The organism is Paenibacillus sp. FSL H8-0548, assembly GCF_038630985.1.
GTDB lineage: Bacteria > Bacillota > Bacilli > Paenibacillales > Paenibacillaceae > Pristimantibacillus.
This window is the reverse complement of sequence record NZ_CP152049.1, coordinates 5,792,226-5,849,896: the sequence shown is the minus strand read 5'-3', so window position 1 is coordinate 5,849,896 and position 57,671 is coordinate 5,792,226. Positions and strand designations below refer to the sequence as shown.

The window sequence follows — 57,671 nt, the reverse complement described above, 5'->3', positions numbered from 1 at the left end:
CATCGGCTGTTGAAGGTCGAATCGTTGATTTGAAGGGCAGTCCGATTCCAGATGGTGGAACAACACCAACACCGACGCCAGCGCCAACGTCGCCTCCGACTTCAACACCAACACCGACGCCAACGCCGGTTCCGACACCGACACCAGGCGGTAACGAAGGTTCGTCGCCGAAGTTTAGCGATGTTGGCAATCACTGGGCAGCACAAGCGATTGAAGCAGCTGTAAAGCTGGGCATTGTTAGCGGTTATGGAGATGGCACTTTCCATCCTAAGGATAACGCGACAAGAGCAGAGTTTATAACGATGATGGGCAGAGCATTTAAGCTTGAATCGACAGCGGGTACGCTTAATTTTGCTGATGCCGATCAGGTTCCAGCTTGGGCGCGCTCCTTCTTTGCGCAGCTTATCGAGGATAAGGTGATAGCAGGCTACGAGGATAACACGCTGAGGCCATCCAATAAGCTAACACGCACTGAAATGACCGTTATGCTGGTTCGTGCACTCGGCATCAAGGTTGATCCGAATGCGAAGCCATCATTCGCGGATACAAGTGACATTCCGGCATGGGCAAAACCATCTATTGCTGCTGCACAGTCTGCCGGACTTGTTGGAGGAGTAGGAAACAATCGTTTTGCGCCACAAGTAAATGCAACAAGAGCAGAGGTGGTTGCACTTATTTTGGCAGCTTTGGATCATATGAATAATGCGCGCATATAAATAACCTGAGGCGTCCCTTTCCACCCGTAAAGAGTGGTTAGGGACGTTTTTTATATTGAAGAGCGTGAATTTGCGGTGGAAGAGTGAATTGAAGCGCTAGATTACTCTAGTGCAGTGCTAGTTTTTCTGCGGCGGCGACTGTATGTTTGAGCAGCATCGCGATCGTGACTGGGCCGACACCTGCCGGCACGGGGGTTATAGCGCTGGCTTTAAGCAAGCAAGCCTCATAATCTACATCGCCAACGTTCCCAGCATTGTAGCCGGCGTCTAGGACAACTGCTCCTGAGCGTAGCCAGTTCCCTTGTATGAACTTTGGCTTGCCAACAGCGGCGACGATGATATCTGCGAGCCCGACCATATCTGCTAAATTCAAAGTTTTCGAATGGCAGATTGTGACCGTAGCGTTGCGGTTAAGCAGCATTAGAGATACAGGCTTGCCGAGAATGGGGCTTCGTCCAATGATGACAGCGTGCTTGCCTTCAATCGGGATGCGATAATAATCAAGGATAGCCATTATAGCGGCTGGCGTACAGGATGGATAGTCAGCATAGCCAAAAGCATTTTGAGCAAAGCCTAGTGCCGTAACGCCGTCGACGTCCTTGTGAATGCTTATCGCTTCAAAAGCAGCTCGCTCATCAATTTGATGCGGTACGGGATGCTGCAATAGGATGCCATGAACGAGCGGATCTTCGTTGAGCTGTGAAATGACAGCAATTAGCTCCTCAGTCGAGGTAGCTTTATCCAAATGAATGCGCCTTGATGTGATGCCAAGCCGTTTGCAGGCGTTGCCTTTCATTCGTACATAGGTTTCAGAGGCTGGATCTTCTCCTATGAGAATCGTTGCTAAGCAGGGGATGATACCCTGAGCACTTAATGCTTCAATTTTAGCTTTGAGTTCATCCTTGATCGACTCTGCTACACGTGCACCGTCCAAAATCAATTTGTCTGTCATCTTTTACCCCAGCTCCTTCGAATGGTCGTCGAAAAACATAAAAAGGCAAGGGGGATATATCCCCCTTACCTTTGCCCAGGCGTACGGCTAATATTCTGCGCGCTTCCTCATGGTTCCCCATGCTCCGCCAGTTACGCACAGCTTTGAGATGCTTCTCTTATTTTAACAATAAAAGAGAGAGAAAACGAGTACTCTCAAAAATTGGGTTCCATTTTTTACAAAATGCTTAGCTTCTCTACCTAATAAAGATGAAATGAATGTGGTATAATGGTACGAGCAATTGAACTAGGAGATGACTAACGATGAGTGAACAATTGAACGAGCAAGAGCAATTGCAATACATTGCAAACAAGACGAGTGCGGATGAGCAGCTGATCAAGCTTGTATTGAAGCATGAGCATGCCTTCATCAATGATGCGAAGGAAGATAAGAACGGTGAGGTCGACATTGATGGAGACGAATTGGTTGATTATGTACTCAGTCGTCCAGATGTTAAATCGAACGAGCTAGTCGTTGAAGCTATTTTGGATGCAGAGATGGACTACCTTATGGATAAGGGACTAGCAGGCTACGTGGACTAAAATAGAGAAATTCAAAGACTCATGCCGCATTTATTCCGGTATGAGTCTTTTATGTCTTGTGAGGTCTCATATATGACATATCTATGTTATCAATCTAGTTTTTGAGTGGTTTAAATTCCTTTTAGTACCATTTTAAGCGGAAACCGCTCTTTTATATGTGAGGTTTAGTGTTGTTTTAGGAGGGGAGAACAGTTTTCTCTGCCAAAACATATAGCTGAAATGCACACTTTTTTTGAAAAAGTGCCATTTTTGTGCTAAAGTCAAAAGAGAGATTCAGAAAAAACGGAGGTAAGGCTGTTGGCGAAGGCACATAGAGGGTTATCGACTTTAGAAATTTTTAAACGGTTTATATTCATTTCGATTGGTTCAATTCTTATGGGTCTTGCCTTGGAATTGTTTCTTGTGCCGAACAATGTTATCGACGGGGGCATCGCCGGTATTTCTATTATGTTGGCTCATTTAACTCCTCTCCCTCTGAGTGTATATTTATTTATCGTGAACGTGCCTTTTCTTATTCTTGGCTATAAGCAAATTGGGAAAACATTTGCAATATCCACGCTGTATGGCATCATCGTAATGTCTGTGACGACATCATTCCTCCATCATGTACATGCATTCACAGAGGAGAAGCTGCTCGCTGTATTGTTCGGCGGTCTTATTTTGGGAGCAGGTGTGGGTCTGGTTATTCGTTTCGGAGGCTCGCTGGATGGTGTGGAAATCGTATCGATTCTAGTCTCGAAGAAGCTTCGTATGCCTGTCGGACAAATTATTATGATTTTTAATGTAGTTATTTTTGTTATCGCGGGTTTTGTGTTTGAATGGGATTCAGCAATGTATTCGATGTTCACATACTATATTGCGATTAAACTGATCGATATCGTTGTAGAGGGACTTGATGAATCGAAATCAGTCACTATTATTTCAAGTGAGTTCGAGGAAATTTCACAGGCAATTATCGATCGATTAGGCAGGTCGACAACCTTTATTCACGCGCGCGGGGGCTACTCGAAAGAGGAAACGCAGATGATTTATTGCGTCGTTTCTCGTCTGGAGCTGGCAAAGCTTAAATCCATCGTGCAATCCATCGACGAGAAGGCATTTATTGCCATTGAGCATGTGTCGGATGTCATGGGCGGCGGCTTCAGTAAAGGCAGTATTCACTAGAGTTATAACGATAATAATCCGGCACCGGTGTCATAAGACGCCGAGCCGGATTTTTTTTGAAAATAGCCTAGTTCTATGTATGCTGCGATTCCGCGAGAAAATCCGTTCTGTATTTGTGCAAGGGCCTGTCATCCCAAATTTGAACTTCGATGTATCGTTCCGGCCCTTGATCACCATTGGAATTCCACTCTTGAGGCCAGCCGAACTTGTGTATTACATCCCAAATCTCACCCGCCGTATATATCTGACCCCGATATGTCTTGCCGTCATTATAGCGCATAGTAGGAAACAAATCGCCGTAAGTAAAGCTGATGGTATTCGGATCAAACTCCGCTAACGCGATTTGAAGCTCTCTGCCGTTAGGGTACCAATCGAGCAGCCACGGACAGCTTCCTAAGGTCATGTAATGAGGGAGGCCTCGTACCGGCTTGCCGCCTTTATGAATAAATAGCTCATGTGCTTGTAATTCAAGGCTTCGCCGAATTTCAAGGTAATCTAATGATCTTTTACTCGCAAAGCCCTTGCTCTGCAGCCTTATTTGTTCCAGAATTCGCTCTGCGTCCACTGGCGCGAGATCTGACAAATTGCAAAAAGGCCCGGTTGATTGATCGAAGTAATGATAGAGAAATGACATGGTTCAAAGCTCCCGCCTCTTCATAATTCACTTCTGGATATGTCTAAACGCTTGTTGTTGCATCCGTCTTCATTGCTGTCCGTGCCAACCCCTTATCCTTCACACATAGCAGGAATAGCAGAGCAATGACCATGCCGCCCGACGAAACGTAAAATAATACCGAGTAATCAAGCAAATCAATCAAGGCGCCCATCAAAGGCGGAGAAGTGATGGCAGCAAGCGAGGCGAACAAATAATAGATGCCTGTGCGCGTGCCGATGCTCTTCTCCTCTCCAAGCGAGACAATAAAGGGATATGAGTTAATGTTAATCATTGCCCAGCATATGCCGCCACACAGAAGCAGCACGCGCAGTGGGAGCAAGGCATCTACGAGGGAGATAGCGGCAAAAATAATAATAAGCCCAATGACGCCTATCGTAATAATCAGCTTCTTGCCATAGCGATTCCCTAATAAGCCGCTTGGAATAGCCGCAACCACAAAGGCAAGCGAGAAGAACGCAAGAGAGAAAGAGGCCTCACTCTCGGATAGCTGCAAATGATTTTTTCCGTAAAGGGTGAAGAAGGCTTCAACGCCTTGATAGGAGAGAAACCAGAAAAAGATTGCACATAGCAAAAAAATAGTAGGTCGGTTCCATTGTCCCTTGAAGGAAATTTTAGTTTTCTCCTCGGCAGGGGCATACACGAGGGTATCTCTTTTTTCTTTGATCGCATATAAGAGAATAGCTAAACAAATAAGTGTCAATATGGAAGCGGATAGAAATGGAAGCGAGGAGTGCTTATCATACAAATAAGAGCCTCCTGCGAAGGCAATGATAGAGCCAATCCCACCCATAAAGTTAATGACGCCATTAGCTTGTGTCCGTTTGCCTTCCTTCGTTATATCAGGCATAAGCGCGACGGTGGGAGAACGGTATAGGCTCATCGATAAATTCATAAGAACCATAAATAAAACGAGCGTTAATAAGCTGGTATGCCAAGGAATAAGCGCGCCAAATAATGCAGCGAGCGGCATGCCGATAAGGAGATAAGGCATTCTTTTGCCCAGTTTACTCTTCGTACGGTCGCTGCGGCTGCCGATCCATGGCTGTAGGAACAAAGCAAAATAATTGTCGATAGTCATCATGAACCCAATGAGTGCAGTGCTTGTCAAAAACTTTTCGAGGAAAAAAGGGACGAAAGCGTTGTAGAGCGCCCAGGTAATGCTGATGCTGAAAAAGCCAAATCCGAGCAGCCAAGCTTTTTTCATCCTTTGATTGCTCCTCTCCTTGTCAGGACTTCAACTAGACGGTCGGGATAATCCGTAATAATACCGGCTACGCCTGCGTCGATAAGCCGTTCCATTTCACTCGTTTCGTTAACGGTAAATGGATGGTAAGCAATGCCGTGAGCAGATGCCTCTGCCGTCCATTCTGGTGTAATGGCATGCTTGCTCGCATGCAGGGCGTCGGCTTGAAGCGAAGCAGCATAATCCCAAGGACGATAGAGGCCCTCCATATACAAAATACCGGTTCGAATCTCAGGTGCCAATTGTTTGCATAGCACGAGCGAATAATGATTGAAGCTTGAGATGATGACACGCTCCGTCATTTGATAAGCTCTAACCGTATCGATGACCTTTTGTTCTAAGCCAGGATAAGGGAATATGCCATTTTTGAGCTCGATATTAAGGAGGATAGAAGTTGGCTGCAACAGCTCGAGCAGCTGCTCAAGCGTTGGAATCCGCTCTTCGTGGAAGGCAGGGCCGTACCAGCTCCCCGCATCCAGCATCGCAAGCTCTTCATAATTGGTATCCTTAACAAGCTTGTTAAGTCCGGTCGTTCTTGCGAATGACTCATCATGAATAATGATAATCCGGCCATCCTTGGTAAGCTGAACATCGATTTCAATGCCTGTTGCACCTAGCTCCAGCGCTGTTTTGAAGGCTGCTAGCGTATTTTCGGGACAGTAGCCGCTGGCGCCGCGATGAGCAAAAATAATCGGTTTTTTCAAAAGAAAACATCCTCTCTGATCTCATGATTTCTAGGCAATCATACAGTAGAAATATTCATTCTGTATTAAATTGAAATAAAAAAACCGCTTTGTTGCTGCGCAATCTGTTAGTTTTGCGATAGCTGCAAGCGGTTGTTGATGTTTCTCCTGAGGGTCAATTGTGTACTTAAGCGAAGCGATAATAAATGAGTATAAAAGTAGCTAACACAAAAATAAAGTTGAGCGATACGAATACCATTTGATCAACAACGGTACGGTGCATGGAGACCGGCGGCTTATAGAAGCTGGCACCCTCGATAATGAACAGGATCAGCACGATATGGATCATAAAATGGCCAACGAGCTCCATCATGCCAAACAGCATCGTTGTGGAGATGAAGATTAGCGTCAGCACGACCGATAGCATTCGGTTTAAAATGCCGACTACAAGCAGGTATCCAACGACAAACTCGATAAAGCCCGCCATGACAATGAACACCGCAGGCTCGAAGCCAAACGTTGGTACGCCGTGATTGACGATGATATCCTCGGCCATCGTAGGGAAAATCCATTTCTCGACAGCTACCCAGCAGAGGGAGAGACCGGTTCCCAAATAAAGCAGAGGGAAGCCCCATCTTGATTCCTTCGTTTGTTCAAGCAATAGCACGCCAATAATAGCAAGGTAAAAGCCGTAGTCAAGCATATGGAACAGTCCAGCCTCTATGCCGGTATCAATAAAGAGTACGAGCATGGCAAGCGCGCCGAGCTTTGTTGCATAATGATGCGGAATAAGAAGCAATACGACGGCAGCCCACATTAATAGCGTTTGCCAGCCCTCTGTAAGCTCAAATTCCAGAGCGAAGCGTGTGCCGGATGCCGCTTGTATGATGAGTGCGGCAGCCGTTCCATACTTAAGAATAGGCATGGAATATTTCCTCAGCTTATCGAGCTCAGTATCGAAGCGGTTCGAAAGCTTCGATTTGGAGAGCGTGGGAAGAAGCTGGGTGAGCACCGCGAGCAGCACGGCAACAAATAAAGCCAGCGTCATGAAAAAAGGAGAGAGAACGGCAGCAATCGATTCCTTCTCTGCTATGACGTCTGTAAACCATTTGACATGTGCATAATAATCCATAAGCAATAACTCCCCCGAATACAAATCTTTAGTAGTTGTTTATGAGGATCGTAGCACATTGCTCCTTATATTAAAAGTAGCTGAAACGGGATAGCCACATATTTTCAAAAAGAATATTTACATACCCTATGGGGGTATGATATGATTGATTCAGAAGCATATACCCCCTGGAGGTATGTAGGATGAATGAAGAAACAATAAACCATGGGCAGCAAGAACATGTACATGCTTCAAGTAAGCACTGTGATTTGGCTGCTCCGCGCAAGAGTCATCACTCTGATCAAACGAAGCACAATCTGACGAAGCGTCTCAATCGTATTGAGGGACAAATTAGAGGCGTGAAGGCGATGATCGAGAAGGATACGTATTGTGATGATGTTCTCAATCAGATAGCAGCAGCACAATCGGCGCTGAACAGTGTAGGGAAGCTGCTTCTTGAAGGTCATTTGAAAAGCTGTGTCGTTGAGCGTATTCAAGCGGGAGAGAGCGAAGTTATCGATGAATTGCTCGTTACCGTTAACAAATTAATGAAATAGTGGAGAGGGGATTGTTAATAATGGCGAATACAGTATTGAAGGTAGAGGGTATGACCTGTGGACACTGCGTCAGCGCGGTCGAGAAAGCGGTAGGTACAGCAGGCGCGGTAGGCAAGGTGGATCTGGCGTCCAAGAAGGTATCCGTTGAGTATGATGAGGCGAAGGTAACGATTGAAGCGGTCAAGGCTGCAATTGAGAACCAAGGCTACGATGTCGTTTAATACGAGATGAGGAAGAGGCTTGTTATAGCCTCTCTTTTTTTACAAAAAAATATACCCCATGAGGGTATGTGAACGGTAGGTGAGCAGCTATGGATAAAACGCAAACGACGATTCAGATTACAGGAATGACCTGTGCGGCTTGTGCCACTCGGATTGAGAAGGGACTCAATCGGATGGAGGGCGTGGAAGCTAATGTGAACTTAGCTTTAGAGCGGGCTTCCGTCAGCTATGACCCCCTTATGGTGGACGATGCCAAGCTGGAACAGAAAATTATTGATTTGGGTTATGGTGCGATAAAGCTGACTGGCGACTCAGATGAGGATGCCGGTGAGTATAAGAAGCAGGAAATTAGACGCTTGAAGCAGCGCTTCACCGTCTCCTTGCTCCTCTCTCTGCCTCTTCTATGGGCGATGGCAGGACATTTCTCGTTTACGAGCTTTTTGCCCGTACCTGAGCTATTTATGAATGGATGGTTTCAACTGGCGTTAGCAGCACCTGTGCAGTTCATTATTGGCTGGCATTTCTATATTGGTGCCTACAAGGCACTTCGGAACGGCAGCGCCAATATGGATGTTCTTGTCGTGCTCGGCACGTCAGCAGCATTCTTTTATAGTCTTTATGGGACGCTGGAAGCATTAGGCGCATCTGGACATGGTGCTCATGAGGTAGAGCTTTATTATGAGACGAGCGCTGTGCTCATAACGTTGATTGTACTAGGAAAGCTGCTTGAGGCTTTAGCAAAGGGGAGATCCTCCGAAGCGATTAAGACATTAATGGGCCTGCAGGCTCAAACGGCCATCGTCATTCGAGATGGCGCAGAGCTGCGTGTGGACATTATGGAGGTTGTGGCAGGCGATGTTCTAATTGTGAAGCCAGGCGAGAAAATTCCAGTTGACGGCATCATGCTGGAAGGGGCTACAACGGTTGATGAATCGATGCTGACCGGAGAGAGCATGCCTGTTGAGAAGCGTCAGGGCGACAGCTTAATCGGTGCAACAATAAACAAAAATGGCGTGCTTCGCATGCAGGCTGAGAAGGTAGGCAAGCAAACGGCACTCGCGCAGATTATAAGAGTGGTGGAGGAAGCGCAGGGCTCAAAGGCACCTATCCAACGGGTTGCGGACCGGATATCAGGTATTTTTGTTCCAATCGTAACTGTATTAGCTGCAATTGCATTTCTCGTTTGGTACTTTATTGTAGAGCCCGGCGATGTCGCTAATGCGCTGGAGAAGGCTATCGCTGTACTCGTTATTGCTTGTCCCTGTGCGCTGGGTCTTGCTACTCCTACTTCGATTATGGCGGGCTCGGGCCGCGCCGCGGAGCTAGGTGTATTATTTAAGGGTGGAGAGCATCTGGAGAGTACGCATCATGTCGATACGATTGTGCTGGATAAGACAGGTACCATAACGAAAGGAAAACCGGAGCTAACCGACGTTCGTGTAGGGACAGGATTTGATGAAGCAAGGCTGCTTGGCTTAGTGGGTGCAGCTGAGAGGAATTCTGAGCATCCGGTTGCAGAGGCTTTAGTTGCAGGCATAGCTGCACGCTCGATTGACATGCCAGCGGCTCAAAGTTTTGAGGCGGTACCCGGCTATGGGATTGAAGCACAGGTAGATGGTCAACAATTGCTAGTAGGTACTCGGAGGCTGATGGAGAAGCACGGCATTAGCATTCAATCTGTCATTCAGGAGCAGCAGGAGCTCGAAGCTGAGGGCAAGACGGTTATGCTGATTGCCGTTGACGGACGATATGCAGGGCTTGTTGCGGTCGCTGATACGGTAAAGGAATCGTCAGCAGCAGCGGTTGAGAGCTTGAAGAAGATGGGCTTAGACGTCATTATGATCACTGGGGATAATGAACGCACAGCAAATGCAATTGCAAGTCTCGTTGGCATTGATCGGGTGCTTGCTGAGGTGCTGCCTGAACAGAAGGCAAAGGCGGTACAGGAGCTGCAGGCTGAAGGCAGAAAAGTCGCCATGGTGGGTGACGGCATGAATGATGCTCCTGCCCTAGTTGCGGCTGATATTGGCATGGCAATTGGCGGAGGGACTGACGTAGCGATTGAGGCCGCGGATATTACGCTGATGCGCGGTGATTTAAGCAGCATAGCCGATGCTATTCGGATGAGCCGGTTGACGATGGCTAATATTAAACAAAACTTATTCTGGGCACTTGCCTATAATGTCATCGGCATACCGATTGCGGCAGCAGGCTTCCTTGCGCCATGGCTGGCAGGAGCAGCTATGGCATTAAGCTCGGTATCAGTTGTGCTAAATGCACTAAGGCTGCAAAGGATGAAATAAATTCACATGCGAAGGAAGGTGTAGGAGCGTATGAAATATAGCAAGCGATCAGCAGCGGCAGCAGTAATCGCGCTGTGCCTGCTTGCCGCAGGCTGCGGCAGTGCTGCAAAGGACGAGCATTCGCAGCATGCAGGCGGTAATGCAGCAGAGACAGCGGGGAACGAGCATAGTGGACACAGCAGCCACGAGCAAACGACAAAGTCTGATCTGTCTGATATAAAGGTAGAATGGCGTTACTCTCCTGAGCGTCCGAAGGCAGGCGAAGAGACGAGAATCGAGCTGTTCCTTTATCAGCCGTCCGGAAAACCGATAGAGAAATATGACATAAATCATGAGAAGCTGATGCATTTGATTGTTGTGAACGAGGATATGACAGAATTTAGCCATATTCATCCAGAGTACAAGGGCAAAGGGAAATTTGAGATCGTGACGTCCTTTGCTAAAAGTGGATCGTATAAGCTGTTTGCTGACATCATTCCGTCGGGTTACTCACAAATGACAATCACCTCTCAGTTGAAGGTGTCTGGCGCGAAGCAAGCAGAGCAGCCGCTGGAGAAGGATGCAGCATTGCTGCGAACTGTAGATGACGTCGTCGCTTCATTATCCTTGACCTCGTTTCAGTCGGGACAAACGGTCGATTTAACCTTTACATTAAAGGATGAAAAGACGCAGCAGCCCATTACCGATTTGCAGCCGTACTTGGGGGCAATTGGACATGTCGTTATTTTGAGCGAGGACCTAAATAGCTATTTGCATGTTCATCCGAAAAATATTAACGAAAGCGGTCCAACTGCCGAATTCTCAACTGAATTTCCAGCGCCGGGTCTGTATAAAATATGGGGCCAATTTCAGCGTGAAGGGAAAACGTTCATCGTTCCATTCACGATTGAAGTGAAGTAAATGAGTGTGAATAGATAAACAGCAGCAGCGATAGGCGAAGGTGCCTGTTGCTGCTGCTGTTTTTGAGATATTATCGATGTTATCCTGCTTGCAAGCCGGCTTGGTTGAGCAGGTTCCATGGTTTATTGTAATGAGGCTGGAAGAAAAAATCGACGTAGCTGAGTTCGTCCATCGTCATCCCATTTTGAATGCAGACCGAAAGTGTATTAATCGATTGAGTGAGGTCAACCTTCGATATCAGCTGAGCACCTACAATTCTACGAGTCTCCGCATCATATACAACCTTCAAGGTGACTTGCTCGTAGGTAGGCATAAACTCAGGACGATAGTTGTCAATGATTGTGACATTTTTCACATTCATTCCCGCAGCGAGCGCTGCCGTTTCTGTAATGCCTGTCGATGCAATATTGTAGTCGAACAGCTTAAGGCCCGATGTGCCTTGCGTTCCCAAATATCTGACAGTCGGCTGCATTAGATTTTTGGCCACAAGCGAGCCCATCCGAACCGCATTCGTTGCAAGCGGAATATAAGCATTTTGACCAGTAGGGTTATAGTGAACAGCGCAGCTATCGCCAGCGGCAAATATATCGGGCTTGCTCGTTCTCATATAATCGTCAACAATGATCGCCCCGTTAGGAAGCATATCAACTTGCCCTTGTAGAAGCTCAGTATTGGGGCGGAAGCCAATGCAGAGTACTACGAGATCGGCTTCGTACTCCCCGGCAGTCGTAACGACTGTCGTAACGCGTCCCTCGCTGCCCTTAAACGCTGTAACGGTCTGATCGGTAGCGATCGCAACGCCTTTTTCAACTAATGCCCGTTCGGTTATATCGGTAAATTCTTTATCCAAATATTTATATAAAATGCGCTCCATATTGTCGATCAGCGTGACTTCCTTGCCAAGCTGTTCGAATGCTTCAACGAGCTCAATACCGATATATCCAGCACCGATGACGGCAATGCGATTGGCTGTTTTCGCCTTTTCAATAATCGTTTGCGAATGATTGAAGTTTTTGCAAAGCAAAATGTTTTCAAGGTCGATGCCGTCCATTTGCGGAATGATCGGCCACGAGCCAGTTGTGACAACAAGCTTGTCGAATGTATCCGTAAACTCGTCTCCAGTTAATAGGTTTCGGACTTTAATCGTTTTTGCATCGGTATCTATGTTAAGCACATCATGACGCATATGCGTGTGGACTCCCAGCTTAGCGAGCTGGTCAGGTGTAGCATAAAAAAGCTCATCGGCATTTTTTACAACACCGCCAACATGAAGCGCAATGCCACACGAGAGAAACGATATATTGTCATTTCGTTCGTATACTGTGATACGAGCCTCAGGATAAAGCTTAGCCATTTGGGTAATTGCAGCTGTTCCTGCGTGGGTGCAACCGATAACAGCAATGTTGATCGTCATCATAAATTCCTCCTAGTGTAGGTGTGAATTGCGCCCAATGATTAGAAGCGGCGCTCCTTATAACGTGAATTAATTCACAAACTATATTATTATGTGAAATAAATCACAACCTTTTCTTGCTTTATCATATGCCTTTTTGAAAAGGATGGCAAGGGCAATTACGGCATTTTCAATGTAATAAATATAATATTCAGATTATTTGACATGATATTGCCACAACTTGAAAGTAAGCGGGGGAGTGGATTATTTCTTCGTGAACAAGAAAAAAAGCCTTAGCAAGGCTCTTTTCCCTTGTTCAGCTTAAGTTTCTGTTATGGAGCCGCCATTCACATGCAGCACCTGTCCCGAAACATACTTCGAGTCATCCGATGCAAGATAAATATAGGTAGGAGCCAATTCAAAAGGCTGCCCTGCACGCTTCATTGGCGTATTCAGGCCAAAGGTTGCAACCTCCTGCTCAGAGTAGCTGGATACGATCAAAGGAGTCCATATCGGGCCTGGAGCAACCGCATTTACACGAATACATTTGTCTGCCAGCTGAAGTGAAAGTGAACGGGTAAATGAAACGACGGCTCCCTTGGTAGACGAGTAGTCGACCAGTTCCTTGTTGCCTTGATAGGCAGTGATGGATGCGGTACTGATAATGGCGCTGCCTGGAGCCAAAAACGGGAGAGCTGCTTTAGTCATGAAAAAATGGGGAAATATATTCGTTTGATACGTATTTAAGAGCTGTTCTGTAGAAATATTCGTAATACAATTTTGTGGAAACTGGACAGCTTGATTGAGGACGAGAATATCGATTTTTCCAAAGGCAGCAAGGGTGTGCTGAACGGTTTGAATGGAAACAGCCTCATGTCGCAAATCACCGCGGATAAGCAGGCAACGTCCGCCATAGCTCTCTACCGCCTGCTTGGTTTCCTCTGCATCTGAATCCTCGTAGAGATATACAATAACGACATTTGCTCCTTCTTTGGCAAAGCCTACCGCGACCGCTCTTCCAATGCCGCTATCTCCTCCTGTAATAATGGCAACCTTATCCTGTAGTTTCCCGCTGCCCACATAATTAGGATTATCAAAGATCGGACGCGGCACCATGATCGATTCAATGCCTGGCTGCCTGTTTTGTTTTTGTGGTGGAAATGAGAGCGGGCTTTGCTCACAAGTGAATTGAGAGCTGTAATATGGATAGCTAGGGTACAAACATGATCCCTCCTGGGAGTTCTATTTGTAGCATGATATTCGCCTATGGAGTGGAGGGTTCTTAGCGGGCCTATCTTTTTAACGCGCGATTACAAAATGAATGCCTTCAAACGCGCGATTGATTTTCTTTTTTATGGTGATTAGATTAAACTTTGGAGTAAGTATGAACTATATAATTTGAACTTAAAAAATGAAGCTTAAGCGAAGCGAGAAGATCGTTCTGGAGAAACGAAGTGTTCGCCTTTGCAGCCATATTCTCACCTTTAAATGTCTTAGAAAATCAAAGAATCTGGTTGCAACAGCGATCGTAAGAATGATCTTCTCGCGCAGCTCCCACTGCGCGTAAATGTTTAGTTCAGCTTATATAGCCCTGAGGAGGTACTTTTATGGAAGCAGCTTACAACGATAAAATGGTTTTGATTACAGGTGCCGGAGCTGGAATTGGCCAAGCGCTAGCGCTTGCGTATGCTGAGCAAGGGGCAGTTACTATTTTAGTCGATAAAAATGAAGCAGGCTTGGAGCAAACGGGAGCTCTGCTGCAGGAGGCAGGCTACGATTCCTTATCCTTTGTCGTGGATATGAGCCAGTCAGAAGAAGTTGTTCGGATGATTCGGGATGTAGAAACACTTGCGGGAAGATTGGACATTGTTATTAACAACGCTGGGTTTGGGATCTGGAAGTCGCCCTATGATTTATCCATTGAAGAGTGGGATAGCGTCGTGAATACTAATTTGAGAGGAACATTTATTTGTTCGAGAGAGGCAGCGAGGCTCATGCGTACGACTGGCGGTGGGGCGATCGTTAATATTTCCTCAACCAGAGCGATGATGTCTGAGCCGAATTCGGAGGCGTATGCAGCTTCTAAAGGAGGTATTCTGTCGCTTACACATGCCATGGCCGTATCACTTGGACCAGATCGAATTAAGGTTAATGCGATTTGTCCAGGCTGGATTGAAACAGGTGATTATAGCAGTCTGCGGGCAGAGGACCATACACAGCATCCATCTCAAAGAGTCGGAAGACCAGAGGATGTGGTTCGTGCTTGTTTTTATTTGACCGATCCGCGTAATGATTTTGTGACGGGCACTCATATTACGTTGGATGGCGGGATGACGAGAAAGATGATATATGAGGAATAAGGGCCAAGCAGCATCACAATGTATGTAGTGAAAATTGGATAGGGCTGTCCATTAACACATAAATGCGTTAGCAGACAGCCCTGAAGTGTAGCTTATATTTAACCGGACCTCGTATAGTGAAAGGCCGTTAGGAATCCCCTTGTTAACAGCAAACAGCATGTGTACCAAGTTGGAGAAACTCGCATTCTAAAACAACGAAAGCCCTACCTCTCTTTCGTCCTCGCGGCTCCGATGACCGCGCCAGTGTGAATCAGAAATACATCACGAAACAGGTTTGGAATTAACAGCAAAGAAATCAAAATTCGTGGGTAATGTTGAATCTTACTGGGGATTTGCTGGGGTTAAATATAAAACAATATTCTTATAATAACATATTCAGCGAAGGAATGCAACAATAAAAGAACATTACGCATGAGTTTTTTTATTCTGGACATTATAGGGATGGAGAGGGGGCAGGCAAATGCCAAACTGGCTCGAAATTGTTGTTAGAACAACCGCTGCAATCGTGATCTTGTTTGTGATGACTAAAATTTTAGGCAAACGTCAAATTTCTCAATTGTCGCTCTTCGAGTACATAACTGGTATCTCGATCGGTAATATTGTTGGCTATATTTCGCTTGATCTGGATAATTTATGGTATTTAGGGTTTATTTCTTTAGCTGTATGGGCTGCTGTGTCGGTTGGTTTGGAGTTTTTGACAATGAAAAGCAAAAAAGTTCGTGATGTAATAGATGGAAAAGGTACAGTACTCATTCAGGATGGACAGCTGATCAAAAAGAATATGCACAAAGAACGGTTGACTATGGATGAGATGCTCGAACAATTGCGCAAAAAGGACGTCTATCGCGTGGCTGATGTGGAGTTTGCAGTCATGGAATCAAGCGGTGAAGTCAATGTTTTGCTAAAGAAGGAATATCAGCCGATAACAGCGGACCTACTTGGCTGGCAGGTAGCTCAGGAACGGCAGGCAATGACCGTGTTAATGGATGGCGACATTCAAGATGAGGTGCTGGAGCAGATAGGACATAATCGACAATGGCTGCTGCATGAGCTGGAAAAGAGAAAGTTAAAGCAGGATGAAGTATTATTCGCTCAAATTGACAGTAATGGAGAGCTGCTGCTTGAAACAGGTGTTGAACACAAGCAGCCGCAAAATAGTCAAACCAAACCAAAAGATCGAATCATCATGCTGATTGAGCAGTTTGAGGCGGAGCTGCTCCGCCTTGAACAGCTATCCCGCAATGAGAGTGATCGACGAATTTATCAGACAGCGCGTGATCGTTTTCAAGAAAGCACTAGATCTCTGCCTGATCATGCTATAAAGCCGTAGGCTAGGTCCATTTTGCTGACCAAAGCTTCATTTCCTTTAGGATATGATGTAAATCCTCGCCCTTCGGTGTCAATGTGTACTCGACCGTGACGGGGACTGTTGGGAATACTTTGCGTTCAAGCACGCCCTTCTCTTCCAAATGACGGAGCGTGCTTGTTAATGCGCGCGGACTTACCGCTGGAATTAACCGCTGTATTTGTCCAAAACGCTTGGTACCGCAAAACAGCTCTCTGAGCACGAGAAACGCCCATTTACCACCTATGACATCTAATGTTTTTTCAATATTGCACTCAATATGTATTGGTTCTTTCGGAATGTAATTATGAGCACTCATTTGTTAGTTTCCTCCTTTGTTTACTACTTCCATTTAGTATAGTATATATATTTAAGATAATAAAATGAAAAAACATTCACTACTTTTAAAATAACTTGAACTGCTATACACTACTCACTAAGAGCAGCGTGCTGCTAAGAAGGGAAGAGTGCAAATGAAATATAGAAAGCTTGGCAAGAGTGGCCTAAAGGTTAGTGAAATTGGTCTTGGAAGCTGGTTAACCTACGGTACAGCGACAGAAGCAGAAACAGCTCAGGAGTGTATACATAAAGCATATGAGCTAGGTATTAATTTTTTTGATACGGCGAATGCCTATAATAATGGCGCTGCTGAGAAGGTTATGGGCGATGCCTTGAAAGCGTATACGAGAAGCAGCTATGTGCTTGCGACAAAGGTTTTCTTCCCAATGGGATCAGGACCTAATGATCGTGGGTTATCAAGAAAGCATATTGTTGAGCAATGCGAGGCGAGCTTAAAGCGTCTCGGTACGGACTATATTGATCTCTATCAATGTCATCGCTTCGATACGGAGACATCTGTTGAAGAAACTTTGCGCGCGCTTGATGATCTAACTGCGCAAGGGAAGGTGCTTTATACAGGAATTAGTGAATGGACGGCTGAACAAATTACAGATGCAGCTGCAACAGGCAAGCGCCTTAATCTCCGTCCGCTTATTTCAAACCAGCCAATTTACAATATGTTTGAGCGTTATATTGAGCGCGATGTCATTCCGGCCTGCGAGAAGGAAGGAATGGGGCAGGTCGTATTTTCCCCGCTTGCTCAAGGTATTCTGACAGGTAAATATAAACCAGGCCAAGCTGTACCGACAGGCAGCCGGGCATCAAATGATAAAACAAATGGTGTGATCAACAGTTATTTACGTGAGGATGTCCTTGTAGTTGCTGATAAGCTTGAGCAGCTTGCTGCAACGATTGGCGCTTCGTTATCACAGTTTGCATTAGCGTGGGTACTTCGTCAAAGCAATGTAAGCTCTGCAATTATAGGCTCCAGCAGGCCCGCACAGATTGAAGAAAACGTGAGGGCAGTGGAGCTGGATCTGACAGACGAAATAATAAGACAAGCAGATGCTATTTTGGCAGAGGTAAGCAGCTTTTCTCCAATGCGCTGACAGACGCATATACTGGAATGGCAAAAAAAAGCTCTTCATTTTGAAGAGCTTTTTTTGTGCTATTTAATAGGAAGTGATTTTTTTATTGATCCATTTGCGACTCAGAAGGGCTATAGGTGCCCGGCTGAGTAATTGGCGCAGGCATCACCTTGCCGCCAGCAAAGTGATAGGTAACGACCGTATTGAATAGGTCCAGCCATGGCATCAGCGAACGGCCTCCCCAAGCTTCTTTGGCAAATTCATTAAAGTAATTAACGAGCTCCATATTTGCTGAAATATGAACCTCTTGTACCGTTGGTGCAAGCTCACGAACTCGAAGCGCTACCGTTTGTTTCAATTCAGGCGACAAATCATTAATATCATTGACTGAAAAATAAGAATTATACGGTGATACAAGCACGCGATCATTGCCATACGGACTGCCTGTGTCATGATTATAGACGCCTTCGTTCGTTCCGGTGTTGTCCTGCTCGCTTTTCCCGCCTGAGTTGCGTGTGCCTACCGCCGTCCAATCCAGCATCAAGCCGACGTAGGCATTTTTGTCTGTCAGCATGACAATTGCAGAGGCGATACCGTTAAGCTCTGTGACTTTCCGTGAAATGACGGAACTATACTCGAAAAAGGAATTATCATGCTGATCGGCGTTTTTTGACGTAGATCCATAGGATTTGCCTCCCAGCATCTTTGGATCATTTGCTTGCCGGCTTCCATAATCGGTATCGCTTTTCTGGGCATGCTCCTCGTAGCTGCAGCCGGCTGCAGCCGTAAGCATTAAGATGGTGAGCAGCAGCGTAGCCATTCGTTTTGACATTTAGAACGGACCCCCATTCATACGATAATAGCTTTAGTTTTTGTTTAAGTTTTATAAATATACGTTTTACTGAGCATACATAATTGACCATAGGTTTGGTGCACAATGTAGAGTAGAGAGAAGGCTGTTTCACAGAGGCAAAACTTCAAGCTCATTTATCCGAAAAACGCTGAATTTATGCGTTTTTGACAGCTTTGAGAACAATTTGTGAACTCTCTGTGGAACATTGACAAATAAGGGGTTCAACTTTATATTTAATAAAGTGATTTAAGTTGCAGGAGTTGTAAAAACATCTGTGAAACACGCAGTCAGCCGTATGCCACATGAAAGATAGGCAGCTGCGATAACGTCAAAAGTGGGGTTGATTAATGATGAAACGGTGGCGATTTGTAAAACGGCTTGCGCCGCTTATGGCCATGATGGTACTGGTTCTAGCGGCTTGCGGGCGGAGCGATTTGTCAACGCTTAATCCTCAGGGACCTGTAGCGGAAGAACAATTCGGACTGATGAAGCTGGCAATAGGGATCATGATGATCGTAATTGTTGCCGTATTTGGGATTTGTTTGTATGTAATTATTCGTTTCCGCAGACGCAAGGGAGACAAAACGATTCCTAAGCAAGTAGAAGGAAGTCATAAGCTGGAGATTATTTGGACAGTTATTCCAGTTATTATGCTAGTTATTTTGGGCGTTCCGACTGTGCAATCTGTCTTTAACTTAGCTAAAGATTACAGCAAGGATCCGGAGGCGGTTCAAGTAATCGTTACTTCGCACCAATACTGGTGGGAATTTGAATATCCGGAGTATGGAGTGAAAACAGCGCAAGAGCTTATCATTCCTAAAGGTAAAACGATATCGATTACAGCGAAGTCTGCAGACGTGCTTCACTCGTTCTGGGTTCCATCGCTTGCCGGTAAAATCGATACAAACCCTGGCTCTAACGTAAACAAAATGTATTTCTCGGCTCCTAAAGAAGGCGTTTACCTTGGTAAATGTGCTGAGCTTTGCGGACCTTCACACGGACTGATGGACTTTAAGGTCAAATCAGTGGACGAGTCTTCATTTGATCGTTGGGTTGCAGCTCTTCAAGAGCCTGTAGCACTTCCGAGCGATCCAGAACTTGCTAAAACGTTCGAAAGCAAATGTCTGTCATGCCACGCAGTTGGCGATCTTGGCGGACCGGCTTATCCTAACCTAACAGGAATCGGTAGCCGTGAGTCTGTCGGAGGTATACTTATTAACACCGATGATCCGCAATATTCAAACGAAGGTTCAGTATATGATAACCTTTACCGTTGGATCAAAGATCCGGAGGAAATTAAACCGGGCAACCAAATGAGTGGGGCTTATGATTTAACTGATCAAGAGATTGAAGGTATTGCTAAATATTTATCTGAACTGAAGCTTAACTACGAATAATAAATATCGGTGATTGAAGGAGGTACCTACTTTGGCTCATGCGCATACGCATACGGTCAAGCGTCATACCGGTCTAATGGACTGGCTAACAACGGTTGATCACAAGAAAATTGGAATATTGTATATGATCGCAGGCGGATTTTTCTTTCTAGTCGGCGGTTTGGAAGCGATTTTGATCCGAATTCAATTATGGAAGCCGCTTAATAACTTTGTTAGCGCGGATACATACAACGAGTTACTTACGATGCATGGTACGACCATGATCTTCCTTGCGGCGATGCCGCTCTTGTTCGCACTAATGAACGCAGTTATTCCGCTGCAAATTGGTGCGCGAGACGTAGCATTTCCATTCGTTAACTCATTGGGTTTCTGGACTTTCTTGTTCGGTGGTATTTTGCTTAATGTCAGCTGGTTTACTGGCGGTGCTCCCGATGCGGGGTGGACGTCATATGCTCCGCTGGCTGGTACAACCTATAGCGGTGATCATGGCGTGGACTACTACGTTCTCGGCTTGCAAATTGCTGGTATAGGTACACTAATCGGGGGGATTAACTTCCTTGTAACGATTATCAACATGCGTGCTCCAGGCATGACATTCATGCGTATGCCAATGTTTACATGGGCAGCATTCATTACTTCAGCGCTTATCCTTTTCGCATTCCCTGCTCTAGCAGTTGGACTTGCAGCGCTTATGTTCGACCGATTGTTTGATGCTAACTTCTTTGATCCTTCTGGCGGCGGTAACGCAGTGCTATGGGAGCATATTTTCTGGATATTCGGGCATCCTGAGGTGTATATCCTCATCCTGCCAGCCTTCGGCGTTATTTCCGAGGTAATAAGTACATTCTCGCGTAAACGGTTGTTTGGTTACAGCTCCATGGTATTCGCTACAATCCTGATCGGCTTCTTAGGCTTCATGGTTTGGGCGCATCATATGTTCACTGTAGGACTTGGACCAGTAGCCAACGCATTGTTCTCTATTGCAACGATGCTTATCGCGATACCAACAGGTATCAAAATTTTCAACTGGCTCTTCACGATGTGGGGCGGATCGATTAAATTCACAGCAGCTAATTTGTTCGCTGTTGGATTTATCCCAACCTTCGTAATGGGCGGCGTTACCGGCGTTATGCTAGCAGCAGCACCTGCTGACTTCCAGTATCACGATTCTTACTTTGTCGTAGCGCATTTCCACTACGTAATTGTAGGAGGTCTGGTTCTGGGGATATTCTCAGGGCTTCACTACTGGTGGCCGAAAATGTTTGGACGCATACTGAATGAAACGCTCGGTAAGCTGACATTCTGGACATTCTTTATCGGATTCCATATGACGTTCTTCATTCAGCATTTCCTTGGATTGCTTGGTATGCCGCGTCGTATCTGGACATATCTTGACGGTCTAGGCTTTAATGAAATGAATATGATTAGTACAGTCGGAGCATTCTTGATGGGCTTCGGTACGATCTTCTTCCTGTTGAACGTTGTTATTACAGCTTTCAAACCGCAAAATGCACCGGCAGATCCTTGGGAAGATGGGCGTACGCTGGAATGGTCGATTCCTTCTCCACCGCCAGAGTACAACTTTGCTCAAACGCCGCTTGTACGTGGTTATGACGCTTATTGGAAAGAAAAAATGGACGGCCACACAGGTATGACGCCTGCTGAGCCAATTGGTCCAATTCATATGCCATCCCCATCCATTTTACCGTTCTTTATGGGCGCTGGATTGTTCGTTGCGGGACTAGGCTTTATGTATGCTAAGGACTGGGGCAATTTGTTTGGTTCATTCAAAACAGGCTATGCACTTGGTATTGTTGGATTGCTGATCGTGTTCGGCAGTATGTTCCTACGGTCGGTTATTGATGATCATGGCTTCCACATTGAAGAAGACGAAATTCTTAAAGACATGGAGGGGAAAGCATGAGTGCAAACTCGCATGTAGAGGGGCAATTGCCTCATGAGCCAGAAAAGGCGACCCTCGAGGGTCGCAATAAAGTATTAGGCTTCTGGCTTTTCCTTGGTGGCGAGACGGTATTGTTCGGAACGTTGTTCTCAGCGTTCTTGGCATTGCGTCATCAAGTGCTGGATGGTCCAACTGAAAATGAGCTGTTCCAGTTGCCGCTTGTTGCGCTTGCAACTGCACTATTGCTCACTTCAAGCTTGACTAGCGTTTTCGCTGTTCATGCGCTTCATACGAATAGAGTGAAGGCGTTAATTAATTGGCTGATCGTTACAGTCATTCTTGGCGCAGCCTTTCTTGGACTTGAAATTTATGAGTTCGCTCATTATTTACATGAAGGCCATGGCTTTACAACGAGTGCTTTTAGCTCCTCGTTCTATACATTAGTCGGCTTCCATGGTGCGCACGTTGCATTTGGTATTGCATGGATCACTTTGATCATTATTCAATTGTCAAGAAAAGGATTGACTGTTGTTACGGCACCGAAGGTATATGTCGCTGGTATGTACTGGCACTTTATCGACGTTGTATGGGTATTCATTTTCACCGTCGTTTACTTGATGGGAAAGGTGGTTTAATCCATGGCGAACAATCATACATCCACTGATGAAGTCCCCAAGCGTCATAGAGTCGAAGGACCTAAGAAGCATGTTATCGCTTTTTTATTCTCGGTTTTGCTTACGTTTATCGCTTTCGCGACTGTAATTAGCGGAGAGATTAACAAGGATTTCACTTACATCATTTTGATTGGCTTAGCTATATTGCAAGTATTCATTCAAATGGCGTTTTGGATGCATATGAAGGATCGTGGACATACATTCGCGATCATCGGAATATTGTCTGGTGTGTTTATTGTTTTCACTTGTGTCATTATGGCCGAGTATTGGGCTTGGTGGTAATCGTTTAATGAATTGGAGGAGAGGAGGGTCCCAAGGCTTGGGTCCCTCCTCTTTTTAGAAAAAAAGTAGTTGTTATTGAAAGGAGCATCCACGATGCTTGGCTTACAATATTTTAGTTTCGAGGAATTGTGGACCCCAATGTTTTTGTTCGGGATGGCGGCTATTGTTATTCTATATTTTTATTTAATTGGCCCATGGCGGGAGAAGCATGATCCGAAGGCACCGCCTGCAACTAGGCTGCAGAAGACGATGTTTATATCAGCTGCTATTTTGTTTTATTTGGCACATGGTGGTCCGCTTAATCTATTAGGTCATCTAATGTTTACGTTTCATATGGTCAATATGTCACTATCTTATTTGGTTGTACCGCCTCTAGTATTGCTTGGTGTGCCGAGCTTCATTTGGCGCAAAAGCTTTTCCGCTCCATTTTGGAAAAAGTTTCGTTTTTTGATGCATCCTATTATTTGTCTCTTGTTGTTTAACTTTCTTTTTTCGGTCTATCATATTCCAATTGTCCATGACTATGTGATGACGCATTTTTCAGTGCATCGTCTTTATTATTTTATTTTGCTTATCACCTCGTTTATGATGTGGTGGCAAATTACAGTTCCAGTTCCGGAGTGGGCCAAGCTTAGCGATGTGAAGAGAATGGCTTATGTCTTCGCGAACGGTATACTCCTCACACCGGCATGTGCGTTAATTATTTTTGCGAAAACGTCAATGTATAGCATTTATAGCGATCCAAACGTTTGGGTGACTGCGATGGGCTATTGCGTATCGGGCGATCCAAACCGTTTGCTAGAGAGCTTTAGCGGACCACAGTTTTTTAACTTGATGGATATCGTAGAGGATCAGCAGCTTGGCGGCATTGTGATGAAGTTTGTTCAAGAGATTATGTACGGCGCTATTTTGTGGTATATTTTCAAACAATGGTTCAAGCGCGAGCATGTAGACGATGAAATGCCTAATACGAATACTGGTACGGCGTAGCTCGTACTCATCATTATATGAACATGGGTGGGGTAACATTGAACATTTATAATATTATGCCGACAATTAGCACCTTTTTCATCGTGCTTAGTGCAGTTCTGGTAGCCATTGGATGGAGATTAGCGATTAAACGCAGGCTGGAGGAGCATCAGAAGGTGATGTTCTATGCAGCGATATCTGCAACCATCTTTTTTATTATCTATTCCTCTCGAACCATATTTGTTGGCAATACGGCATGGGGCGGGCCAGATAGCTTGAAGCCCTATTATCTGGTCTTCTTATTGTTCCACATTGTGCTCGCTACGGTTGCCGCCGTATTCGGGATCACTACACTTACGCTCGGTTATAAGAAGAAATTCGCCAAGCATCGCAAGTGGGGCAAGGTGACTTCGTTAATTTGGTTTGTAACTGCTATTACGGGAACGATGGTATATATTATGTTATACCTCATGTATCCAGGCGGTCATACGAAGCCAATGTTAGATGCTATTTTCGGATAAAATAGAACGGCGGGACTAGAAGTCATACTTCTGGAAGAGACAACTCTTTCGGCAGTATGACTTTTTTTAAAATATAGGAAAGTATATCATTACGCCATACTTTCTCTATATTTCTCCGGAATGAAACGCGCTGTCGCCGCCAAAGGACGGCGACAGCCGTTTCACCTTGTTGGCAAGTGTTGACAAAGGTGTGTACAGTGAGTATGCTGTGTATAAAGATATATACAGTATATTGACTGATTGCTTGAGAGGAGCAAATGCTGTGGGGCTATGGAAGGGCGCTTGGTACTTAGCGAAGCATGAGCTGGTAAAGGACCGATGGAAAAGTTTATTTACATTAGTAATGATCGGTTATGTATTGTTATTCACGGTTCCTTTAATCAATGATGTCGTTCAAGGTGAAGAAGGCGGCATGGCAACCTGGGCAGCAGACTTTATTTATTTGACCATTCTGCCTTGTCTAGGCTTTGTAATGAATCAAACGATGATGCGCTACTGGAAAGAAGATACGTATACGAAGAAGCTGGGACAATGGCGGACATTACCGATCTCGTCTAAACAAATAGCGCTAGGCCGGATTATCCAGCTTACGATTGTATTGTTTTTATCACAGCTTGTATTCTTCACACTTCAATTTTTGTTTGTACGAGGTATGGGGGCGGATATAGACGCTGGAAGCTTCATACTTTATGGACTGTTCTGGTTCGGATACTCCCTGACGATGGCGATTGCTTACGTATATTGGGAAGTCGGTCATTCTGGAAAAACTTACTTTTTGTTTAATTTTATCTACATCATCGTGCTGCTTGTCATATCGCTTTGCTTAACCTTATTCAAGATTGGAAACGTAGTGGTTACAACATTGAATGAGATTGAAAGTGGAAACTGGTGGATTACATTAGCCGTAATTGCAGTAAGTGCTGTCGCTTTCTGGGTAGGTGTTAATCGAATCGGGAATCGACTTGAGAATCGCACCTATAGAGCTTAGGCAATTGGGAACGGAAGAAGGTGAGGCCCATGCGGCTGCCAATACAAATTAACGAGCAAAGCGCCGAGCCGCTCTATCATCAGATCGAGGTCCAGCTGCGTGCATTAATTGTCAGCGGACAATTGATAGAGGGTACGATGCTGCCTTCTATCCGCGAGCTGGCTCAAACCGTAAAGTGCAGTGTTATAACGGTAAAGCGGGTATATAACGATTTAGAGGCGGAGGGTTTGCTCCGAACACGGCAAGGGACGGGTACTTATGTTGCGCAGCTTGGGGAGCAGGAACGTGACCGCAACCGACTCTCTGCTGTTGTCGAAGCTCTGGAGCAAGCAGTCATTGCGGGAAAAAGAGTACAGTGCACAGAGGATGAGCTGGAGAAACTGTTTAAGGAAGCGATGAATAAACATTTCGACTAAAGGATGGGACGCATGATGAATGAGTCTGCTATTCAATTGAATGGTATAGTACAGAATCGTTCTAATTTCAAGCTAGGACCGCTCCATATGAATATTCCAGCTGGGTATATTACGGCAATTGTAGGACCAAACGGATGCGGCAAGAGCTCGACCTTCCGGTTGATGCTTGGACTGGATAAGGCTGATCAGGGTTCAATCGAGCTGCTTGGATCACATGTGGAGCAAGGACTGGATTTGGAGCTAAAGAAACGAATCGGATATTTGCACGATCAATCCTCCTCCCATGAGGACAGTATGAAGGGAGAGGAGAAAGCGGCGTTTCATAGGTTCTGGTACGACAGCTGGGATGTGAATAGATATCGCGAGCTGCTGCATATTCTTGAGGTAGACGATAATCAGCTTCTAGGGAAAATGTCAAAAGGGATGCGTCGTAAATTCGAGTTCGCATTGGCGATGGCACACGGTCCCGAGCTGCTGCTGCTGGATGAGCCATCCTCAGGGCTTGATCCAATCGCATGGAAGACGATGATTGAGGTGCTGCATCGTTACATGGACCGGGGAGATCGTACCATTTTAATGACCTCCCATATTATCGAAGAGGTTAAACGGCTTGCCGATTTTATCGTATTTATGGCACAAGGAAGAGTGCTCGGGATGTACGAAAAGGATGAGCTGTTTGGCAGCTGGTTTACGTTATTCATTAGCGGAGCTGAGCTTACTGCGAAGCAGGCTGCAGCTATGCCAGGCCACTGTGCTGTGGAGCACACGGGAGGGACGACTTTCCGGGTTACAACGAATAAAGCGGTCGATGCCGAGAAATGGTGCGCTTCACAAGGGTATCAAATCATTAGCCGGCAGGGGCTTGAACTGGATGAGATTATGAGTACATTGCTGCTGCAAGACCGATTAAGTATAAGATCAAACTAAGTGAGGGGATCAACAATATGAATCCATTAAAAGTAGAAAAGATTATTAAGCAATACGGAGATAAAAGAGCAGTCAACGGCATCAGCTTTGAGGTAAGCGAAGGAGAGATTTATGGCCTGCTCGGCGCCAATGGTGCAGGAAAAACGACTACAATGCGGATGGTGCTTGGCCTTATTTTTCCGGATGAGGGTCAAATATTGTACAACGGGAAAGCATACAGCAACGATCAGCTCCGTAATCTTGGATATTTGCCAGAGGAGAGAGGCTTGTATCCGAAGGTGCGTGTCTGTGATCAGCTCACTTATCTGGCTCAGCTGCGCGGCATGTCGAAGAAGGATGCTGAGCTAAGCTTGAAGAAATGGCTGGATCGTTTCGAGGTACCGGAGTATTACAACAAGAAGGTCGAGGAGCTCTCGAAGGGCAATCAGCAGAAAATTCAATTCATCGCCGCTGTCATTCACTCGCCAAAAATCGTTATTCTCGATGAAGCGTTCAGTGGTCTCGATCCGGTCAACGTTGAGCTGCTTAAGTCAACGGTAAAGGAGCTGCGTGACTCAGGCACAAGCATTCTATTCTCTACTCACCGTATGGAGCATGTCGAGGAGCTTTGCAGGAATATAACGATTCTTCATCGCTCGAACGCCGTCCTAAAAGGAAATTTGAAGGAGATCAAAAAGCAATTTCCGAAGGAACGCGTTATTTTGAGCACAGAGAAGGAAGTGTCCGGTCTGGAAGGAATCAGCGGCGTGACGAATGTGAATCGCCATGAATACGGCTACGAGGTAGGGATTGCGAACGAATCGGTAGGTGCCCATATCTTGCATCATGCGCTAGGGCAAACAGCGATTACAAGATTTGAAATTAAGGAACCAACATTAAATGAAATTTTTATTAAAACAGTAGGTGGTGATAGCCATGAATAACTTTTGGACGGTCGTTAGCTTTACGTTGAAAAACAAATTCAGAGGCAAAGCATTTGTAATTACAACTCTGATTATCGCCTGTATTATGACAATTGCTATTAATCTTCCTTATATCTTTTCTCAGTTTAACAATGGCGATAAAGTAACTAGCATCGGCTATATTCAATCGGAGCAAGCAGAAGGCTCAGCAACGGGCGATCAGTTGAAAGCTTATTTTGAATTGCAAGAAAAGCCTGGCGTAAAGCTGGTTCCTTATGCAGATAAGGGATCTGAGGCTGATAACGAGAAGCAGCTGAAGCAAGCGATAACGGATAAAGACATTAAGGGTTACCTGACATTTGGTCAGATGACAGACAGCGGTTTTCCAGAAATGACGTACAAATCCGAGAAGCTGCTGGAATTTGAGCTGACTAGCTCAATCAAGAATGGTCTGCAAGTGATTCGTCAGGCGACTGTTTTGCAGGACGCTGGCTTAACTGAAGTGCAAATGGCTTTGCTAAACGCACCTATTAATATCGCATCGGTACAAATTTCTGCCACAGAAGCTCCGGGTAGTGCCAGTGAAGGCAAGACGCCAGAGGAGCAAGCAGTTAATATGGGCCTCGTATATTTCATCGTAATCCTCTTGTTTATGGCGATTATGATTACCGGCCAATTAATTGCATCTGAAATTACAGCAGAAAAAAGCTCCCGTGTCATGGAGCTGCTTATTACAAGTGTATCTCCACTCAAGCAAATGTTCGGTAAAATTGTAGGGATGTTCCTGGTAGGACTTATCCAAATTACGATCTATGTCCTTGTCATTATTGTGAATGTGAAGCTGCCGCATAATGATAAAATGTTGGGCGAATTCAATATCGATTTAACACAAATTGATCCTATGCTATTGTTGTACTCCGTGTTGTTCTATCTGACAGGCTACTTCTTGTTCGCAACTCTTTTTGCAGCAGTAGGTTCCATCGTCAGTCGGACAGAGGACTTGGGGCAAGCGGTGCTGCCGATTACGATGCTCTCCCTTGCGGGCTTCTACATTTCGATCTTCAGCATTTCAAGTCCGGACAGCGTATTGGTAAAGGTATCTTCTTTTGTCCCATTCTTCTCACCATTCGTTATGCTTCTGAGACTGGGCTTAACCGATCCGCCTGTGTGGCAAGTTTGGACGTCCATCGCGATTCTGCTCGTTACGATTTATGCCTCCGTATGGGTATCGGCTAAGATCTACCGTACCGGCGTACTCATGTACGGCAAGCGTCCTAGCTTTAAAGAGCTTCGCAAGGCTATGAAGGCTTATAAGATTTAAGGGACAATAAAGTTGTGGGTAATACGTATTGTTTTCATACGTGTTACGTACTAATGTCACAAGAGACCAGATGAATTAGCGCTGTTGTTTGAGCCGAAACTTCAAAAATTTCTTATATATCAAGGGTTCTTTCGTGATTGCGATTCAATAATCTCTGGATTCGGAAAGTGCAAATTCAAAGTGACTTACCTTGCGGTCTTTGAATATGAAATAGCACTTTCCGAACCAGATTGAAGGTGGATCAATGAGTAATGTTGGGGAGAATATAAAAAAGTTACGGAAACAGATTGAATTAACCCAAGTTGAGTTTTCAAAACAGATCGGAGTATCCCAAGGAACTTTGAGTGATATAGAGCAAGGAAATTGTAACCCATCAATTGAGACATTGGTTTCAATACAAGAGCGTTATAATGTGAGTTTCAACTGGTTGCTTAAAGGATATAAGGAGTAGCCTACTGGGAATAGAGAAGTACTTAATCAATCAAAACATGATTTGCTTGATGTGATTAAATTACTCCCGGATAAAGCAGTTTTGGAAGTTCTGGAGTTTGCAAAGAACAAAGTTAAATAGAGATCCGAATGGCTGCATGTCAAGCTGCTAATTGGAGTGGTAATAGTGGAGAAGAGTAACAAAAACAAGAATTCCAAAGTTAATTCTGGTTTTGCAATAGGAATTGGTGTTGGCGTTACTATAGGGAATGCATTGGATAATATTGCGATCGGTATCGCGGTAGGCATGGGTTTCGGAGCTGCAACAACCAATAAATAGTACAAAAGAGTAACTGGACTCAGTTGTTTTGCATCGAAATGGAACTTAATTGAAACCAAGCGTCTCAAAAAGCATGCTTTTTGAGACGCTTTTTGTTGCCCATTTTTTACGTTTCAAAATGCCGTGAATTGATTTTTGGAACGTTTCAGATTATCTAAGCACATTTTGAAACGATCATCATGGAGGGATAGTGTGAAACTTGCATATGGTAGGGTATCGGCTAAGGATCAGAATCCAGAACGGCAACTTATTAAGTTCAGAAAACTTGGAGTCGATGAACGATATATATTTGTAGACAAGATTAGTGGCAAAAATTTTGAACGACCAGGATACCAGACTATGAGGTTGTTGATCCGTGAGGAGGAGGTTAGTTTACGTAGATCCGTTAGATAGGCTAGGACGTGTTTGCGATGGAATTATTAAATAGTGGAAATATCTAACTCGAGAATTAAATGCAGATATTATTTGCTTAGACAATGAGAAACTATCGTCGTGGCTATGAAACAATTAAATGTATCGAAGCCGACCACTTGTTCGTAATGCATAAAAACAGTATTTTAGCATACTGTCTCAATGACTTCACAAGATATTGCGGCTTTTACTGGTTTGCCTGAACTATTTTCAGAGCTCATAGCTATCAAAAAATCCAGTCATACCAAGGGTTTCGGAAATCGGATAGCTATCGGAAATGTGTCTATTGTGAGTTCTATAAGCTGCCGCATATAGTGTGATTAGCCGATCGGCCACAGATAATCTTTTCAGGCTACGGCTAGATCAAAGTAGTAAGTCACAGGGAGAAGGGATGCTTATGAGTAACAAAAGCAAAAAAAACAAAGTTCTATTGCATGTAGACGGTCGGCGTCAGGCAACAGGGGCATGGAAGGACTACCAGCTGTATCTGCTGCTTCTTCTCCCCATCAGTTATTTCATTTTGTTTAAGTACGTACCGATGTATGGAGCCGCGATCGCTTTTCAAGATTACAGCATATTCAAAGGCGTGACGGGTAGTCCGTGGATTGGATTCGAGAACTTCCAACAATTATTTGGAATGAGCCAGTTTTATACGGTCGTACGTAATACGCTGCTTTTGAACTTGTTAGATCTGTTGGTCTCGTTTCCTGCTCCCATAGTGCTGGCACTTCTTTTACATGAACTGAGAGTAGTTTGGTTCAAGAAAACAGCCCAAACGATCTTATATCTTCCGCACTTTATTTCTTGGATTATCATTGGTGGACTTGTCTATCAAATGTTTTCGACGAACACAGGTATGGTAAACAACATGTTGAGCTTGATTGGAATTGATTCGGTTCCGTTCCTCACAGACAAAAACAATTGGCTGCTTGTTTACCTTGGTACAGGAATATGGCAAAGCGCCGGTTGGGGAACAATCATCTACCTGGCTGCTCTCACAGGAATTAACAAGGACTTGTACGAGGCTGCAGAAGTTGATGGTGCAGGCAGGCTGAAGAAAATGTGGCATATTACGCTTCCGGGTATCCGGCCGACAATTGTCATCATGCTTATCATGCAGTTAGGCCATATTATGACAATCGGATTTGAGCGACCATTCGTCATGGGTAATCCGCTCGTGCTCGATTATGCTGAGGTTATCAGTACATTCGTTTACAAGGTAGGCTTGCAGTCGGCTCAGTTTTCGCTCGCGACGGCTATGGGGTTATTTCAGGCTTTAGTAGGTCTCATCTTCGTTGTTGGGGCGAATACGATCGCGAAGCGCTCTGGCGAACAAGGACTTTGGTAGGAGGATTGAAACATGAACGCTGTGAAAATTAAGTTGAAAACTTCAAAAATGCGTATCTCGGACATCGTCATTATGTTAATCATCACGGCAGCTTTACTTGTGTGTCTTCTGCCGTTCCTTCATATTATCGCAATATCGCTAAGTTCGAAGCATGCCGTATTGTCAAATGAAGTGACGATTTTCCCGATGGGTTGGGACTTTCAGGCATACAAAATCGTGTTTACTGACACAAGGATGCTGTGGTCCATGGGATTGACAATTGTGCTAACCGTGTCCTATACGGCGCTCAGTATGATAATGAGTATCTGTGCTGCGTATCCGCTAACGAAGGAAAGACTGAAGGGAAAAGCATTTTTCACGCTGTTGATTGTCTTCACGATGTTTTTCAGCGGCGGACTCATTCCGGATTATTTGCTCGTTAAAGAACTTGGTTTATTGAATAGTTTGTGGTCACTTATCGTACCGGGAATGATAAGCGCGTTCAATCTCATTATCCTACGGACGTTTTTCACCTCTATACCATCTAGTTTGGAGGAATCGGCACAGTTAGATGGCTGCTCCCATATCGGGACGCTGATTCGAATTGTTCTACCTCTATCGTTACCCGTTCTAGCAACTCTTAGCTTGTTTTACGCGGTGTCGAGGTGGAATGGTTATATGGATGCACTGTTCTATATCACGGACTCCGAGCTTTATCCGATTCAGCTTAAGTTGTATCAGATCGTTATGAACAGTATGGTAACGGATCTCACAGCACAAGAAGGCGCTTCAATGCTGGATGTCGTTCCAGAGGGTATCAAAGCGGCTAGCATCATGTTTGCCACCGCACCGATTTTGATTGTGTACCCTTGGCTGCAGCGCTACTTCGTCTCGGGGATCATGATTGGCGCAGTAAAAGGGTAGCACACAAGTTTCTTTTCATTGCGGTTATCCCTCTGCCACTTGCAGAGTTGAATAACATATAGGAAAATTGAAATGATACGAAAAGGGGAGTAAAAAGATGGAAAAACTTAAAAAAGGCATTGCTCTGCTGACAGCAGGCATGCTCGTGGTGGGACTTCTGTCTGCTTGTTCAAATTCTGGCAACAACGCAGTCAACGAACCAGCAGCCACGGGAGGAAACAATGCGGTTAAAGAGAAAGTGACGTTGAAGGTAGAAATGTTCGATCGTGGGAATGCTCCTGCAGGAGCTGGACCGGTTACAGACAACTACTGGACGAAATGGATTCAAGAGAATTTTGGTGATCCGAATAACATAGAGATGGAGTTTGTGCCTGTTCCGCGAAATCAAGAAGTCGATAAGCTGAACGTTCTTATGTCCACAGGCGATGCCCCTGATCTCGTATTTACGTATGATATGAATACAATTTATAACTACGTGAAAGATGGCGGCTTGGCGGAGTTGGATTCGATCATTGACGAGCATGGACAAAACTTAAAAACATTCCTGGGTGATGAGGTGCTTGAATACGGCGTGTTCGGCGGCAAACAATATACAATTCCAGCCAAAAGAACGCTTCAGTATACGCAATCCACCTATATTCGCAAGGATTGGCTGGACAAGCTGGGCTTACCGGCTCCAACGACGACAGAGGAATTCTACAATACGATGAAGGCATTTAAGGAGCAGGATCCGGGGCAAACGGGCGGCAAAGTCATTCCTTATTCCTTCAGCGCTATTAACGGCACAACGATTACAAGTCCAGGTGTTTTGATGAGCTCTTTCGTGGAGAAATTGTCAGATGAAGATTTCTACGCACTGTCCCTTGCGAACTATATCCCTGAAATTACAAAGCCTGGCTTTAAAGAAGGCGTGCGCTTCCTGAATAAAATGTATACGGAAAACCTGATTAACCCGGACTTCGCGCTGGATAAGGACGGGAAGCAATTTGAAAGCGACGTAGCTAATGGTCGCGTAGCTGCTTTTACTGCACTGGCAGCTCATCCAACCTTGATGCAAAGCGGCAATGTATTCGACACTTTGCAGAAAAACGTACCTGGTGCGGAGTACATCGCGATTGATCCTTTTACGGACGCGGAAGGTAAGACATCGAAGGGCATTTATGATCCAACCGGCATTCATATTATGATACCGAAGACAAGCAAACGAGCTGTAGAAGCAATCAAATATTTAGACTGGATGTCGCAACCGGACATTTTGAATCAATTGACGAACGGCATTGAGGGTCAGCACTATACGTTGGAGAATGGTTTCCCTAGAGCTATTACGACGGATGAAGCTAAACAAACCTTTTATAATAATGTCGACATCGCTCTCGTAATTAATGGTAAGGACTTCGGCTCTCAAGAGAAAAATATTGAGGCGACGGCGCTTGCATACCCGAATTACACGGAGCTTGCTAAACAGACAATTATGAATGGCTTGAAGGATGGTTACACGCAGCCTCGCTTTGAACGTCCGATCGAAGCGGAAATCAAACACGCCAAGATGCTGAAGGACAAAGCAGAGGAAGCTGTTGTGAAGAGCATCCTGTCGAAGCAAGACCAGTTCGACAAAGAATTTGATGGTCATCTCGCGGAGTATTTGAAAATTGGAGGTCAAGCGGTCATTGATGAGCGTAGAGGGGCTTACCAAGAGATGAATCAATAAAATCTACAAGGACAAACCCGTTCCCAGGGGTTTGTCCGTCTTTCGTAAAGAGCAGACTAATGAACAGAGGATGGGACATATGAAGAACAAACATACTTATATGAAACGCATGCTACTTTCGTATCTTCCCATTCTGTTCGTCACGGTCAGCATGTTTATTTTTATTTTTTTCTCTATTATAAATCAATTAAATGTACGCAATGCGATACAAGCAAATGCGTTAACTGCCGATTATGTAACCAATATGGTGGACAGTTCATTGAAAGGCATTTCATTCGACGCACAGCGTTTAATTGAGGAAGGTGGGCAGCTTCAAACAGTGCTCGAAAGTCCGGCCGATCGGACTACGGATTACGATGCTTCCAATCTGTTAAGCGGCCTAATCGTTCGATATGGACTTATTGATTCGATTTATCTATATCGCGTAGAAGATAAGAAAATATTAGATCAGAGTGCGATTCGGCCACTGGAAGAATTTCCAGACCAATCTTATGTCAGATCGATGCTTGATTTGCCATATACCGGAGTATGGTCTTCCCAACGAGACAAGGAAGGTGCAGCGAAGCATACGGTTCCTGTAACCTCTTTAGGCTACAAAATTCCTCGTGACAGTGGAAGTCTCGGATATTTGATGATTAACGTTAAGCTATCCTCTTTGCAAACGTTTGTTGGACAAATGGTCGACCCGGCTATTACCGTTTCAGAGATCTATGATGCAGAAGGAAATCCGTTCTTCGGTCTAGACCAGCCAGTTGCTTTCAATGAGAGGTTAAGTGCCAAGATCGTATCGGATTATACAGGTTGGACATATCGAATTGGTATTAAGTCGGGCCAACTTCTTGATTTTCTGTTTTACGGAAGCACCTTGTGGATCTTGCTCGGTCTGACCGCAGTCGTCTTTGCGGTTGGCTCTACACTTTATGTTACAAGAAGAAATTATAAACCGATTGAAACGATTATGCAGCGCATAGAGCGATTCACTTCTGCAATGAAGACAGGAGATTTCAAAGACAAAGATAATGAGTTTTCATTCATTGATCATGCCATTGAGCGTCTCATAACGAACAACATGGCATTTCAGGAGCAGCACCAGGAAAACATCGTGATTCGCAGACAACAGTTTCTACAGCTTTTGCTAAAGGGGGAGTACGAAGAGGGTGATGCCACGTGGGAGAAGGAACGAGAGATCTTCGGATTAGTCGCGGGCCATTTCATCGTAGGGGTGGTAGAACTCGACCAATATGGGCAATTCGCCATGAAATATATGCCTAGTGATCAATCACTATTTAAATTTATCGTCAGCAGTGTGGCAGTTGAATTAGCAGATCAAAACGGGCAACGAATCATAGCCGAGTGGGTTGCAAAAAATCAACTTGTCGTCTTACTCATCTCGAACGAAAACGACGCGCTTGAGCATCAGTTATTATTGTTAGCAGAAGGTATTCGCCATTGGGTGGAGTCTCATCTTGAATTTACTGTTACCATCGGTATTGGGTCGTCATCTGATAACGAGTCTGGGATAGGAACGTCATTTGATGATGCGTTGGCGGCCGTAAATCTAAAGGTTTCGGTAGGGGTCAATCAAATTATTGATTCTGTTGAAATCAAAGGAAAGTCCGAAAGCGAATGGTTCTTATACCTTGAAATCATTCGTTCGGTCGTTCGGCAAGTGCGAATGTCTGAGAGCGAATGGAAGATGGAACTCGCGCGATTATTCGGCGAAATGAAAGTTCAACGACTGAGAAAGGAAGATGTTAACCGACTGTTAGACTATCTTGTATTCCATTTGGAGTATGAATTGGAGCATTCGATTCCAGAGGCAGTCAAGCTATGGACACGTGATTCGAAGCCTAGTTTGCTAGATGCCATCGGTCAGTGCGATACACTTGGCCAGTTGGAGCAATGTTTTATCAATGTAATTACCGGTCTTTTCGATCATATTCAAGCAATTTCACAAAGTAGACGGCATAATACGCTAATGAGAGAAATCCGCGATTACGTTATGGCGGAGTTCATGAACCCCAACCTTTCTTTGACACTGCTCAGTGACAAGTTTCAAATCAACTCCAAATATTTAAGCCAGTTGTTTAAGGAAAGCATCGGTCAAAATTTTAGTGATTTCTTGATCGGGCTCCGTGTTAATTATGCCAAGAAGCTGCTGCGGGAGTCGGGTGTGACGGTTCAGGAGATATCCGACCGAATGGGTTACGCCAATCCGACGTCATTCATAAGAGTTTTCAAAAAGATCGTCGGGATGTCACCGGGACAATATCGGGACTCACACAGTCAGTTAGATGCCGAATAGGATTTAATGAAAGGGGAAGTTAATCGTCATGAATAAACAAGTCAACGGCACGTTGGTCTTGTCTGAAACGGTGCGAATTAGGCTTTTGTACAAGCCAGGAACAGCGATTCAGCATGGGCTTCGTATGCTATCCAGAGATATTGAGATGGTACTGGGGAAATCGGCCAAGATCGTGACAGAAGTAGGAGAGCTTGCCGATATTAGCATCCGGCTGCCCGAAGAAAGTGACCAGTTAGATCTGAAGCCGGAAGGGTATGGCTACCGTTTTGTTTCCCAAGAAGGACAAGTCACGATGGAAATTATCGGCTCAGATGATCTCGGTCTAATTTACGGAATGCTTGAGTTCAGTAGGCAATATCTTGGTATACAGCCATTCTGGTTTTGGGCCGACCAGGCCATCGAGCGGCAGAGTGAAATTATAGTTCCCATTGTTGATTATGATGCGCCTTCGCCCAAGGTTCGCTTTCGTGGCTGGTTTGTGAACGATGAGGTATGTTTAATCGGATGGAAGGAGGAGTATCCGCCTTCACGAGAAGTATGGGAGCCGGTGTTCGAGGCATTACTTCGCTGCGGAGGTAACATGGTTTTGCCTGGGACGGATTTGCCCCGGCATGGTATCCATTTCAAGTTGGCCGCCGAAATGGGTTTATGGGTGACGCATCATCATGCCGAGCCGCTAGGCGCGGAGATGTTTCTTCGTGTGTTCCCTGGCAGGGCGGCAAGCTATCATACGGAGCCCGCATTGTTTGAGCGTTTGTGGCGTGAAGCGATCGAGGAACAGAAGGATATGAAGGTCGTATGGGTACTGTCGTTCCGTGGGCAGGGCGATAAGCCATTTTGGATTGACGACCCAGTCTTTGATACGTCTGAGAAGCGTGGCGATATGATTAGTAAAGTAATCAGTCGGCAGTACGATATGATTAACGAGTCGGTAGATAACCCCGTCTGCTGCGTGGCATTGTACGGAGAAATTGCCGAGTTGTATAAAGGCGGATATGTGCAGCTGCCGGATGACGTCATTAAAATATGGGCAGATAATGGGTATGGCAAGATGGTATCCCGGAGGCATAACAATTTAAATTATCGTGTGCATGCATTACCGTCAGAGGATGATGGAGGCAAACATGGTTTGTATTATCATGTGACATTTCACGATTTGCAGGCTTCCAACCACTTGACGATGTTCCCTGGCTCGTCAGTCTTCATAAAAAGTGAAATCGAATCCGCGTTTGCAGCAAGATCCAATGAGTACCTGTTGCTTAATTGTGGTAACATTCGTCCTCATATCTATACTCTAGATATTATTCGGGAATTATGGCTTACAGGTGAAATGAACGAAAAAACGCATTTACAACATTTTGTAAAGTGTTACTATACAAATGGGCATTCCGATTTGGAGGAGCTATACCAAAGCTATGCAGATGCGGCCATAGCTTACGGACCGAATGAAGACGATTGGGCAGGCGACGAGTATTACCATCACCCTGCGCGGCAAATTATCGGCCACTGGCTGCAAGGAAAAACGGATGAACCTGATTCCAGACAGTTCTGGGCGGTGGGAAACGTCCCTTTTGCAGAACAGGTGAAACGGTTTGGAGAGAAGGCAGAACAAGGGGTAGCGGCTTGGAGAGCTTGGTTATTCCGATGTGATGAGGCTATAGCCTTGCTTAATGGCAAAGACAAACGCAGAGCTATTGATCATCTAAGGCTCCACGGGGCGCTGCACTTGTCTGGCTGTGAAGGCTTCTATATGCTTTGCAAAGCATATGAGGCTTATGCCGTCGGAAAGTATCCGCAAGCGTTTGTTTATGCGTCAGAGTCGATGTGGCGTTACTCCGATAGTCTCGTTGCCCTGCGGGACGCTGAGCATGGCAAATGGGAGTCGTTTTACAAAGCTGACTGGCTGACGAATATCGAGAGTACGGTTAACAATGTTGACACCTTGAGACGTTTTATCCGGATGCATGGAGACAGCCCCGACTTCTTTTTATGGTATAAGGAGTATTTAATGCCCGAGACGGAGAAGTATATTTATTTGGAGAACACGCATCGCAATCCGTTGTCTGATGATGAGCTGGCGAGACAATTAAAGGTGTTTTTCTCAAAAAGTGTGAATCTGTCGGAGTAAGAGTAAACACCGGAATACATCTCTCAGAATAAAGCAATCTTCTGTTGGTCAATAACATGAAGATTGCTTTTTTGTGTGCTGTAGCGCTTCTTAAGTGCAAAAGACATCTTAATTTCCTTGTACATCAAGGGGTTTGGAAAATTGTGCATACACGGAAAAGAGTCTATTGTTACCCCTATTGCATTCCTTTTATAGTATAGGAGACTCGTTTTGCAAACGCTTCCTTTTATGTGCTCCAGTCTTTTTTATGTATCATAGGCTCGTTTGCAATTGATAACAAAGGAGGAAGGATTCTAATGAGATTGAGAAAGATCATGCGGCAATCATTATTATCGTTTGTATGTTTTGCATTGGTTGCTGCTTCATTCGCTTGGGGGGGGAACAATAGCCAGGTAACGAATGCGGCATCATACGAATCATTCGCATCGGCAGGAAATCTTGTCATAAATCCAGGATTTGAAGCGGATGAGCAAGTAACGATATCTCCGACAGGCTGGCAGACGAACGCGAGAGCAGGGACAGTTACAACTCAGTCGAGCAGTCAAAGCGGGAATTACTCTCTCAAGCTTTCGGCAACAAGCAGAACGGGCAATTACGATAATCCTGGCGTAGGGGTTTATCAAGTACATACGGGTCTAGAACAGGGCACTTATACGATGTCCGCATGGATCCGTACGAACAGTCCGACCCCGGACAGCGCATCGCAGCAAAGAGCGGCTTTTCTCGAAGCGAAGGATACCGGTGCTCCACCCATGCGAGCTTTCCTGAACTTATTCGGTAAAAACAAGACAGACTGGAATCATGTTCTGTTACGAAACGTTATCGTCTATAACGGTCAGGCGACAATCGGAATTCATATTCAGGATGCTATTGCGGGAATGGCAATAGAAATAGACAATGTTGAGTTTTATATGGAGCATTCTGATCAAAATCCTCTACAAAACTGGGGTTTTGAAAGCGGAAACATGAATGGATGGGCAACAACTGGCAGTGTCTCAGCCATTACAACTGGTGTTGACGCTGGAGCTTATGCAGCAAAACTTAGCCCGGGTTCTCGTATCTCGCAAACTGTTGCCGTCGAACCGGGGAAGGATTATATCGCGACAGTGCGTACGAAAGTCGGAAATGGAAATGAGCGGATTCGTATCGGAGTAGAAGGCATCGATGAAAGTCGCTCGGCTCCGTCAGCGACGACCATATATTCGCTAGTCTCTGTTGCTTTCCGCACGGGACCGGAAGAAACAACGGCTACGATTTACGTCGAACGTAGTAATGACGGAACGGGCGACGGACAAGTCGATAACATTGATCTGTTCCAAATTGATCAGACTGTGGTTAAAGGCGTGGACGTATCTTATTTGCTTGTCGTGGAAGATTACGGTGGTAAGTATAAAGCAAACGGCGTCGAACAAGACTTTTTTGATATAGCTCGCAACAGAGGCGTTAATGCGGTCACTTCCATGTTTTTCGTGGAATCCGGGAACTATATTTACGACGAGCAAGCTTGGAAGGACTACCATGCGGGCCTTCGGGATGATCTTGTGATGGTGACCGATACGATGACGTATACAGGAGACCTAGCATGGGTAGGCACGGTCACTAAACCACGCCAGATGATTCCTGGCTATTTTGGCAAAGAGCAGGCGCTTGAAATCGCTAGGAGGGCCAAGGAGCACGGCATGAAGTTTGAAGTGTCGTTCCATTACAGCGACCAATGGATGAGCGTGGGCAAAGCGTGGAAGCCGCTGGCTTGGTTCGACCAAAATATGGAACAACTGCAAACAACGATGTACAACTACACCTATGATTTTATAAAGACTTTGGTTGATGAGGGGCTCGCTCCGGACTCCGTCAAAATGGGCAATGAGATGAATGCCGGTTATGTATGGCCGGATGGAAAGATCTGGTCCAACAACAAGGTAGGCTTCGCGAAACTGAGTAATGCCTCCTATCAGGCAATAAAAGATGCGTCTCCGAATACGAGAGGGTTCCTCCATCTCAATAATGGTTACGATGTCGCATACACCAACAGTTGGTATACGGATATGGAGAATAACGACGTGCTGTGGGACGGAGAAGCCTACTCCTTGTATGGCGGCAGAGAGACTGGCAGCATTGTAAGGATATTATCTAACAATCTTACACGCTGGCCGAACAAAGACGTGATTTTCTCTGAAACGGGACTGGCTCATTCGACAGTCCGATATTCTCCGATGAATGTATCGGGGAGCATGGGAAACTCGTACTACGAGACGTCGCAGCGCGGACAATACAACTGGTTAATCGAATATATGCAGGCGCTTCGCGACGTGCCTAACCCGCATAATGCACAAATTGGTTTCTTTTACTGGGCAGCTGAATGGCTGAGCAAAGGTGACGGACATGACGACTGGTTCACTCCTTGGATTCCAGGAGGAAGCACAACAGAAATTGGTAATACGGTTGATAACCGGACGCTCTTCACATATGACGGTCATGTTATGGACGGGATGTATGCGTATTTATGGCGGGGCAAAGCGTCTATCAAGCCTTCGACAGCTCAAGTCTCTCATAATTCCGTGGCGTCCTACGCTGTAGAACCTACAGCTGTTACTGGTGTGGAACTGGAGGAGAGCACGCTGGAGCTGATCGCTGGAGAAAGTGAGCGACTGGTTGCCACGGTACAGCCTGCAGATCAGTTCACATATTCCAATCTTGTCTGGAAAAGTAGCAATGAGGCTGTGGCAATCGTGAATAAGCAAGGCATTGTAACGGCTGTCGGACAGGGAACCACCACGATTACGGTGACAACGAAAGAAGGCAACTATTCCGATTCTCGAAATGTTGTCGTTGCAGTGCCTGTTCTTGCCGCGGGAGTTAGTCTGACAATGCCGGCTATTGCAGAAGAACTCTCAGCCGTTGTTGGAGAGCGTATTCTCCTGAAGGCAAAAATCAGCAATAGCGACGCAAAGGACCAGCGAATCGTCTTCACATCTTCTGATCCTAATGTAGCCTCTTTCCTTGGAGAAGCGGCTGAAACGTCGAGAGCAGGGGAGCTTATCCAGCAGACCAACGTGACGGACTCTGTCACACTTCTTGCTCATCGCGATGGTAATACCCAAATTACGATTACTTCTGCAGATGGGAACGCTCAGCAAATCATTGAGTTGAACGTATCCAGAATTCCAGTTGAGGGCATCGCGATTTCTCCCGGTGACGCGACTCTTAGCCTCGGACGTACCTTGCAGTTAACAGCCGATGTTAATCCAGAGAACGCCTCTTTCCCGGAAGTAAACTGGTCTACTAGTAACGCTTCGGTTGCGATTGTTAGCGAGAATGGACTCGTAACAGGGGTGACGGAAGGGTCAACGACAATAACCGCAACATCTATAGATTCCGGCTTGACAGATCGCATAACGATTACGGTCGTACCCGTACAGTCGAAGGAGATCACGCTGAACCTTTCTTCCGTCCGGATGCGCCAAGGAGATACAGAGACGCTGACGGCGACCGTGCTGCCTGTAGATACGGCGAATAAAGAATTGATTTGGTCTATTGAGGACACTTCTGTTGTAACTGTAAATGACAGTGGCCTATTGACAGCATTACAGAACGGGACAACGAATCTAACCGTAACTGCTAAAGATGGAGGGGCTTCAGTTTCAATACCGATTGTCGTAGCTGACGAAATCAGGGTGACGGGGATCACGGTAACACCATCTTCCGCAAGTCTGATTGCAGGACAATGGCAGCAGCTTGAGGTGGCAGTTGTTCCAAGTACTGCAGATAATACGAAGGTCACATGGCATTCTAGCGATTCGGATGTGGCGGATGTTGATAAGTCTGGACTAGTACTTACGAAGAAGGCAGGGTCTGTGCAAATTACGACGAAATCGGAAGACGGCGGCTTCTCCGCGGTCTCGGCAATCACTGTGACGGACTTGTTGTCACTGAACAAGTCGATTACCGCAACTCGGGCAGGGGGCTCAAACCCTGCTAGATATGCGGTAGATGGACAAGAAAGTACGGCTTGGTCTTCAGGTGGTGCCCATGCCGGTGAGAAGTTGACGGTCGACTTGGGACAGACGGCACTCATTGACCGGACAGCGCTGGTTAGTTGGACACCGCAGGATTACACAATTGAGGTTTCAGAGGACGGCACGAATTTCATAACGGTGATCACTCGCAATGATATGGTGAGTGCAGCTAGCAGCTCGGTACGTATGGCAACCACCGACGACGTCCCAGATCAAGTATTAGGCCGATATATTCGTCTTACGATAACGAAGATATATCCAGGACAGTGGACGGGAGTGAGAGAATTCCAGGTGTTTGGCCGTTTTCTTGTTCCAGCAGAATCCATTGCTATTCAGGGGGCGCCATCGTCACTCATTATTGGAGACAACGCGACTCTGCAAGCAACAGTTACTCCGAACTACGCTGATACCAGTCTGACATGGAGCAGTTCTGACCCGACTGTAATCAGTGTGGATCAGAATGGGCATGTAACTGCCGCCATGTTAGAAGGTAATCAAGGCGAGGTTATTGGTTCGGCCGTCATTACGGCACGTGCTTCGAATGGTATCGAGCAATCGGTTGAAATCGGAGTGAAATATCCCATTATCGTAGAAGACATTATGTTATATCGCAAAGACGAAGTCGAAATACCAGAGAATAGAAAAGTAAGCCTTGATGCTGGCAAAACACTTGAGCTGGGTATTGGTATTTTCCAATCCACGGCACATTACAAGCCAGTCTATTGGACCTCCAGCGATTCTTCGGTTGCTACAGTAAATGAGCACGGTATCGTAACGGCTCATCAGCCGGGGACAACTTCGATCAAAGTAAACGTTGATTCATATAGTAATATACCAGGCGGTTTCCTTTTCACCAGAGAAATTGAGTTGACTGTCAATTCTGCGAACAGTGGTGGTGAAGAGCCCGAAAAGCTGGGAGGAAAGGGAAGTGTAAGTGGACCGAGTGAAGCGTATATCGGTCAAACGCTGGATTTGACGCTAGGCCTATCAAGCCTAACCGGGGGTTTCTCTACGCTAGATGTTGTCTTGAACTATGATCCGCTTAAGGTAGCTTTTGATACAGTGGATCACGAGGGAACCATTTCGCTATCGGAGGCGGCATGGAGCGTGTTGAATGACAACGCGATGCAAGTGCTAGGCACGGCTGTAAAACCAGAACAAGGTCAATTGCGGATCATCATGGCAAAAACCGGTGCTCCAGTGACTGAAGCAGGTGAATTCTTGACGCTTCACGCTAAGATATTAGAGAACGCTGAATCAGGGCAGTTAAATATTTCGCTTTCTGACTATGAAGTTTCCTTTGAATCTGAAAGCGCTTTGGTCGATGTGATAGATGCTCGGCTAGACATCGACGTAAAGCGTACCGATAAAACAATGCTTGGTGAACGTATTGGCGAAGCGCAGCTACTGTACGATAACACGTTAGAAGGTAACGCGCCGGGTCAATATCCTGCTGCAGCAAGAGCAGCATTCCATGCCGCCATTCAAGCAGTGGTAGGGGTAACCGGTAATCCTACCGCCTCACAAGCCGAGATTGATTCGGCTGTGACTGCACTATCGAATGCAGTTAGAGCTTACCAAGATGCAGTCATACAACGACAAGATGTACCTGTAGATAAAACGACGTTGCAGGCGGCAATTGGTATAGCACAAGCGAAATTGAATCGCTCAGTAGCCGGCAATAAAGTTGGTCAGCATCCGCAAGCAGCAAGGGATATGCTTACAGCGGCGATTCAAACGGCACAGTCGGTTCAAGGTAGCGGTTCCGCTACACAGGAGCAAGTGAATCAGGCGACCCAAACATTGAATGAAGCCGTACAAACCTTTGCTTCAAAAATCGTTACACTTGTGGGAGGTACAGGCAAAGTGACGATTAAGGATCTGTCGATTGTGGCGAAATACTATGGAGCGACGGAAGAGGACGCGAATTGGAACGAGATTGCTCAAGCCGATCTTCTTGAGCAAGGGCGCATTGATATCGTTACACTCGCAGCAATTGCCCAGATGATTCTGGATGAATGGCTGAATGAGTAGCTGAGTGTTTAATTCGCATAAAAGGTGGGAGGTAGACGTTAAATTGTCTCCTCCCGCGTTGTGTTTATGGAAAGGATGGAATCGATGACGAATGTCATAAGATTTATTTTAGTAGCTGTGATGATTTTCACCTTATCTGGCTTATCTTACACGGATGTGAAGGCAGCCGAAAAACAAAAAGCATTATTTGAAATTAAGACATTGGAGACAAACGATGGAATTCATCTAACCGTGCTAGGAAAGGACTTGTCAGATGTTTATGCGTTTGAACTGCAATTTGAATTTGATTCACTTCGTTTGCAATTTATTGGTGCAAGTACCACGTGGGAAGGATTTACGGTTAATCCCAGTATTAAGGGGAAGCATATCCTGTTCGCGCACACTAAGGTCGGTAACACAAAAGGGGTTTCAGGAAACGCAACAATGACAGAACTGCGCTTCAAACGAATTCGGGGCGGTAATTCGGATGTTGTATTCAAGGAAGCCAGATTGGTCGACTCTTCTCTCCGTGATATGCGGTTGAATCAACAGAAACAGGTGCAATTCCCAAGTCATTTGCAGACCGTAAAAATAAACGACATTAAAAATCACTGGGCTGAAACGAAATTAAATCAAGCGCTGGAGTTGGGCGTTGTAACCGGATATAGTAATGGGACGTTCAGACCGGATCTTCCGATTACCAGAGCAGAGTTCTCCACACTGTTGGCGCGTACGCTACTTCTTCCAGCAGCACAGGGAGTCCTAAAGTTTACCGATGAAAAGCTAATACCTCATTGGGCCAAAGAACACATTGCCGCTACTGTACAAGCAGGTCTAGTGAAGGGGTATGACGACGGCACGTTCCAAAGCGACCGATTGATCAACAGGTCGGAGATGGCCGTTATGGTCGTTCGTGCTCTAAAGGAACAACCAGACCATATCATTGACCTGACCTTTTCGGATACAGCGAGTATCCCTGTTTGGGCAAATCCATCAGTAAAATTAGCGGTCGATCAAGGTTTAATGCAGGGACGTGGGGGTAACATATTCGCGCCTCTTGATCGGGCAACCAGGGCCGAAGCAGTCAGTATTCTTCTGGATGTTCTTCATAAGCTTATGGGTGCGTAGTTAACTAACTACTATTTATATTCTGGACAGTTAAAAGTTTTCCATAGAAAAATAACCCAAACAAGCGAAGGCATGATATCCTAAGGTTCCGACACCAAAAAGGAGATCAATCGCTGTATGGGCTACATTCAGTAGTTTATCCGATTTTTTAGCGATTCACCATACCATAACATGCTAAAATATATCGATTCTATCATGCAACATTTTCGTCCTTGCTTCTCCAGAGGAGCCGCTTACCACTGGTTTGTTGTTACCATCTTCGGCCTCATGTTGCGTTCGGATCATCTGGGTGTGACTTTCTTCATTCGGGATCTGTCTTTGCAATCCCGTTGCTATGAGAGTCTCATCCATTTTTTTCGTTCTTCCGCTTGGTCTCTGGAATCCCTTCGGTTGAAATGGCTTCAAGTCGTGAAGCAAACAGCTCCACTTCACTATGTTAATGGAATGGCTGTACTAATAGGCGATGGGATGAAGCAGACAAAGGAAGCGCGGCGGATGCCTAGCGTCAAAAAACTTCATCAGGAGTCCGACAATTCTTCCAAGGCGGAGTACATCTTCGGACATCTGTTTGGCGCTGTTGGCATTCTCATGGGAACGCCGCAGAAGTGGTTTTGCCTACCCTTATTCATGAATCTGCAGGATGGCGTGAAAACCATATTCAGTTGGAGAGAACCCTCAGAGAGGCAGGATTCCCATGTCGTGCAGATGATCGAACAAGGCTTTGTGGCTGCCAAGACATTCGGGAAAGCCATGCTCCTGCTGGAGCGCTATTTCCTGTCCGTTCCTGCGCTGGCGCGCTTAAACGAGTTGAACGCACATGGAACGACTCGGATGCACATGGTTTCGAAGGCCACCGTTGCCGCTTATTTGCGCACGTCAATTTTTCGCCTGTTTGCTCAAAACCAGCACTTATCCATAACTCAAATTATTTGTTCCAAGCAAAAAACATCTGATTCTGACGCTGATTTGCTGGTTTCTTAAGCATTAGAACTTTTGACTGTCCAGATAGTATTCGGTATGTCGTTAATGAATGAGTTTAAAAGGTCAAAGGGGAGGTTCGTATTGCGTCGGAGACTCCTGGTTTTGTCGGTGGTATAATGCTCGGACTGAGTAAGGTCGGCTTTGGAGCAAGTATAATTGGAATGACGAAAAGAATTAAGCTGGAGAAGTAGAAGCGAGAAGCGCAATAAAGGAACGAAGAGCCAATCGGTCAAGAGTGACGGTTGGCTTCTGTTTGTTCAGAGATAGTGATGAAGGACGTGAAGTGCGATCTTTACGGGCAGCGTCTTTTTTAACCCAAGGTTGAGGGTTAGACTGCTGGAGCTCTCTTAAGATAACGGACAATACGGCACTCGAGTGAGTTTAGCAGCAGGGTAGCCGCAAAATTGCTCCGAACACGAACCTACACTTTTCTCGCACGCAGGCTATCCTGCACATTCGCACTAACTTCGCGCTTTTTAGCCTCACACAGCTGCCTATCCTGCACATATGCATTAGGATAGGTTGATTTCAGCTGGACACGTCTCTGTAAGGCTGTCTATATTGCAGGCGTACAACATAGGCAAGTGGGAACACGGAAAACCAGCTGCTATCCTGCTAAAGTGCAGGATAGCTAACTATACACGGACAGGTACTAAACCGGCAATTTGTTCGACAGCTCTTCCAGTCACAGCTTCAGTCGGGTCATGACAACTACGGATTAACGTCACTATTAAAAGCTGAATCGCGAATATTAGAGCGGTAACGCAGGGGGGAAGTTCCTGTCTTCTTCCGGAATAACGAATGGTAGAACTTCAGATCCTGGTATCCAACCCTCTCGGCTATTTCCTTGATCGACAGGGAGGATTGTTCGAGTAGCTCTGTGCTTTTCTTAATTCGCAGGTTTTGCCTATATTCGGTGAACGACTGTCCAGTGGTCAGCTTGAACATCCGCTGTACGTAACCCGGACTTGCGGGAATGAGCTTAGCGATATCGGATAGAGTCAAGGGCTGATTATAATTTTCCTCGATATATGTGAGTATGGAGCCGAATTGCGTATAAGCAGGAAGTGGAGAGACTAGATTCAATTCTAGACGGTACAAATAAACGAGCAGCCGGGTCAACAGGGCGTACAAAGCAGCCTCATAACCCGGCTGCTTTGTGTTATATTCTCGGTGCAGCTCTTCCATATGCATACGTGCTTCATGGTAGAGATCCTTATAAGTGTGATAGGCTCGCTGCTCATCGGACAATAGTTCTCTGATTTCGGTCGGCAGAGGATAGGTTCGCTGAAGCAGCTCCAAAACCCCAGAGGCAAAGAGGCAGTTATATACGATTAACTCGTCTTTGGGTGCTTCGGATGAAGGACGATAAACGTGGCGAGTCCCTATAGGAATAATGTAGAGATCTCCCTTCTCTACCAAAAGTCTTTCTTCTCCTACATAATGATATCCTTTTCCTTCAGCGACATACTGGATTTCCACAAAATCATGAGCATGGATAGGCAGAGAGAAGCGCTCGCGTTCTCTCGTTACATACATTGGAAAATCAGGCTCCCAGAACATCCTGCCCTCGAGAATATATGAAGTAAAGTTCAAGATCATCATTCCTTTTATAGAGTTGTAATTGCCCTATTAATATCACGAATCACCCCCATATGCAAGGGAGAACGTTATGTTATGCTTGGAAAAAATGCGAGGAGCTGGACAAGATGAATGGAATTTCAGAATGGATCTGGCGATCACGACGTATACGGATTAACGATTTTTCTTATTTTCGCAAGGAATTTAAGGCTGCAGGGGAATTAGTCTCCGCACAGCTGTACGTATCGGCTCATCACTATGTTCAGGTGTATATAAATGGGGTGAGAATAGGCGGTTACGGCACACCGGCGCCAACAAACCCATGGAAGAGAAAGCTATTTATGGAACATGATATCTCCGATCAGTTACAGACAGGTACAAATTGCATTACAGCCGATGCACACTATTTAGGGGGAGGGGGGCAGAATTATGTTGATGGCCTGCCCGGGTTTCGTCTTGAGCTCCATCTAGCCTATGCGGACGGCAAGAAGAGGATTGTGAAGAGCGATACGAGCTGGACAACGCTTGTAGACATGCCGCACCGGATAGGTACCCTCTATCAGCAGAACCGCAGAGTATCGGCGATAGAGGATTATGACGCGAGAAAATGGGATGAGGCTTGGCGTTATGCGGGCTGGAATTCTACATTGCCTACAGCGAAGGCCAAGAAAGCGAGAATAGGCAAGGAAGAGTGGCCAATGGCAAGGCAGGCGATTCCCGAAGGAGCGATCGGAGAGGAGCTTCCTTTAAGAAAGCTTGAACTGCATGCTGGAAGCTGGAATGAGACGGATAGGCCCCAGGTGTTCGATGCGGGAGTCATCGTATCCGGTTGGCCGAAGCTGAGGCTAAAGGGGATCGAGGGCGTGACGGTTCGTATGCGATACTCCGAGGATCTGGATGATTGGGGGAGAGTCAAACACAATGTTTGCAACGAGGACTCGGATCATTATTATGATCAGTACACGATGCGCGGAGATACATTGGAGGAGTGGCAACCGGATTTCTCGTACAAGGCTTTCCGTTACGTCGAAATAACCGGTTACCCGCTGTCGATCGAGACGGAAAATGAACTTATCGTCTGCCTGGCCTATACGGACATCGACTACACGGGAGGCTTCCGCTGCTCTGACGACCATTTGAACTCCCTATACGAAGCATGTATTCGCACTCAAAAGAACAATACGCTGGGGCAGACCGTAGATTGTCCCCACCGCGAGCAAGCCCAATATATCGCAGATACGGATTTGCAGGCGGAGACGCTATTTTACAACTTTAACGCATTAACTGTCATTGAGAAGACGCTTAGCGATTTTGCCGATGCCCAGCTCGAAGACGGTACTTTCCCTTTTGTGGCACCATCCAACTATGACAACCCAGACTTTACACTGCAAATTCCAGAATGGGATTTGCATTATGCAACACTGCTGTGGAAGCTGTACGAGACTTCTGGAAACGGCTCGCTGCTGCATACCTATCATGCTCCGCTGCGTAGGATGGTGGATTATTTTATAAGCAGGCTTGATCCGGCTATAGGGCTTGTTCCGCTCGATAAAGGCTGGCACATCAGTGATTGGCCTTATCCGTCTGTAGATCATGAAGGCGAATTTCTGACTGTTCAACAGATCAAGCTGCTGCAAGCGATCAGGATTGTTGCTGAAACAGCGGCATTCGTTGGTGAGACAGAGCTGTCCGCTTCCTATCGGCAGTCGGCTGAACAATTGGCTAGCAACATCCTGAAGCATTTATATGATCAGCCGTTGGGGCGGGTGAAGGACTGCTATCGGTCCAAGCGGGCCCATCAAGGGGTGACTGCGATTGCCTTGTATGCGGATGTGATTCCGAGTAGCGACCGGGAGAAAGCGATTGCTTTTGTTGCAGATATGCCGTGGGAGTGCCGCACGGTTCTGTCGCTGCCGCTTCTGCGGATGCTGTTCGAGAATGATCGGGAAGCGGAAGCCTTCGCTATTTTGAATCGCCGCGAATATCCAGGATGGGGGTATATGATCGCGCAGGGTGCTAGAACGATGTGGGAAGGCTGGGAGGATATCGAAAGCCATTCCCATGCATGGAATGGTTATCCGGCTCGACTTCTGCAGGAATATGTAGTTGGGATACAATCAGAAGCGCCAGGCTTTAGGAAGGCAGTCATTCGCCCTTATTTTCCTGATTCCTTAACCTTTGCAGAGGCGAAGGTTTGGACTGTTCAAGGTGATCTGTACGTCCGATGGGAGAAACTCCCTGGGGGCGGCATTCGAATGAAGGCCAACATTCCAGCGGCGATCGACGCGAGAATGGAGATTTCTCTTCCGCAGCGAAAGGTCGTCATGGAGATCGGACCTGGTATTCACGATATGAAGCTAGAATAAGACTTGCTTAGAACTTCGTAGAAGCAACGCGTTCAACTGTTCAAGCAGCTGCATGGCAGAAATCGATATTTCATTAAAAACTGGCTGGCCTGACGGAGCAAGAGCTTCGTTTGGTGGTCAGTTTTTTTGTGCTTTTGTGGATGACAAGCCCGTTATCTAATTCAGTCTCATCGAAGGTGCCATGGAAATATACCGAACAATAATCAACCGAAAAAAAGAGAAAAGAAATGAATTTTACATCATTTCTATCGTGGGCGATCCCTAGTAATCTTATAACTAAGAGAAGTGATCACGCATCGAATGAAGGAGAGGATCATGTTGGCGAATTTGTCGCTACGCACCAAAGAGCATATGTGGTGGGTCGCTTTTATCGCACCTGCATTTCTGATTTACACCGTTATATTTCTAGGCCCTGTGATTTCAAGCTTTTACTACAGTATGACGAATTGGAATGGCTTCACAAAAACGATGGATTTCATCGGATTTAGCAATTATGCACAAATGCTGACGGACAAAACATTTATGAAGGCGCTGCGCAATACGTTTGTATTTGCCGGATTGATTGTGATATTCCAGAACGGCTTAGCTATCCCTTTGGCGTTGGCACTGGACTCGAAGATCCGGACAAAATCAATACTTAAAGTCGTCTTCTTCGCGCCCGCTATTTTTAGCCCGCTTGTTGTCGGATATACCTGGCTCTATATTTATGAACCACAGAATGGACTGCTGAATGTGCTTCTTCGCTCCTTGGGGCTTGGTAATATGGAGCAAAGCTGGCTAGGAGATCCGGCCTTTGCCTTATATGCGATTGTAGTCATGATGCTGTGGCAATATATTGGCTATTCAATGATTATCTTTCTAGCTAATTTGCAGACGATTCCCGGGGATCTCTACGAGGCTGCGGATATTGATGGGGCTGGCGGCTGGCGGAAATTTCGTTTCATTACGTTCCCGATGCTAGCCCCTTCGATGACCATTAATATTGTTTTGGCTAGTATTGGCTCGTTGAAGGCATTCGATATTATTTATGTAACGACCAAGGGGGGACCGTTTCAAGCAACGGAAACGATTACAACACTCCTGTTCACAACGGCGTTTAAGAAGGATAATTTCGGCTATGGAACGTCAATGGGCGTAATTATGTTTCTCATTATTTTAGTGATTAGCGTTATCCAAATTATCGTTCTCAGAAGGAGGGAGGTTGGGGAATGACGAGGGGAAAAGCAGCAGGTACTTATGTACTGGAAATTGTTATGGTCGCAGCAGCTATTGTTTTTTTTATCCCGTTTTATTTCGTCTTGTCCATGACCTTTAAGACTCCGAAGGAGATGGCGGGTTTCCCTCTTTCTCTCCCTTCCGGGCTGGACTTTGGGAATTACTTCGATACTTGGGAGCTAATGCGGTTTCCTCAGGTGCTGGGCAATACAGTGCTGATTACTGTGTTTACGGTGCTAGCGCTAATCTTGTTTGGATCTCTTGCTTCTTATCCTCTTGCTAGAAAATCAAGCAGCGCTTATTATTTAGTTTATATTTACTTTATAGCAGGCATTATGGTGCCTTTCCAGCTTGCAATGGTTCCTCTTTACAAATTTGTGAACACGCTGCATCTAGTCAATACCTTTCATGGTGCGATTCTCATCTACACGGCAATTAATCTGCCCTTTGCAGTGTTTCTGTTTACCGGTTTTCTAAAATCAACGCCGAAGGAATTAGAGGAAGCAGCATGGATAGACGGTTGTTCTAAAATACGGGCATTCTGGGTCGCAGTTTTCCCCATTATTAAGCCTGCAACAGCTACGGTTGCTGTCCTTACAGCTCTTAACACGTGGAATGATTTTATTATCCCACTGCTTTTCCTTCAGGACCAGAGCCGCCGGACGATTACGATTGAACTTTATATGTTCGTTGGTGAGCATGTTACCAATTGGTCGCTGTTGTTTCCAGGAATGGTATTATCGGTAATCCCTCTATTAATTGTTTATCTCTTCTTGCAGAAATACATCATCAAAGGCATTGCAGCGGGGTCGGTCAAAGGCTGAACGCGGTGGATCTTAACAATCTATCGCTCTTGCCCGGCCGGGCGCGACTAATAACAGGTAGGGAGCCGTTGTATATGAGACTTCGGATAGTCCCATTTCGTAATTGGAATCTCAATACCAAGCTTATCTCCGTGTACTTGCTTACTATATTTATTCCAGTCATTATCGTTACTCTACTCGGCTTTTACCGATATAATGAAAATCTCAAGCAGAAGGTTGGGGAGTATGGTCTGAATTTAACGGATCAGGTTAGCAAAAGCCTAGACACATACATTCAGCAGATCGACCGCTTGTCGCTTACCTTCTATCTTGATGTGTGGGAAAACCTCAGTCTTACTCCTGACCGGAGCAATCCGAAGGATGTATTCATGGAGAAAGTATCCGTCGATCGGGCGCTCAAGAGCATCCTGGTCGTCATTCCCTTCTCTGATATCCTCGGTGTTTATTGGATCAATGATGGAGAAGTGCTGTATTCCCAATATGGCAATGGAGATTGGATTGATCACAGCGATTTCGAGCAGCGCGATTGGTATAGTGAGACGCTCAAGGCGGACGGTAAAGGTGTTCTTATTCCACCGTACCTTTCACAAAACCAATCAGCTAACGAATTCGTTTTTTCCTATGCCCGCAGTATCGTAAATGTGAAAAATCGGCAATCCTACGGAGTGCTGCTATTTGATGTTTCCATGAATGGACTAAGAGATTTAGTTGGGAATATGAAGAGTAAATCCGCAGGCACTATGATTATTCTAGATCGTGAAGGCAAGGTGGTCTATCATCCCGACTCGACTCTACTCCGCAGCGAATTCCCTCTTATAGCAGAACAATCGTATGGGTACTATACAGACCATATTAATGATGTAGAAACGATGATCCACTATGTTCGTTCCCCCGTCACCGGCTGGACAGTCGTGAACACCATTGAGGTTAATCAGCTTTCAGATGAGCTTGGTATTTTGCGGAATCTGTTATTTTCCTATACAGGAGTCATGCTGCTTGTTTCCACCATTCTCTTCGCGCTGTTGACCTTTATGATTATCAAGCCGTTGAAAGAAATGAAGAGACTCATGCGGCGTGTGGAGGTGGGCGATTATGCGGTCCAGTTCCAGGTTCGCTCTAGCGATGAGGTTAATCGTCTGGGGCATAGCTTTAACGTGATGGTCACTCAGATTCGCGAGCTGGTGAATAAGGTATTGCGGATGAAAATCTATCAGCAGCAGGCTCAGGTTAAAGTGCTGCGCAGCCAGGTTAATCCGCATTTCCTGTACAACACCTTGGAATCTATTCATATGAAAGCAGAGATTAACCAAGATTACGAAGTGGCTGACATGGTTGCATTACTGGGGAAGCTGTTCAGGCTCTCACTGCGACAGACGACAGAACGCATTACTATCGCTCAGGAATTGGAATATGTAAACGTATTCATGGGCTTGCAAGGCGTTCGTTTTCTCAAGATGGACTATATTGTCGAGGTTGATCCGGCGCTGATGCAGATGGAAATTCTACCTTGGACCATTCAGCCATTAGTTGAAAATGCAATCATCCATGGACTGTCCCCTGTGAAGGGAGAAGGCTGGGTTCGGGTATCGGCCAAGCAAGACGAACGTGATTTGATTATTGAAATCGCTGACAATGGAATTGGTATTAGCGAAAGTCGACTTGATTGGATTCAATCTATTCTGAGAGCTCCCGATTCGGAAGATGCAACGGATCATATTGGAATTAACAATGTTCATCGCAGAATCCAATATTATTATGGAGCTGCTTACGGATTGCAGATCATGAACCGCTTAGGCGGTGGGACGATCGCCAGAATTCGCTTGAAAATCATGGAGGAGGCCGCAGAGGATGCCGAAATTGCTAATCGTGGATGATGAGGAAACCATTCGTATAGGATTGAAGAGCATGGTGAATAGATTGCTTCCCCACTGGGAGGTCATCGGAAGCTGTGAGGATGCCGAGCAAGCTTTGGAGCAGGTGAATGCTTGTTCTCCCGATTTGGCAATCATCGACATAGGCATGGTCGGAATGAGCGGATTGGAGCTGGCGCTCCGTTTAAACAATGAAAAGCCCGAAGTAAATAAAATTATGCTGACAGGCTATGATAAATTCTCCTATATTCAATCGGCGATGCGAGCGGGGGCTACCGACTACTTGCTTAAGCCAGTTCAACGGGACGAGCTCGTAGAGGCATTCAGGAAGGTGGAGATCTTACTTGCTGAGCGTGAACATCGTCGGAAGCTGAAGCTGGAGAAAAAAATCGCAGAATGGGTGACCGTCCAGAAAGCAGGAAGCTGCTTTGAGCTTGAGCGATTGTTGGATGCAGAAGGGCTGCATGGGGAGGATATTCGTTATGGAATTATTCTTCGTTTTCAATATGGCAGCATCGAGGAACCGGGGGAAAAGCAAGTAACGCCACCTGCAAGCTACTGTTTTACTCAGCCTCATGATGCGGACTCAAATATTATCCGAGTGGTCGATGTGACGATATCGAACGTATGTGAGATGACTTTCGTTGCGGTACGCAATATGTCCTCACTAGAAGGATGTTTAGAGCAGTGCGAGCGCATCTCCGGACGAGAGTCTACTCAATTGACGCTAACAGGCTACGGGGAGCTAATGGAGGATTTGTGTCTTCTGCCGGTTGCCTTTCGGCAAGCGCAGGAAATGATGTATCGGATTGTAAAGTCCCATAAGGAGCTGGATACGTCGGATGAGGCAGAAAGAATGAATAAACTTATGGTCTCCATCGAGATGAACGACTTGAAGAGCGTTATTCATTTGCTCGAACAATGGCAATTGGAATTAAAGGAGTCGAGGGAACAGAATCCTTTGTTGAAGTTCACTCGTATGTTCCGTTTTATTGCTTTTTTTGCTGGACTGCAAACCTCAAGATCACAATCTGCCTTGCTAACGGAAATAAACAAACAAATTACTCGTCTCTCAGGACAATTGTTATTTACAGGTGACCTAGGAGCCTTAATGTTAGCCATTGATCAATTTATCGAGGGAGTTACTCAATTTAAATCTGATCTATTCGACGAGCGGAAGATTATTGGCAAGGTTAAGGAGATTATGCGGCGTGAATTCATGAACCCTGAATTTTCTCTTGAGCAAGCGGCACTATTTGTTCATCTTAATCCGACCTATTTGAGTGAACTGTTTAAGGAAACAGCCGGCCGTAAATTTATCGACTATTTAACAGATATTCGCTTGGAGGAAGCACGTCATATTTTGCTGGAAACGGACATGAAGATGTATGAGGTTTGTCTGTCCGTCGGCTATACGAGCTCAAAATATTTCAGCACCCTGTTTCGTAAAAAATATCAAGTGACCCCAACGATGTATCGAGAAGGCCAATCAGGATAAATGGCTTGGGATGATTTATTAGGGTTTAGTTCTTTATTTTTGTATCTGCAAAAAGCTTTTCCCGCTAATGGATAAGGTTCCGAAAATAAGAGAAGAAACATGAATTTTAAGTGATTTCCATAACCGCTTTTTTTTCTTAGGATGAAGTAGAAGAAACTAGAATCCATCCTGGAGGTAGGACAATGAAAAGAAAAGGGTTAGGTTTGTTGGCAATTGTAATGATGCTGGTTATGGTCGTAAGTGCATGTGGTGGTGGCAACAATAAAAATACAGCAAGTCCTTCGCCAACGGAATCATCATCGCAGACTCCTGTTGAAAGCGCTCCCGCAGAGAGTGTGACTCTGAAGGTAACTGGATTTAAATCCGGTACAGAGCTCGGAGCTATTCCAGAGTTGAATGAGAAATTTATGAGTGAGAACCCTGAGATTAAAGTTGTATATGAAGGAATGCCGGGTGGACAGTTCAAGGATTTCATTAAGACTCGGTTCGCAGCAGGCGATGCTTCTGACGTCATCCTGATGCATCCAGGTTTGTCAGATGTTATCTCTTACGGTAAAGCAGGCTATCTAATGGATCTTTCAGGAGAATCTTGGATATCCAATTTCACTGCTGCTGCATTGAAGTCTACTTCACAGGACGGTCAAGTGTATGCGATTCCTAATGATATGAACGTCATGGGCGTTTACTACAACAAAGAGATTTTTGAGAAGCTGTCTCTGGCAACTCCTACGAATTGGGATGAGTTCCTAGCAGCTTCGGAAGCAATTAAGCAATCCGGCACTTTGCCAATTGCAATCGGCAATAACGATGGTTGGATGACGCTCGCTGCACTCTACACTGTTGCTCCATCACTCGTCTATGGTCCGACTCCGGATTTTGATTCGAAGCTGAATGATGGATCAGCAACATTTACTGGGGCATGGGATGATACGGTTGCGAAATGGTTTTCTCTCATTGACAAAGGCTACCTGACAGAGAAAAGTACAGGAGTGAGCCTTGACCAAGCGCAACAAGCATTCGCGACAGGCAAAGCGGCAATGTACATCGACGGCAGCTGGTCATTAGCTGGCATTAAGAAAACGAACCCAGATCTGAAGCTTGGAATGTTCGCTATGCCTTCTAATGCGGCTGGTCAAGACGTAATCGCATCTGCAGCAGTTGGAACAACTTTCGCGATTAACAAAGATACGAAAGTGGCGGATGCAGCGAAGAAGTATTTGGAATTCTGGAGCCAAGCGGATAACCAGAAGCTATGGACGAAGAGTCAACAAGGCTTCATGACGATCAATGGAGAAACAGGCGATATCGATGAAGCGTTTAATGAAATTGCTGCGGTTGTTGCTCAAGGCAATAGCTATCCGTTCTTGGATCAAGGATGGCTCTACGGCGGTGCAGCAACTACGGAAATGATGACCTCGGCACAGGGCGTCTATCTAAAGGCAATTACACCTGCAGTGATGCTAGAGAATATGGATAAAGCTTGGGCGGATGCGGCTAAGTAATCATACCTGCTTGCAAGGAGGATGAGGGCATACCGATAGGTATGTCCTTCTCTATAACTTAAACGATTAGGAGGATTAATCATGAGAAAGTATGGGAAGACACCACTAGCACTATTACTAGCATTTAGTATGATCATTGCATTATTTCCAATAGGCGTTATACATGCGGCGGAAGCTCAACCTATTAATCTAGCCCTCGGTAGGACGGTAACAGCGGTATCGAGCTATGAAATGGCCAATGAGGGCTGGGGCCTTACGAATCTGGTTGATGGGGATAAGACTGGCCCAAGAGCAACAGGTTCTGTTGCCAATGGCTGGA

Annotated in this window: 49 protein-coding genes and 1 riboswitch (2 of these 50 cut by a window edge); of the genes, 39 read left to right on the top strand and 10 right to left on the bottom strand. The window is 45.6% G+C overall.

The annotated features are described in order from the left end of the window. Positions 1–716: the end of a 5'-nucleotidase C-terminal domain-containing protein gene (locus tag MHI37_RS25095; RefSeq protein WP_256710534.1), read on the top strand. Its footprint begins 4,936 nt before the window's first position; the window shows 716 of its 5,652 coding nt (coding positions 4,937–5,652); its start codon lies beyond the left edge, outside the window; the stop codon is at positions 714–716. 106 nt (positions 717–822) lie between these two features. Here MHI37_RS25095 and MHI37_RS25090 read toward each other — a convergent pair whose 3' ends face one another. Further along, positions 823–1,668, bottom strand: a complete 846-nt coding sequence (locus MHI37_RS25090) for a tetrahydrofolate dehydrogenase/cyclohydrolase catalytic domain-containing protein (RefSeq protein WP_076337137.1) — start codon at positions 1,666–1,668, stop codon at positions 823–825. 66 nt (positions 1,669–1,734) lie between these two features. Continuing rightward, a riboswitch (ZMP/ZTP riboswitch) is annotated at positions 1,735–1,813 on the bottom strand. Positions 1,814–1,970: 157 nt separating this feature from the next. Here MHI37_RS25090 and MHI37_RS25085 point away from each other — a divergent pair. Both MHI37_RS25085 and MHI37_RS25080 read left to right on the top strand, forming a co-directional pair. Then, positions 1,971–2,249, top strand: a complete 279-nt coding sequence (locus tag MHI37_RS25085; protein WP_076337138.1) for a hypothetical protein — start codon at positions 1,971–1,973, stop codon at positions 2,247–2,249. A gap of 297 nt (positions 2,250–2,546) precedes the next feature. Then, positions 2,547–3,413: a YitT family protein gene (locus MHI37_RS25080; RefSeq protein WP_076337139.1), complete on the top strand. Its 867-nt coding sequence runs from the start codon at positions 2,547–2,549 to the stop codon at positions 3,411–3,413. A gap of 73 nt (positions 3,414–3,486) precedes the next feature. Here MHI37_RS25080 and MHI37_RS25075 read toward each other — a convergent pair whose 3' ends face one another. The 4 genes from MHI37_RS25075 to MHI37_RS25060 all read right to left on the bottom strand — a co-directional run bounded on the left by MHI37_RS25075 (position 3,487) and on the right by MHI37_RS25060 (position 7,147). Further along, positions 3,487–4,047: a hypothetical protein gene (locus MHI37_RS25075; RefSeq protein WP_076337140.1), complete on the bottom strand. Its 561-nt coding sequence runs from the start codon at positions 4,045–4,047 to the stop codon at positions 3,487–3,489. Between the two features lie 43 nt (positions 4,048–4,090). Continuing rightward, positions 4,091–5,293: an SLC45 family MFS transporter gene (locus MHI37_RS25070; protein WP_076337141.1), complete on the bottom strand. Its 1,203-nt coding sequence runs from the start codon at positions 5,291–5,293 to the stop codon at positions 4,091–4,093. Next, complete coding sequence (locus tag MHI37_RS25065) at positions 5,290–6,036, bottom strand: glycerophosphodiester phosphodiesterase (RefSeq protein WP_076337142.1); 747 nt, start codon at positions 6,034–6,036, stop codon at positions 5,290–5,292. The genes MHI37_RS25070 and MHI37_RS25065 overlap by 4 nt, the downstream gene beginning before the upstream one ends. 166 nt (positions 6,037–6,202) lie before the next feature. Further along, positions 6,203–7,147 (bottom strand): DoxX family membrane protein, encoded by a 945-nt coding sequence (locus MHI37_RS25060; RefSeq protein WP_076337143.1) that lies wholly within the window; start codon positions 7,145–7,147, stop codon positions 6,203–6,205. Positions 7,148–7,329: 182 nt separating this feature from the next. Here MHI37_RS25060 and MHI37_RS25055 point away from each other — a divergent pair, with 182 nt between their 5' ends. The 4 genes from MHI37_RS25055 to MHI37_RS25040 all read left to right on the top strand — a co-directional run bounded on the left by MHI37_RS25055 (position 7,330) and on the right by MHI37_RS25040 (position 11,107). After that, positions 7,330–7,683, top strand: coding sequence for a metal-sensitive transcriptional regulator (locus tag MHI37_RS25055; protein WP_076337144.1), 354 nt, complete (start codon positions 7,330–7,332; stop codon positions 7,681–7,683). A 20-nt stretch (positions 7,684–7,703) separates the two neighbouring features. Beyond that, on the top strand, positions 7,704–7,904 hold the full coding sequence (locus tag MHI37_RS25050; protein WP_076337145.1) for a copper ion binding protein: 201 nt from the start codon (positions 7,704–7,706) through the stop codon (positions 7,902–7,904). 89 nt (positions 7,905–7,993) lie between these two features. Next, the gene (locus MHI37_RS25045) at positions 7,994–10,207 is read left to right on the top strand and encodes a heavy metal translocating P-type ATPase (protein WP_076337146.1); all 2,214 of its coding nucleotides are present in this window, start codon (positions 7,994–7,996) and stop codon (positions 10,205–10,207) included. Between the two features lie 30 nt (positions 10,208–10,237). Continuing rightward, on the top strand, positions 10,238–11,107 hold the full coding sequence (locus MHI37_RS25040) for a hypothetical protein (RefSeq protein ID WP_076337147.1): 870 nt from the start codon (positions 10,238–10,240) through the stop codon (positions 11,105–11,107). A gap of 79 nt (positions 11,108–11,186) precedes the next feature. Here MHI37_RS25040 and MHI37_RS25035 read toward each other — a convergent pair whose 3' ends face one another. Then, a complete protein-coding gene (locus MHI37_RS25035) occupies positions 11,187–12,515 on the bottom strand; it encodes an FAD-dependent oxidoreductase (protein WP_076337185.1) in 1,329 nt (442 codons plus the stop codon). 306 nt (positions 12,516–12,821) lie between these two features. After that, the gene (locus MHI37_RS25030) at positions 12,822–13,721 is read right to left on the bottom strand and encodes an SDR family oxidoreductase (RefSeq protein WP_076337148.1); all 900 of its coding nucleotides are present in this window, start codon (positions 13,719–13,721) and stop codon (positions 12,822–12,824) included. Between the two features lie 386 nt (positions 13,722–14,107). Between MHI37_RS25030 and MHI37_RS25025 the strand changes: the two genes are divergently transcribed. After that, the gene (locus MHI37_RS25025; protein WP_076337149.1) at positions 14,108–14,860 is read left to right on the top strand and encodes an SDR family oxidoreductase; all 753 of its coding nucleotides are present in this window, start codon (positions 14,108–14,110) and stop codon (positions 14,858–14,860) included. Positions 14,861–15,320: 460 nt separating this feature from the next. Continuing rightward, on the top strand, positions 15,321–16,190 hold the full coding sequence (locus MHI37_RS25020; protein ID WP_076337150.1) for a DUF421 domain-containing protein: 870 nt from the start codon (positions 15,321–15,323) through the stop codon (positions 16,188–16,190). Between the two features lies 1 nt (position 16,191). On the opposite strand, the gene MHI37_RS25015 is transcribed toward MHI37_RS25020, so the two are convergent. Beyond that, the gene (locus MHI37_RS25015; protein ID WP_076337151.1) at positions 16,192–16,524 is read right to left on the bottom strand and encodes a helix-turn-helix domain-containing protein; all 333 of its coding nucleotides are present in this window, start codon (positions 16,522–16,524) and stop codon (positions 16,192–16,194) included. A 154-nt stretch (positions 16,525–16,678) separates the two neighbouring features. On the opposite strand from MHI37_RS25015, the gene MHI37_RS25010 reads away from it, so the two are divergent. Continuing rightward, the gene (locus MHI37_RS25010; protein WP_076337152.1) at positions 16,679–17,653 is read left to right on the top strand and encodes an aldo/keto reductase family protein; all 975 of its coding nucleotides are present in this window, start codon (positions 16,679–16,681) and stop codon (positions 17,651–17,653) included. 82 nt (positions 17,654–17,735) lie between these two features. On the opposite strand, the gene MHI37_RS25005 is transcribed toward MHI37_RS25010, so the two are convergent. Continuing rightward, entirely contained in the window at positions 17,736–18,464 is a 729-nt protein-coding gene (locus MHI37_RS25005) for a YhcN/YlaJ family sporulation lipoprotein (protein ID WP_076337153.1), read from the bottom strand. A 368-nt stretch (positions 18,465–18,832) separates the two neighbouring features. On the opposite strand from MHI37_RS25005, the gene coxB reads away from it, so the two are divergent. The 22 genes from coxB (at position 18,833) to MHI37_RS24895 (ending at position 46,495) form a co-directional block, all read left to right on the top strand. Then, the gene (coxB, locus tag MHI37_RS25000; protein WP_076337154.1) at positions 18,833–19,882 is read left to right on the top strand and encodes a cytochrome c oxidase subunit II; all 1,050 of its coding nucleotides are present in this window, start codon (positions 18,833–18,835) and stop codon (positions 19,880–19,882) included. Positions 19,883–19,958: 76 nt separating this feature from the next. Next, positions 19,959–21,806 (top strand): cytochrome c oxidase subunit I, encoded by a 1,848-nt coding sequence (gene ctaD, locus MHI37_RS24995; protein WP_076337186.1) that lies wholly within the window; start codon positions 19,959–19,961, stop codon positions 21,804–21,806. Further along, positions 21,803–22,420: a cytochrome c oxidase subunit 3 gene (locus MHI37_RS24990; RefSeq protein WP_076337155.1), complete on the top strand. Its 618-nt coding sequence runs from the start codon at positions 21,803–21,805 to the stop codon at positions 22,418–22,420. Before ctaD ends, MHI37_RS24990 begins: the two co-directional genes overlap by 4 nt. Positions 22,421–22,423: 3 nt before the next feature. Continuing rightward, positions 22,424–22,741: a cytochrome C oxidase subunit IV family protein gene (locus MHI37_RS24985; protein ID WP_076337156.1), complete on the top strand. Its 318-nt coding sequence runs from the start codon at positions 22,424–22,426 to the stop codon at positions 22,739–22,741. A 93-nt stretch (positions 22,742–22,834) separates the two neighbouring features. Then, complete coding sequence (ctaG, locus tag MHI37_RS24980) at positions 22,835–23,731, top strand: cytochrome c oxidase assembly factor CtaG (protein ID WP_076337157.1); 897 nt, start codon at positions 22,835–22,837, stop codon at positions 23,729–23,731. A 38-nt stretch (positions 23,732–23,769) separates the two neighbouring features. Then, positions 23,770–24,231 carry a DUF420 domain-containing protein gene (locus tag MHI37_RS24975; RefSeq protein ID WP_076337158.1) on the top strand — a complete coding sequence of 154 codons (462 nt, stop codon included), beginning with the start codon at positions 23,770–23,772 and terminating at the stop codon, positions 24,229–24,231. A gap of 262 nt (positions 24,232–24,493) precedes the next feature. Further along, positions 24,494–25,219 (top strand): hypothetical protein, encoded by a 726-nt coding sequence (locus MHI37_RS24970; protein WP_076337159.1) that lies wholly within the window; start codon positions 24,494–24,496, stop codon positions 25,217–25,219. 29 nt (positions 25,220–25,248) lie between these two features. After that, positions 25,249–25,635: a GntR family transcriptional regulator gene (locus MHI37_RS24965; protein WP_076337160.1), complete on the top strand. Its 387-nt coding sequence runs from the start codon at positions 25,249–25,251 to the stop codon at positions 25,633–25,635. Between the two features lie 12 nt (positions 25,636–25,647). Further along, positions 25,648–26,562, top strand: a complete 915-nt coding sequence (locus MHI37_RS24960) for an ABC transporter ATP-binding protein (RefSeq protein WP_256710535.1) — start codon at positions 25,648–25,650, stop codon at positions 26,560–26,562. 17 nt (positions 26,563–26,579) lie between these two features. Then, positions 26,580–27,485 carry an ATP-binding cassette domain-containing protein gene (locus MHI37_RS24955; RefSeq protein ID WP_076337162.1) on the top strand — a complete coding sequence of 302 codons (906 nt, stop codon included), beginning with the start codon at positions 26,580–26,582 and terminating at the stop codon, positions 27,483–27,485. Continuing rightward, positions 27,478–28,785, top strand: a complete 1,308-nt coding sequence (locus MHI37_RS24950) for an ABC transporter permease (protein ID WP_076337163.1) — start codon at positions 27,478–27,480, stop codon at positions 28,783–28,785. Before MHI37_RS24955 ends, MHI37_RS24950 begins: the two co-directional genes overlap by 8 nt. A gap of 244 nt (positions 28,786–29,029) precedes the next feature. Beyond that, positions 29,030–29,236, top strand: a complete 207-nt coding sequence (locus MHI37_RS24945; protein WP_076337164.1) for a helix-turn-helix transcriptional regulator — start codon at positions 29,030–29,032, stop codon at positions 29,234–29,236. Between the two features lie 165 nt (positions 29,237–29,401). Continuing rightward, entirely contained in the window at positions 29,402–29,554 is a 153-nt protein-coding gene (locus MHI37_RS24940; protein ID WP_179090220.1) for a hypothetical protein, read from the top strand. Between the two features lie 192 nt (positions 29,555–29,746). Continuing rightward, on the top strand, positions 29,747–29,947 hold the full coding sequence (locus MHI37_RS24935; RefSeq protein WP_076337165.1) for a recombinase family protein: 201 nt from the start codon (positions 29,747–29,749) through the stop codon (positions 29,945–29,947). A 415-nt stretch (positions 29,948–30,362) separates the two neighbouring features. Beyond that, a complete protein-coding gene (locus tag MHI37_RS24930) occupies positions 30,363–31,313 on the top strand; it encodes an ABC transporter permease subunit (RefSeq protein ID WP_076337166.1) in 951 nt (316 codons plus the stop codon). A gap of 12 nt (positions 31,314–31,325) precedes the next feature. Beyond that, the gene (locus tag MHI37_RS24925; protein WP_076337167.1) at positions 31,326–32,216 is read left to right on the top strand and encodes a carbohydrate ABC transporter permease; all 891 of its coding nucleotides are present in this window, start codon (positions 31,326–31,328) and stop codon (positions 32,214–32,216) included. Between the two features lie 97 nt (positions 32,217–32,313). Further along, entirely contained in the window at positions 32,314–33,924 is a 1,611-nt protein-coding gene (locus MHI37_RS24920; RefSeq protein WP_076337168.1) for an extracellular solute-binding protein, read from the top strand. A 79-nt stretch (positions 33,925–34,003) separates the two neighbouring features. Continuing rightward, complete coding sequence (locus MHI37_RS24915) at positions 34,004–36,229, top strand: helix-turn-helix domain-containing protein (RefSeq protein WP_076337169.1); 2,226 nt, start codon at positions 34,004–34,006, stop codon at positions 36,227–36,229. A 28-nt stretch (positions 36,230–36,257) separates the two neighbouring features. Beyond that, positions 36,258–38,357, top strand: a complete 2,100-nt coding sequence (locus MHI37_RS24910; protein ID WP_076337170.1) for a glycosyl hydrolase 115 family protein — start codon at positions 36,258–36,260, stop codon at positions 38,355–38,357. A gap of 296 nt (positions 38,358–38,653) precedes the next feature. Next, positions 38,654–44,407 (top strand): Ig-like domain-containing protein, encoded by a 5,754-nt coding sequence (locus tag MHI37_RS24905; RefSeq protein WP_076337171.1) that lies wholly within the window; start codon positions 38,654–38,656, stop codon positions 44,405–44,407. Positions 44,408–44,491: 84 nt separating this feature from the next. Next, complete coding sequence (locus MHI37_RS24900) at positions 44,492–45,514, top strand: S-layer homology domain-containing protein (protein ID WP_179090221.1); 1,023 nt, start codon at positions 44,492–44,494, stop codon at positions 45,512–45,514. A gap of 390 nt (positions 45,515–45,904) precedes the next feature. Beyond that, entirely contained in the window at positions 45,905–46,495 is a 591-nt protein-coding gene (locus tag MHI37_RS24895) for a hypothetical protein (protein ID WP_076337174.1), read from the top strand. Positions 46,496–47,206: 711 nt separating this feature from the next. On the opposite strand, the gene MHI37_RS24890 is transcribed toward MHI37_RS24895, so the two are convergent. Beyond that, complete coding sequence (locus MHI37_RS24890) at positions 47,207–48,091, bottom strand: AraC family transcriptional regulator (RefSeq protein ID WP_179090222.1); 885 nt, start codon at positions 48,089–48,091, stop codon at positions 47,207–47,209. Between the two features lie 113 nt (positions 48,092–48,204). Here MHI37_RS24890 and MHI37_RS24885 point away from each other — a divergent pair, with 113 nt between their 5' ends. The 7 genes from MHI37_RS24885 to MHI37_RS24855 form a co-directional block, all read left to right on the top strand. Then, positions 48,205–50,442: an alpha-L-rhamnosidase gene (locus MHI37_RS24885; protein WP_076337176.1), complete on the top strand. Its 2,238-nt coding sequence runs from the start codon at positions 48,205–48,207 to the stop codon at positions 50,440–50,442. A gap of 315 nt (positions 50,443–50,757) precedes the next feature. Next, on the top strand, positions 50,758–51,654 hold the full coding sequence (locus MHI37_RS24880) for a sugar ABC transporter permease (RefSeq protein ID WP_076337177.1): 897 nt from the start codon (positions 50,758–50,760) through the stop codon (positions 51,652–51,654). Beyond that, entirely contained in the window at positions 51,651–52,481 is an 831-nt protein-coding gene (locus tag MHI37_RS24875) for a carbohydrate ABC transporter permease (protein ID WP_076337178.1), read from the top strand. Before MHI37_RS24880 ends, MHI37_RS24875 begins: the two co-directional genes overlap by 4 nt. Before the next feature lie 74 nt (positions 52,482–52,555). Continuing rightward, a complete protein-coding gene (locus MHI37_RS24870; RefSeq protein WP_076337179.1) occupies positions 52,556–54,355 on the top strand; it encodes a sensor histidine kinase in 1,800 nt (599 codons plus the stop codon). Beyond that, a complete protein-coding gene (locus MHI37_RS24865; RefSeq protein WP_076337180.1) occupies positions 54,330–55,850 on the top strand; it encodes a response regulator in 1,521 nt (506 codons plus the stop codon). The genes MHI37_RS24870 and MHI37_RS24865 overlap by 26 nt, the downstream gene beginning before the upstream one ends. Positions 55,851–56,032: 182 nt before the next feature. After that, complete coding sequence (locus MHI37_RS24860; RefSeq protein ID WP_076337181.1) at positions 56,033–57,352, top strand: extracellular solute-binding protein; 1,320 nt, start codon at positions 56,033–56,035, stop codon at positions 57,350–57,352. Positions 57,353–57,433: 81 nt separating this feature from the next. Further along, positions 57,434–57,671, top strand: the start of a protein-coding gene (locus MHI37_RS24855) for an immunoglobulin-like domain-containing protein (protein ID WP_076337182.1). It continues 4,139 nt past the right edge of the window; the window shows 238 of its 4,377 coding nt (coding positions 1–238); its start codon is at positions 57,434–57,436; its stop codon lies off the right edge, out of view.

What these genes read in the sequence shown, in the direction of transcription:
- MHI37_RS25090 (WP_076337137.1), bottom strand. Translation starts at nt 1,668, where the DNA reads ATGACAGACAAATTGATTTTGGACGGTGCACGTGTAGCAGAGTCGATC.
- MHI37_RS25085 (WP_076337138.1), top strand. Translation starts at nt 1,971, where the DNA reads ATGAGTGAACAATTGAACGAGCAAGAGCAATTGCAATACATTGCAAAC.
- MHI37_RS25075 (WP_076337140.1), bottom strand. Translation starts at nt 4,047, where the DNA reads ATGTCATTTCTCTATCATTACTTCGATCAATCAACCGGGCCTTTTTGC.
- MHI37_RS25070 (WP_076337141.1), bottom strand. Translation starts at nt 5,293, where the DNA reads ATGAAAAAAGCTTGGCTGCTCGGATTTGGCTTTTTCAGCATCAGCATT.
- MHI37_RS25060 (WP_076337143.1), bottom strand. Translation starts at nt 7,147, where the DNA reads ATGGATTATTATGCACATGTCAAATGGTTTACAGACGTCATAGCAGAG.
- MHI37_RS25055 (WP_076337144.1), top strand. Translation starts at nt 7,330, where the DNA reads ATGAATGAAGAAACAATAAACCATGGGCAGCAAGAACATGTACATGCT.
- MHI37_RS25050 (WP_076337145.1), top strand. Translation starts at nt 7,704, where the DNA reads ATGGCGAATACAGTATTGAAGGTAGAGGGTATGACCTGTGGACACTGC.
- MHI37_RS25045 (WP_076337146.1), top strand. Translation starts at nt 7,994, where the DNA reads ATGGATAAAACGCAAACGACGATTCAGATTACAGGAATGACCTGTGCG.
- MHI37_RS25040 (WP_076337147.1), top strand. Translation starts at nt 10,238, where the DNA reads ATGAAATATAGCAAGCGATCAGCAGCGGCAGCAGTAATCGCGCTGTGC.
- MHI37_RS25025 (WP_076337149.1), top strand. Translation starts at nt 14,108, where the DNA reads ATGGAAGCAGCTTACAACGATAAAATGGTTTTGATTACAGGTGCCGGA.
- MHI37_RS25020 (WP_076337150.1), top strand. Translation starts at nt 15,321, where the DNA reads ATGCCAAACTGGCTCGAAATTGTTGTTAGAACAACCGCTGCAATCGTG.
- MHI37_RS25015 (WP_076337151.1), bottom strand. Translation starts at nt 16,524, where the DNA reads ATGAGTGCTCATAATTACATTCCGAAAGAACCAATACATATTGAGTGC.
- MHI37_RS25010 (WP_076337152.1), top strand. Translation starts at nt 16,679, where the DNA reads ATGAAATATAGAAAGCTTGGCAAGAGTGGCCTAAAGGTTAGTGAAATT.
- MHI37_RS25005 (WP_076337153.1), bottom strand. Translation starts at nt 18,464, where the DNA reads ATGTCAAAACGAATGGCTACGCTGCTGCTCACCATCTTAATGCTTACG.
- coxB (WP_076337154.1), top strand. Translation starts at nt 18,833, where the DNA reads ATGATGAAACGGTGGCGATTTGTAAAACGGCTTGCGCCGCTTATGGCC.
- ctaD (WP_076337186.1), top strand. Translation starts at nt 19,959, where the DNA reads ATGGACTGGCTAACAACGGTTGATCACAAGAAAATTGGAATATTGTAT.
- MHI37_RS24990 (WP_076337155.1), top strand. Translation starts at nt 21,803, where the DNA reads ATGAGTGCAAACTCGCATGTAGAGGGGCAATTGCCTCATGAGCCAGAA.
- MHI37_RS24985 (WP_076337156.1), top strand. Translation starts at nt 22,424, where the DNA reads ATGGCGAACAATCATACATCCACTGATGAAGTCCCCAAGCGTCATAGA.
- ctaG (WP_076337157.1), top strand. Translation starts at nt 22,835, where the DNA reads ATGCTTGGCTTACAATATTTTAGTTTCGAGGAATTGTGGACCCCAATG.
- MHI37_RS24965 (WP_076337160.1), top strand. Translation starts at nt 25,249, where the DNA reads ATGCGGCTGCCAATACAAATTAACGAGCAAAGCGCCGAGCCGCTCTAT.
- MHI37_RS24960 (WP_256710535.1), top strand. Translation starts at nt 25,648, where the DNA reads ATGATGAATGAGTCTGCTATTCAATTGAATGGTATAGTACAGAATCGT.
- MHI37_RS24955 (WP_076337162.1), top strand. Translation starts at nt 26,580, where the DNA reads ATGAATCCATTAAAAGTAGAAAAGATTATTAAGCAATACGGAGATAAA.
- MHI37_RS24950 (WP_076337163.1), top strand. Translation starts at nt 27,478, where the DNA reads ATGAATAACTTTTGGACGGTCGTTAGCTTTACGTTGAAAAACAAATTC.
- MHI37_RS24945 (WP_076337164.1), top strand. Translation starts at nt 29,030, where the DNA reads ATGAGTAATGTTGGGGAGAATATAAAAAAGTTACGGAAACAGATTGAA.
- MHI37_RS24930 (WP_076337166.1), top strand. Translation starts at nt 30,363, where the DNA reads ATGAGTAACAAAAGCAAAAAAAACAAAGTTCTATTGCATGTAGACGGT.
- MHI37_RS24925 (WP_076337167.1), top strand. Translation starts at nt 31,326, where the DNA reads ATGAACGCTGTGAAAATTAAGTTGAAAACTTCAAAAATGCGTATCTCG.
- MHI37_RS24920 (WP_076337168.1), top strand. Translation starts at nt 32,314, where the DNA reads ATGGAAAAACTTAAAAAAGGCATTGCTCTGCTGACAGCAGGCATGCTC.
- MHI37_RS24915 (WP_076337169.1), top strand. Translation starts at nt 34,004, where the DNA reads ATGAAGAACAAACATACTTATATGAAACGCATGCTACTTTCGTATCTT.
- MHI37_RS24910 (WP_076337170.1), top strand. Translation starts at nt 36,258, where the DNA reads ATGAATAAACAAGTCAACGGCACGTTGGTCTTGTCTGAAACGGTGCGA.
- MHI37_RS24905 (WP_076337171.1), top strand. Translation starts at nt 38,654, where the DNA reads ATGAGATTGAGAAAGATCATGCGGCAATCATTATTATCGTTTGTATGT.
- MHI37_RS24900 (WP_179090221.1), top strand. Translation starts at nt 44,492, where the DNA reads ATGACGAATGTCATAAGATTTATTTTAGTAGCTGTGATGATTTTCACC.
- MHI37_RS24885 (WP_076337176.1), top strand. Translation starts at nt 48,205, where the DNA reads ATGAATGGAATTTCAGAATGGATCTGGCGATCACGACGTATACGGATT.
- MHI37_RS24880 (WP_076337177.1), top strand. Translation starts at nt 50,758, where the DNA reads ATGTTGGCGAATTTGTCGCTACGCACCAAAGAGCATATGTGGTGGGTC.
- MHI37_RS24875 (WP_076337178.1), top strand. Translation starts at nt 51,651, where the DNA reads ATGACGAGGGGAAAAGCAGCAGGTACTTATGTACTGGAAATTGTTATG.
- MHI37_RS24870 (WP_076337179.1), top strand. Translation starts at nt 52,556, where the DNA reads ATGAGACTTCGGATAGTCCCATTTCGTAATTGGAATCTCAATACCAAG.
- MHI37_RS24865 (WP_076337180.1), top strand. Translation starts at nt 54,330, where the DNA reads ATGCCGAAATTGCTAATCGTGGATGATGAGGAAACCATTCGTATAGGA.
- MHI37_RS24860 (WP_076337181.1), top strand. Translation starts at nt 56,033, where the DNA reads ATGAAAAGAAAAGGGTTAGGTTTGTTGGCAATTGTAATGATGCTGGTT.